The organism is Streptomyces sp. NPDC001157 (assembly GCF_053598255.1).
This window is the reverse complement of the sequence record NZ_JBSFJW010000008.1, coordinates 228,615-284,893: the sequence shown is the minus strand read 5'-3', so window position 1 is coordinate 284,893 and position 56,279 is coordinate 228,615. Positions and strand designations below refer to the sequence as shown.

The following is a 56,279-nucleotide window of genomic DNA, read 5'->3' as shown; positions in this document are numbered from 1 at the left end:
GTCGAATTGGCCTCACTCGTTTGCCGCGCATCCGGAGGAGGGGACGCGGCGTTAGCGGAATATGGCGAAAGCAAGGTTCCTTAACCCGTACCGTTCCGGAGCGACAGCGGAGGATCTGCCTCCCGCCCGTGCTGTGACAGTGGGGCGCTACACCTTCACTCCCGCCGCGGCCTACTCGGCGGCCGATGCCTGCAGCACCTTGCACGGGGACGGCGCGCGGATCGAACTGCAGGTCACCGGGACCCTGTTCAGCGAGTTCCTGGGAATCCTGGACACGGCGCAGGAGGAACTCGGGCGGCGGTGGAACGATCAGGGACGGTCCGGCTGCCACGCGGTTACATGACGGGGGCGGACCTCCATGAACGACGAATACCTGGATCTGTCCTTCACCCCGCACGAACGGTATGCCGGTGACTACCCCACCGGGCTGGCCACCGGCCGACACCGGGGTCCCGCAGAGGACATGTACGCCACGGGTCCTCTGGTCGAAGGCTGGGACCCGGTCGAGGAACTGACGTCCCTCCTGCAGAACGCCGTGACGGCGGAGCAGGCGGGCACCGTGCCGCCGCCTCTTCGCGAGCCGTCGTCGTCGTCCGACGTCGACTTCACGGGCGAGTCGATGGACAACCTGGCAAGAATCACTGCCGAGTTGCCACCCATCCGGCGCCGTTCCGTCCGGCATCGGAAAGTAAGGTTCCGGCTGCGCTTCCGCTTCACGTGGTTGCAGACCGTCAGCTTTCTGATCGCAGCGCTCGCCGCCGTGATCGTCTCCATGGTGAGCGTCTTCGGCGGCATGGTGGCCTATGCACCGCTGCGGCACGTCGCGTCGGCCACGCAGGGCGGGATACTGACCTGGTGGCCGCTTCTGGTCTACGGCCCCTGGATGGTGGCCTCGCTCTCCATCCTGCGCAGCGCCCTTCACCAGCGCAGGGCTGTGCACTCCTGGTTTGTCGTTCTGCTCTTCTCCTTCCTTGCGATGTCACTCTGCGTGGCCGAGGCCGACAGGAGTTTCACCGGTATCGCCGCAGCGGCCCTGCCGACGCTCGCCTCCCTGGCGTGCTTCCAGCAACTGGTCCGCCAGATCACGCTGACCCGGCCCCCACGCAGAAACATCTCCCGCCACCGTCATCGCCAGACGCCCACAAGTGCCAAATCGCCTGCGTCCAAGAGCGGTTCGGCCACTTCGAAGCCGCGCCCCACCGGCGGCGGCACGACGTCCCGAAGCTGACCGGGGATCAGGCCGGCTTCCGGTCGGCCTCCCGCGCCGCACCCTCCAGCCGGTCCCGGTGGCTCTCCCACCAGGCCGCGTCGTCCGACGGCATGCTGTCGTTGCCCTGGTTCATCCCCACCGCGCCGTCCGTGAGTTCGCGGAGGATGTCGGCGTGCCCGGCGTGCCGGTGCGTGTCGGCGATCACGCGGACCACGGCATGATGCAACGTCACCTCGTCCCTGCCGTCGGGCCACCACGGCACCCCGCCGACCGTCTCCAGCGGCAGCGCGTCGATCGTCGCGACCGCGTGTGCCCACACCCGGCGGCGGTCGGTGTGCGCGGGCGGCTTTCCGCCGTGCGTGGGAGGGTTCCGGGTTCAGTCGCGGGGGAAGTCGTCGGTCTTGAGGGTGAGGTCGACGATGGTGCCGGTGAGGTCGATGTCGGTGCCGAAGTCCACGGACGTCCGTACGGCGTAGTCACCTTCCTTGGGGTCGGTGTAGACGTGGCACCGTCCCTGATAGGGATCGGCGATGACGTAGACGGGGACCTCGGCGATCGCGTACGCCGTCTTCTTGGGGCCGTAGTCGTTGGCGGCGGTTCCCTTCGAGATGACCTCGGCGACGAACTCGACGTCCTGGTAGCGCCAGTGTCCCGTGTCGTCCTTCTGCGCCGCGTCGCTGAGCTTGGCGAGGTCGGGACAGAAGCCGTTCTCAAAGCCCGGGAAGTCGATGCGGACGTCCGAGAACACCCTGGTCTTCCTCCCGAAGCGGTCCACGAAGGACAAGAGGATCTCGCGGATGATTTCCCAGTGAGTGTCCCGCTGTGGCGTCATGTGGACGTTGCCCCCGACGATCTCGACCCTGAATCCCTCGGGGACGGGCATACGCTCAAGGCGCTCGAACCATTCGTCCAAACGCTTGGTGTTGGCGTCGGCGTCGGCCATCTCGATCCTGTCCTCCAGGACGGTCATCGTGGCGCTCCTCCCCGGCTGCCCACGTCCGAGTGCAGCCGCGCAGTACAACGATACGCACGGTGACCGGGACACGCACCGATCAAGTCACCTTGTTCGAGCCACGTACGTTTCGCCCAGGTCCCACGCCTGATACATCGCCTCCGCGAACGCCTCCGCCAGCCGGTGCTCACCGCTCGCGTTGGGATGTGTGCCGTCGTACGTGTCCAAGTGGATGTCGTACGACTCCGGCACCGACGCGAGCAGCAGCGGTGAGGACGGCTCGTCCACGTCGGCGATCGTCTTCGCCAGCAGCTCGTTGAAGCGGGTCACCTCCGCCGCGAACGGCGGGTCCGACTCCGCCCGTACGTTCGGGATCACCGGCAGCACCACCATTCGCACCCGCGGGTTCGCCTCCCGCGCGGCCACAACGAACGCCCGCACGTTCTCCGCTGTCTGCTCCGCGTTCGTATAGAAGCCCAGGTCGATCAGGCCGAGGGAGACCAGCAGGACGTCCGCGCGGCAGGAGCGCACCGCCTCCCCGATCAGCGGCGCCATGTGCAGCCAGCCCTCGCCCCAGCCCGCCAGATGGGCCCGGGGGAAGTCGGGATCGGCGTACTCGTACGACACGGGCGAGTCCGTCGCCTTGTCGTACAACGTCTCGCGCGGGCCGACCAGGGTGAACGGGCCGCCGTATGTCTCGCGCAGGTGCTCCCACATCCGGTAACGCCATGTGTGCTCGCCCGCGCTTCCGATCGTCATGGAGTCGCCGACCGGCATGAACCTAAGCATCCGCTCATGATGGACGATCCGGGAGGGTTCAGGGAGGGACCAATGGGACGGGTGGGGTGTGAGGCCTGCCACGCGCCCCGCCCGGCCGGTCGGCCGTGAACACGGGGCCGGGGTGGCAGGCTTGGGGACATGCGTCGACCGTTCGCTCTCCTCGCCGGGGTCCTGCTCGTGGGTGCCTTCGCCGCGCCCGCATCCGCCGCCGACGGCGACGGCAAGGGTGACCAGGGGTTCACCATCAAGGACTCGCGCATCACCGAGTCCAGCGGCCTCGCCGCCTCCCGTCTGCACCCCGGCATCTACTGGACCCACAACGACAGTGACGACGGCCCGTACATCTACGCCGTCGACAGCAGCACGGGGAAGACGGTCGCCCGGGTCGCGCTGAGCGGCATCGGTTCGCCCCGCGACGTCGAGGCCATCTCCATCGGGCCCGACAACCAGATCTACGCCGGCGACATCGGCGACAACCTCGGCGGCAAGTGGCCGTATGTGTGGATCTACCGGCTGCCCGAGCCGAAGAAGCTGGTCGACCAGACCGTGCGGGCCACGCAGTACGTGGTGAAGTACTCGGACGGGGCGCGCAACGCCGAGTCGCTGGTCGTCGATCCGAAGACCGGGCGCGCCTACATCATCGACAAGAACGAGAACGGCGGGCACCTGTACGAGGGGCCGGCCAAACTCTCCGCCTCCGGGACGAACTACTTCAGGCCCGTCGCCACCGTCGACCTCTGGGCCACCGACGCCGCGATCTCCCCGGACGACAAGCAGCTCGCCGTGCGCGGCTACTTCGGCGGGATCTACTACGACTGGAACGGCGGCCACATCAAGCGCATGGGGCGCCTGAATGTTCCGCTTCAGGGGCAGGGCGAGTCCCTCACCTACTCCATCGACGGCTCGAAGCTCCTGTACGGCAGCGAGGGCGCCGACAGCTCCGTGCAGGCGCAGGACGCGCCGGGTGGGGGTGGGGGTTCCAAGGCGCCCTCGGGCAGCGGGAGTTCGAGTGCCTCGGGCGGGAGCGGCGGCAGCGCGGGCGGCAACCTCAAGATCGGCGCGCTCGCCGTCGCCGTCGCGGCGGCGGTCGTCTTCGGAATCCGGCGGCTGCTGCGCCGCTGACTGACGTCGTAGTGCTTGACGTGTTCATGTGGCATCGCTTCCATTGAGGTGCCGGGTTGTGGGAGCGCTCCCACCTGTTCCGGGCCCGCGCCTCCCGAGAGGAAGCAGCGACATGTTCCGCAGCCTGCGAAGAGCGCTGTGCGCCGTTGCCGCGGCGCTTCTGCTACCGCTGGGGGCCGGTGCGCACACGGCGCACGCGGCCGCCGTCCCCGGCGCGGGCCACTGGCACACCAGCGGCCGCCAGATCCTCGACGCGGCCGGACAGCCAGTCCGGATCGCCGGGATCAACTGGTTCGGCTTCGAGACCGCCAATCACGTCGTCCACGGCCTCTGGTCCCGCGACTACAAATCCATGATCGACCAGATGAAATCGCTGGGCTACAACACCATCCGGCTGCCCTACAGCGACGACATCTTCAAGTCCTCGACCGTCCCCAACAGCATCGACTTCAGCAGCGGCAAGAACGCCGATCTGCAGGGGCTGACCTCCCTCCAGGTCATGGACAAGCTCGTGGCGTACGCCGGCCAGGACGGCCTCAAGGTCATCCTCGACCGGCACCGGCCGGACTCGGGCGGGCAGTCGGCGCTCTGGTACACGGCGGCCGTGCCCGAGTCGACATGGATCGCCGATCTGAAGGCGCTGGCGGCCCGCTACCAGGGCCAGGACACCGTCATCGGCATCGACCTGCACAACGAGCCCCACGATCCGGCCTGCTGGGGCTGCGGCGACACGGCGACCGACTGGCGGCTGGCCGCCGAGCGGGCGGGCAACGCGGTGCTGTCCGTCAACCCGGACCTGCTGATCTTCGTCGAGGGCGTGCAGACGTACGGCGGGGTGTCGGGGTGGTGGGGCGGCAACCTGATGGGTGTCGCCCAGTACCCGGTCCGGCTCGACGTGGCGAACCGGGTCGTGTACTCCGCCCACGACTACGCGACCAGCGTGGCCCAGCAGCCCTGGTTCAGCGATCCGGCGTTCCCCGCCAACATGCCGGGGGTCTGGGACAAGTACTGGGGCTACATCTTCAAGCAGAACATCGCGCCCGTGTGGGTCGGCGAGTTCGGTACGACACTGGCGTCGACCGTCGACCAGAAGTGGCTTGCGGCGCTGGTGAGCTATCTGCGGCCGACGTCGACGTACGGCGGCGACTCCTTCCACTGGACGTTCTGGTCCTGGAACCCCAACTCCGGGGACACGGGCGGGATCCTGAAGGACGACTGGGTGAGCGTCGACACCGTGAAGGACGGCTATCTGGCGAGCGTCAAGGCACCGCTCTTTCCCGGCACCGGAACGGGCGGCGGGGGCGGCGGCGGTGGCGGCGGGAGCACGCCCGCGTGCAGCGCCTCGTATGCCGTCAGCAGCGACTGGGGCAGCGGCTTCAACGCCGAGGTGAAGGTGACCAACACAGGGACGGGCGCGATCAGCTCCTGGAAGGTGACCTGGACCTGGAGCGGGTCCCAGCAGGTGACGAACATGTGGAACGCGTCGTACACCCAGAGCGGTTCGACCGTGACCGTGGTGAACGCCGCACACAACGGTGCGATCGCGGTGGGCGGTTCGGCCGGCTTCGGGTTCGGGGGCGCGCCGGGTGGGGGCGGGGTGCCGAGCGTGAGTTGTACGGCGGCCTGAGCCAGGACAGGGCCTGGGGCGCCCGGCGCTTGCCGGGCGCCCTCCTCCTCGTCGTGGTCGGATCTCAGCCGCGCACCGGCAGGATCCGGTGGAGCCGGCGTGGCTTGGGGGCGGCGAGCATGCTGACGCCGTTGTGGCGCAGGCCCCGGCCGAGGAACACGAAGGCGGTGACGAACGTGACGAAGATCGAGACCACGCCGACGGGGAAGAGGGCCGGCAGCGACTGGCCCTCGGGGAGCGTCTTGCCGCCCTCGTGGACGACGTAGCCGAGCGCCATGAGGAAGACGACCACGGACAGGGCGGCCAGGACCAGCAGGACGGTCGTGGTCCTGCGGGTGCGGGCCTCGTCGTTGACCTCGGCCAGCAGGGAGGCCTCGCACACGGTGCAGGTCAGCTCCACGGTCTCCTTGCCGGACTTCGGCCGGCGCACCCGGTACAGGCTGTCCCGCCAGGTGATCCGGCGGGTCCGGGTGATCACGCCGGTCGTCCTGTCGCTGAGGATGTGGCGCACCGCGACCTGCACGGTGCCCGGTATCGGTCTGTTCATGCCACCGCCGTACCCAAGGAACAGGGCCCTGTCACCGACAGGGCCCTGCAACAAATTGCGCAACTACGGGGTTTGACGCGGGAGTTACAGCTTCTCGATCACGTAGTCGATGCACTTCGTCAGTGCCTCGACGTCCGCCGGGTCGACCGCCGGGAACATCGCGACGCGCAGCTGGTTGCGGCCGAGCTTGCGGTAGGGCTCGGTGTCGACGATGCCGTTGGCGCGCAGGACCTTGGCGACGGCGGCCGCGTCCACCTCGTCGGTGAAGTCGATCGTGCCGATGACCTGGGAGCGCTTGGCCGGGTCGGTGACGAACGGGTTGGCGTACTTGATGTCCTCGGCCCAGCCGTAGAGCGTGCGGGCGGAGGTCGCCGTGCGGCGGACCGACCAGTCCAGGCCGCCCTGGCCGCCCAGCCACTCCAACTGCTGGTTCAGCAGGAAGAGGGTGGCGAGGGCCGGGGTGTTGTACGTCTGGTTCTTGCGGGAGTTGTCGATCGCCGTGGGGAGCGAGAAGAACTCGGGGACGTGGCGGCCGGACGCGTGGATGCGCTCGGCGCGCTCGATCGCGGCGGGCGAGAAGACGCCGATCCACAGGCCGCCGTCGGAGGCGAAGGACTTCTGCGGGGCGAAGTAGTAGACGTCGGTTTCGGCGATGTCGACGGGGAGGCCGCCGGCGCCGGACGTGGCGTCGACCAGGACCAGCGCGCCCTCGTCGGCACCGGTCACGCGCTTGATGGGCATCGCGACGCCGGTGGAGGTCTCGTTGTGGGTGAAGGCGTAGACGTCGACGCCCGCCTCGGCCTCCGGCTCCGGGTGCGTGCCCGGGTCGCTCGCGATGACGGTCGGCTCGGCCAGCCAGGGGGCCAGCTTGGCCGCCTTGGCGAACTTCGAGGAGAACTCGCCGAAATTGAGGTGCTGCGACTTGTTCTCGATCAGGCCGTGCGTCGCGATGTCCCAGAACGCGGTGGAGCCGCCGTTGCCGAGGATCACCTCGTAGCCCTCGGGGAGGGAGAACAGCTCACTGATGCCCTCGCGCACCTTGCCGACCAGGTTCTTGACCGGGGCCTGGCGGTGGGAGGTGCCGAGGAGGGAGGTACCGGTCGCGGCCAGCGCGTCCAGCGCTTCCGTCCGCACCTTGGAGGGGCCCGCGCCGAAACGTCCGTCGGCGGGCTTGATGTCAGCGGGAATCTGGATCTCAGCCACGGGGTGAGGTTAGCTGTTTCGGGAAACATGGGTGAAACCTCGTCCGTCGGGTGAGACGGCGGTGTCGTGGCCGTAGCTGAGGGCTGCCGCCCCCCAGACCCCCGCCGTTCGGCCTGAACGGCCTCGTCCTCAAACGCCGGACGGGATGACTATGTCGGCCGTGGTCTGGAGAGTGCCGCCTGTCGACTGATTTGCTGGCCCCATGTCGGATCTCGAGGCACGTTTGCACGAGGTTGTCCGGGGCGAGGTGCGGTTTGACGTTGCCGCGCGGGCGCTGGTCACGATGGATGCGTCCAACTATCGGCGTGTCCCGCTGGGAGTGGTGGCCCCGTCAGACGCCGACGACGTGGCCGCCGTGCTGGAGGTCTGCCGGGCGCACGGGGCGCCCGTCGTGCCGCGTGGCGGCGGCACCTCCATCGCCGGGCAGGCCACCGGTACCGGTGTCGTGCTGGACTTCACCCGGTACATGAACCGGATCGTGTCCCTGGACCCCGAGACCCGCACCGCCGTCGTTCAGCCGGGGCTCGTCCTGGACCGGCTGCAGGAGGCCGCCGCGCCGCACGGGCTCCGTTTCGGTCCCGATCCCTCCACGCACAGCCGTTGCACGCTCGGCGGGATGATCGGCAACAACTCGTGCGGCTCGCACTCGGTGGCGTGGGGGACGACCGCCGACAGTGTGCGCGAGCTGGAAGTGGTCACCGCGGGCGGGGAGCGGCTGCGGCTCGGGCAGGGGTGGGCCGGGGCGCCCGAGGGGCTGCGGGGGCTGGTGGAGGGGGAGTTGGCGCGGCTGCGGACCGGGTTTCCGGAGCTGCCCCGCCGTATCTCCGGGTACGCGCTGGACGCGCTGCTGCCGGAGAAGGGTGCCGATGTCGCCCGTTCCTTCTGTGGCAGCGAGGGCACGCTGGGGGTGTTGACGGAGGCCGTCGTACGGCTTGTCGAGGCGCCGCGCGCGCGTGCGCTGGCCGTGCTGGCGTACGGCGATGAGAGTGCGGCGGCGGAGGCCGCGGCCGGGCTGCTGCCGTACGGGCCGCTGACGGTGGAGGGGATGGCGGCCGACCTGGTGCCGGCCACGGCGGGGCTGCCCCGGGGCGGGGCCTGGCTGTTCGTGGAGACCGGCGGGGAGACGGAGGCGGAGGCACGCGCGCGTGCCGAGGCGGTCGTGCGGGCCGCCGATGTCGTCGACTCGCTCGTCGTCACCGATCCGGGCGGGCAGCGGGCGCTGTGGCGGATCCGGGAGGACGCCAGTGGTACGGCGACCCGGATGCCGGACGGGAGTGAGGCGTGGCCGGGGTGGGAGGACTGCGCGGTCCCGCCCGCGCGGCTCGGCGCCTATCTGCGGGACTTCAGGCGGCTGCTGACCTCCCACGGGCTGCGCGGCACCCCGTACGGGCACTTCGGGGACGGCTGCATCCACGTCCGTATCGACTTCGACCTGCTGAGCGAGGCGGGCGTGGGGCGGTTCCGGCGCTTCTCGGAGGAGCTCGCGGACGTGGTCGTGGCGCACGGCGGGTCGCTGTCCGGGGAGCACGGGGACGGACAGGCGCGGGCGGAACTGCTGCCGAAGATGTACGGCGAGGACATGGTCGCCCTCTTCGGGCGGGTGAAGGGCGTCTGGGACCCGGACGATCTCCTCAACCCCGGCATGCTGGTCCGTCCGGCCCCGCTCGACGCGAACCTCCGCTTCTCGGTCCTGCCCCGGGAGCCGGTCGACGTGGCCTTCGGCTACCCGGCGGACGGCGGCGACTTCTCGGCGGCGGTGCGGCGCTGTGTGGGGGTCGCCAAGTGCCGTACGAGCTCCGTGTCCGGCGCGTCGGTCATGTGCCCGTCGTTCCGGGCGACCGGTGAGGAGGAGCACTCCACGCGCGGGCGTGCCCGGCTGCTGCACGAGATGCTGGCCGGCGAGGTCGTCACCGACGGCTGGCGGTCGACGGAGGTGCGGGACGCGCTCGACCTGTGCCTGTCCTGCAAGGGGTGCCGCTCCGACTGTCCGGTCGGGGTCGACATGGCCACGTACAAGGCGGAGTTCCTGCACCACCACTACGCGGGGCGGCGCCGCCCGGCCGCGCACTACAGCATGGGCCGGCTGCCGGTGTGGCTGCGGCTGGTGGCCCGCACGCGCACCGCCCGGCTGGTCAACTTCCTAGCCTCTGTGGGCCCGTTGGCGGCGCTCGCCAAGCGGCTGGGCGGGATCGCGCCCGAGCGGGAGCTTCCCCGGGTGGCGCCGGAGACGTTCAGCCGGTGGTTCGGGCGCCGGGCAAGAGCGCGGGCACGGCGGATGATCCGCGAGCTGGGGCTGGAGTACGAAGAGCCCTTGGGCAGGCCTGTGCTGCTGTGGCCGGACACCTTCACGGAGCACCTCTCGCCGGAGGTGGGGAAGGCGGCCGTGCGGGTCCTGGAGGCGGCCGGACTGACGCCGGTCCCGCTGCCGAAGCTGCCCCGGCACAGCAAGGAGACCCAGGAGGAGGACGGCGTCACCTCGTACACCCTCCGTCTGCGGCCGGCCCGGCGCCACCCCGTCTGCTGTGGGCTGACGTACCTTTCGACCGGCCAACTCGACCGCGCCCGCGAGGTGTTGCGCCGCACCCTCGACCAGCTCGACGTCCTGGTCGCCCCCGTCGCGGCCGAGACCTTCGCGCCCCTGGTCGTCCTGGAGCCGAGCTGTGCCGCGGCCCTGCGCACGGACCTGCCGGAGCTGCTGCACGACGATCCGCGCGCCGCCCGCCTCGCCGCCTCGGTCATGACCTTCGCGGAGGCGCTGGAGCGGTACGCCCCCGACTGGGTGCCGCCCGCCCTCGACCGCCCGGTCACCGGCCAGACCCACTGCCACCAGCACGCGGTCCTCGGCGACGGCGCGGACCGCCGTCTGCGCGAAGCGGCGGGGCTGACCGGGGAGCTGGCGGGCGGGTGCTGTGGTCTGGCGGGCAACTTCGGCTTCGAGAAGGGCCATTACGAGGTGTCGGCGGCCTGCGCGGAGGAACAGCTGCTGCCGGCGGTGCGGGACGCGGCGGAGGGGACGGTCGTACTGGCGGACGGCTTCTCCTGCCGGACGCAGTTGGAGCAGCTGGGCGGGGTGCGCGGGAGGCATCTGGCCGAGGTGCTGGCGGACGGACTGGTGGAGGGGCCGGGGGGAGGGCCGGAGGAGCGGCGCCCGTGAGCCCGCATTCTGGGTCGGTTTCCAGGACCGCTTTCCCGGAGAATTCGCGGCCGGCGCCCCGGCGCTTACGCCCCCCTGGTCCCCGACGCGCTCGCCGACGGCCGTCCGCTCTTCCGCGACGAGACGTCGTGGGGTGGCACCTGACGGGGCCGCTCCGGCGGCGGACTTTCCCCACTTGACCAGCGGTCCTAGGCCGTGCAATCGTAGATTTACAGCGTAAACATACAGCGATGGGCCCCCTGGGCGGCCACCCGTAGCACCGCCCTCCCGAGTCCGGTCTCGGATCGAGTCCGGACGGCCCGCGCCCTCGCCGGGCGTCACCCCGGCCTCGCCGGCTCCGTCAGCCCCTCTCTCCGCATCGCGCATGCCCGGATTCCGCGCCGGGCGGGGTGGCGCCTGCCGGCTCCCCAGCAACTGGCGCTGTTTTCAAGCAGGTTCACGATGACGACCACCGACATCAAAACAGTACGAACATCGCAAGACATCGTCGCCGGTCCCGACTCGCCCGAGTACGTCAGCTCCGAGGTGCGGGAACCGAAGCGCGACTGGTCACTCGGGCCGGTCACCGGACATCGCGTCAGCGTGGTGCTGTGCATGTCCCTCGGAGTCCTCGCGCTCTACCGACTCCAGGGATTCCTCTGGCCCGAAGGCCGGCCGGCCCACGGGTGGTTCGAGCAGGCCTGGTCGTACGGAGCGATCCTGTGGCTGAGCGCGGTCGTTCCGGGGCTCATGGGACTCGTGGGACTGCTGGTCTTCCGGCACGCCGAGCGTCTCGACGAAGTACGACCGATTTCGGTCCTGGTCTGCTGGCGCATCGTCTCCCGGGGCGACAACGTGGAGGCGCTGACCGGCACGATCCGCCGGTGCCAGCGCGAGATGGCGCGTACGCCGCTGTTCCCGTACGTCATCGAGGTCGTCACCGACACCGTGAGCACCTGCCTGCCACCCCCCAACCACGATCTCGTCTACCTGTCCGTTCCACCGGACTACCGGACGCCCAAGGGGACGCTGTACAAGGCACGAGCCCTGCAGTACGCCCTGGAACACTCCGCGCTGCCGGACGACGCCTGGATCGTCCACCTCGACGAGGAGACGCAGCCCACGTCCAGCGGAATCAAGGGCATCGCTCGCATGATCGGCGAAGAGGAAGCGGCCGGCACCCTCAGGATCGGGCAGGGAGCCATCCTGTACCACCGTGACTGGCGGATGCACCCCTTCCTCACGCTGGCCGACAATGTGCGCACCGGCGACGACTTCGCCCGTTTCCACTTCCAGTCCCGGCTGCACCGGACCGTCTTCGGCATGCATGGGTCGTACATCGTGGTGCGCCACGACGTCGAGAAGTCGAGCGGCTTCGACTTCGGGCCGGTCGGCAGCATCACCGAGGACGCCTTCTGGGCCCTGGTGTGCATGGAGGGCGGCCATCGCTGCCGCTGGGTCGACGGTTATCTCGAAGAGCAGTCGACGAGGAGCATCGGGGACTTCGTCCGTCAGCGGCGGCGCTGGTTCCAGGGCCTGGCCAAGGTCGCGCTCTTCGCTCCGGTGAAGCCGCGCTGGCGCATCTCGCTCGGCATCAACACGGCCCTGTGGGCGCTCGCCCCCTTCGGCCTGCTCTACACCATCGGACACCTGGTGTACGGGTTCCAGGTGGACCCGTGGATCCGGGCGCTCGCCAACGGATCGTTCGCCTCGTTCCTCACGCTGTACATCCTGGGGCTGAGGGCGAATCTCGCCGAGCACGGGATCACCGGCGGGCGGGCGGTCGGCTGGATCGCCGCCCAGGCCGTGCTCCTGCCCGTCTTCTCGGCCATGGAGGCGATCGGGGTGCTGATGGCCATCTTGAAGCCGGCCGCCGGATTCCACGTGGTCAGGAAATGACCTCGGAAATGGCCTCGGGAGACGCCGTCGAGGAGCAGCGTGCGGGAGCGGGGGGCCCGGCACCGCCGCGGATCGGTCCGACCCTCGTCGAGCGCGATCCCCAGGCTTCACCCCACGCCAGGGCCCGCTACGCCCAGTTGGTCGCCCTGGAGAACGCGGCCCGGTCCGGAGAGCCCCACAGGACCGTCATCGGGCAGCACATCGAAGCCCACAACGAGCTCTACAACCCCTTCTACGGTGACACCGGGGGTACCACGTACGTCGGTTACCACTACGACAGGGCCGCCGCGATCACGGGCCGGCACCCCGGCTTCCTGGAGATCGACGTGGGCCCCGGCTACCACGCCACAGGCTGGGACGGCCCCCGGCGGAGGTACGCCGACGACGCCGTGGACCTGGCCCTGCGCGTCGCGAAAGGCGGCCGCGTCACTGTGGGCATGTCGTTCCACCAGCCCTGGCCCACCTCGCGTGTCAAGGACTACACCGCCACGTTGGCCACGAACGCGCCCCGTCAGGCGGACGCCTCCTGGTTCGCGCGCGTGGTCGACCGCCGGAACGGCACCGCCGAGTACCGCGCGTTGCTGCGGGATCTGTCCTATCTCGCCGAGCACTTGAGTCGTTTCGCCGAACAGGACATTCCCGTCCTGCTGCGCCCGTACCACGAGATGAACCAGCGCACCTTCTGGTGGGGCGGCCAGAGCCCCCCCGCGTTCCAGGCCCTCTGGCAGATCACCTACGACCATCTCGTCGGCACGCGCGATCTGCACAACCTGATCTTCGTCTGGGCGCCCCTGTGCTGGACGCCCGACGGGCCCGACGCCCCGTGGGACTACTACCCGTCCGCCACTCCTCCCGACGTCGTCGCCGTCGACTACTACGCCGACCCGGATCACATCTCCGGACTGCGGGAGAGCGACGTCGGAAGGATCCGGGACCACTACACGGCCCTCGCCGGCTACGGCAGGCCCCGGGCGCTCGCCGAGTCGTACTACACGCCCCTCGCCGAAGGCGGCCCCGACGCGCTGAGGCGGAGCCCATGGGTCTGGTGGACCGTCTGGGGCGACGGACTCACCAGCCACAACAGTCCTGGCGACATCAGGGCGACCTACAGGGAGTGCCACCACGGCTGGCCCGTGGAGACGCCCCGCCGGCGATAAGGGACCACACCGGCTCGCGCGGTCCGGTGGTCCAGCATTCAGGACAGCTGCAAAATGGGTTCACACGCCTGACCAAGTCCACTACCCTGGACCTGGCAGTACATCGCGATGAACAAGTCGTGAACCCCCGAGCCGAGCACCAGGACCACCCGTGACCAGCCCCAGCGCCACCACCTCACCCTCAGCGGTGCACACCCCGACGGCCCCGCACCGCCGAGGCTCCCTCGGCCCGGTCGGCCTGGTCCTGGCCGGCGGTGTGTCGGTGCAGTTCGGCGCCGCGCTGGCGGTGAACCTGATGCCGCGGGCGGGCGCGATGGGAGTGGTCACCCTCCGCCTCCTCGCCGCGGCCGTCGTCCTGCTGCTGGTCTGCCGCCCGCGGCTGCGCGGCCACTCGCGGACCGACTGGGGCACGGTGATCGCCTTCGGTATCACCCTGGGCGCGATGAACGGCCTCTTCTACCAGGCGGTCGCCCGCATCCCGCTCGGCCCGGCGGTCACCCTGGAGGTCCTCGGCCCGCTGGCCCTCTCCGTCCTCGCTTCCCGCCGCGCGATCAACGCCGTCTGGGCCGGACTCGCCCTCGCCGGTGTCTTCCTGCTCGGCGGCGGAGGCTTCGACGGCCTCGACCCGGCCGGCGTCGCCTTCGCGCTGGGCGCGGGCGCCATGTGGGCGGCGTACATCGTGTTCAGTGCGCGTACGGGCCGACGGTTCCCGCAGGCGGACGGGCTGGCACTGGCCATGGCGGTGGGGGCGCTGCTGATGCTGCCGCTGGGGATCGCCGAATCGGGCGCCAAGCTCGCCGACCCGGTGACGATCGCGCTGGGTTCGGCGGTGGCCATCATGTCCTCGGTGCTCCCGTACACCTTGGAAATCCTGGCCCTGCGCACCCTCCCCGCCTCCACCTTCGCGATCATGATGAGCCTGGAACCGGCCCTCGCAGCGACGGCGGGCTTCCTCATCCTGGGCCAGTCCCTCAGCCCGCTCCAGGCGGCCGCGATCGCCCTGGTCATCGGGGCCAGCATGGGGGCGGTGCGAACGCAGGTGGGGCGGGGCAAGGCGCCGGCGCCGGAGGCCTGACGGCCTGTCTCCGCCCCCCGTGCAACCCTTCCGTGGCGCCGGGAGTCTCTGATCGCGGCACCCGGCTGAACGCGCGATCGAACGCGTGCCCAGGGCGCCCCGACTTCTGGAGACCCCTTGCGCAAGCGCACCGCACTCCTGGCCGCGGCCCTGCTCGCCGGCGGCCTGACCCCGCTCGCCCTGGCCCCCGCGGCCGGCGCGGCGCCCGCGAAGTACGCCGACGACTTCAACGGCGACGGCTACCGCGACTACGCCACCTTCCGCCGGGAGCACAGCCCCGGCCACCCCAACAAGGGCGGCGGCGTTCTGATCACCTTCGGCACGGCCCACGGCCCGGGCACGAAGACCCAGTTCGTCGATCAGGCGAGCCCGGGCGTCCCCGGCGCCGACGAGACGGACGACGAGTTCGGGTCCGTGCGGGCCGCCGCCGACTTCAACGGGGACGGCTACGGCGACCTCGCGGTGTCCGCGCCGCACGAGGACGTCGGCAGCCACAAGGACCAGGGCGGGGTCACCATCCTGTGGGGCAGCCGCTCCGGCTTGGACGGCGGCACCACCGTCCCCAACAAGGGCCCCGCGGGCTCGTACGACGACATGGGCGTCGACCTCGCCACCGGCGACTTCAACGGTGACGGCAAGCCGGACCTCGCCGTCCTGGACGATGGCAACGCCTATGTCTACCGGGGCCGTATCGACCGCTCCGGCGTCCACGGGAGCGTGTCGACGCTCGAGCGTGAGCAGGGCGGCTTCTACGCCACAGCGCTGATCGCGGGCAAGGTCAACGGGGACGGCAAGACCGACCTGGCGATCATCGGGGACGTCGTCAACGGCACGTACATCTCCTCCGACGCCTGGTTCGTCGCGGGCGGCAAGGCAAGGCTCTACCCCGGCAAGGTGCTCCATCTGGAGCCCACGACCGGACTCCGGGGCGCGACCGGCCGGGGCGGCGACGGCGTGATCGCCGACTTCGACAAGGACGGCTACGGCGACATCGCCGTCGGCACGGGCATGTACGACGGCTACCGCGGCCGGCTGTCCGTGTGGTACGGCTCGGCGTCCGGTCCGGCCAGGAGCGTCCGCATCAACCAGTCCACGGCGGGTGTCGCGGACACCCCCGAACCCGAGGACGCGTTCGCTTCGAGTGTTTCGGCGGGCGACGCCAACGGCGACGGATATCCGGACCTGGCGGTCGGCGTGTACGGCGAGAAGGTGGGCGGTCACCCGTATGCGGGCGGCGTCCATGTGCTCTACGGGCACAAGTCCGGGTTGTCCGGGTCGGGTTCGCAGTGGTTCACCCGCAGCACGGCGGGCGTACCCGGCGATCCGCAGGAGGACGACGCCTTCGGTGACACGGTCCGCCTGCGCGACACCGACCACGACGGCAAGGCCGACCTGTATGTGACGGGCGCCTACGGCTCGCTCCTGCTGAAGGGCTCGTCGGACGGGATCACGACATCGGGAGCGGCGGCCGCCCCGGGCGATCTCATCGTCGGCATGCTCCAGTAGCCGCCGACCGTCGGGCCGGCAGCCGTGTCACTCGGGCTTCTCCCAGACCGACACGTGCTGCCGGCTCTCGCTGGTGAAGGGTTCGCGGGTCCAGCCGTCCCACCGGTCGCGCAGCCGCATCCCGGCCAGCCGGGCCATGAGGTCGAGTTCCGAGGGCCAGACGTAGCGGAAGGGGACGGCGAGATGGGAACCATGGCCCTCGCCGTCGACCCGCACGTGATGCGAGGTCATCGACTGGGTGGCGACGTCGTAGAGGTCGAACCCGAGCCGTCCGTCTTCCACCCGGAACGGCACGGCGTTCTGCCCGGGTGGCAGCCGGCGCAGATCCGGGACGCCCACCTCGACGACGAAGCGGCCGCCGGGTTTCAGATGCTCGGCCACATTGCGGAAGCAGTCGACCTGGGCATCCTGCGAGGTCAGGTTATTGATCGTGTTGAAGACGAGGTACGCCAGCGAGAACCGGCCCTCCGCCCTGGCCGTCGCGAAGTCCCCGATCGTCACGCCGATCGCATCACCCCCGGGCTTGGCCCGCATCCGCTCGACCATCGCCCGGGACATGTCGATGCCGTGCACCTCGACGCCTCTTCGCGCGAGCGGCAGCGCGACTCGTCCCGTCCCGATGCCGAGTTCGAGCGCGCGCCCGTTCCCGCTCCCGGCAAGCTCCGCCAGCAGCTCGACCACCGGATCCAGCCGGTCCGCCGCGAACATCTCCGCCGTCGACTCGTCGTACCCCGCCGCGACGGACTCCCCGAAGTAGCCATCCTCATCGATCACCGGGGGACCGTACTGCGGGGGCGGTGGGCGGCGCGCCTCAATTTCAGCGGTTCGTGTTCAGCAATTCACGTTCAACAGCCCGCGCTGTAGCGGACACAACCGGGCGGCGGGGAATGGTTGTGGTTCCACTCGCGCTGAGCGGCCGTCAGCGCTCCGCCGGCCAGGAGGGCCACCAGCAGGTGCGCGACCACGGTCCAGCGGGCACGGAAAATCGCCGCGACAACTGCCAGGACGAGTACGGCGATCAGCAGTTCCCGCAACCGTTCCATGTGCGCGAGGGCTGCCGCGTCGATCCGCGCCTGGTCGCCCTGCGCCGCCCATACCTCCAGGCCGTAGCCGTATACCCAGTCCAGCACGAGCCACCCGGCCTCCAGCAGGAAGAGGGGGATCGCGAGGGCGAGGTCCACGCCCAGCCGCGTTCTGCGCGACCAGGGCCGTCGGCGGGCCGGGCGTACGAGCGTGTCGGTCATGGGTGCAGCGTGTCGCGCCGGGCAGTGGCGCGCATGAGCACCTGTACTCAGGCGCGGGGGTTCTCGACGGTGCCTCGGACGAAGGCGGAGAAGGCGGCGGGGGTGAGGGTGAGGATCCCTGCCGGGGGGTTCTTGGAGTCGCGGACGGCTATGCATGCGGCCAGGGGTGCTACTTCCACGCACTCGCCACCGCTGCTGCCGCTGTACGACGACTTACGCCACTGCACTCGCGTCACGTCCAGGTTGCTCCCCATAGCGTTCCTCCATCACGCGGGCGATCAGTGCGGCCGAGTCCCTTGGTGAGAGGGCAGCGGCCTGCAAGCGAGCGTAACCGACCGAACGCTCCTTGATCACTGATGGATTGGCGGTCATGTGCCCTTGGTCGTAGCTCTCGCTGTAGTGCACATCAGGGTCGCTGTCGAACCGGAGCAGCGTGAACGAGCCCATCATCCCGGCATGCTGGCCCGCTGAGAACGGCAGCACCTGGATCTCCAGCCATGGGCGGCCGAACAGGCCCAGGAGATGGGCGAGTTGGCCCCGCATGATCTCCCGGCCACCGGTCTCCCGGTGCAGGACGGCCTCGTCCAGCACCACCCACAGAACAGGCGGGTCCTGCCGCTCCAGGATGCGCTGACGGTCGAGCCGCGCCGCCACCAGCTCGTCGAGCCGGTCCGAGTGTTCCACGCCGATCACGGCTCGTGCGTACTCCTCGGTCTGCAGCAGCCCGTAGATCAACTGGCACTGGTACGTCGAGAGATACGAGGCCTTGGATTCCAGCTCAGCAAACGGCTGAAACCAACTCGGCAACTGGTTGCGCAGCACCAGGCCCACCAACCGCGAGAACGTCCCGTCCGTCCCCAGCGCCGCGTCCACCCGCTCGGAGAACTCCCGCGTCGGCACCCTCAGCGTCGTCTCGACCTGGCCGACCAGCGACCCCGTACAGAACACGATCGAACCGAGCGCCTGTTGGGTCAGCCCCGCTGCCTCACGGGCACGCCGTAGTTCGAAGCCGTAGTAGTCCAGCGGCGACGCACTGGGATCAAGTTCGCGGACATGCACGGCGATCACCTCCATTCACTGAGGGTAGCCAGTCGACTGCGAACAGGTTCCAGACCTGTGGAAAACAAATTAATGCAAGCACGCTTGCTTGTTTCTGGTGGCGCTGCCATGCTCGCCCCATGGCTGACCCGACGCCCGTGATCGACGATCTCTGCGCGGAGAGCGAGGAACTCGACCTGCTCGTGGCCGAGTTGAGCCCGGAGCAGTGGGCGCTCGCGACCCCGGCACCCGGCTGGACCGTCGCCCACCAGATCGCCCACCTCGCCTGGACCGACCACTCCTCCGTGCTGGCCGTGACCGATCAGGACGCCTTCTCCCGCGAGGTCGAGAAGGCGCTGGCCCAGCCCGGCGACTTCGTCGACAACGGCGCGGAGGAGGGCGCCCGGAAGCCGCCCGAGCAGTTGCTCGCGGACTGGCGGGCCGGGCGCAAGGCGCTGGCCGACGCACTGCGAGCCGCCCCCGACGGTGCCCGCTTCCCCTGGTACGGCCCGCCCATGTCCACCGCCTCCATGGCCACCGCCCGCCTCATGGAGACCTGGGCGCACGGCGGCGACGTGGCGGACGCGCTGGGCGTGGCGCGCACCCCCACCGACCGGCTCCGGCACATCGTCCGCCTCGGCGTCCGTACCCGCGACTTCGCCTTCGGTGTGCACGGGCTGACTCCGCCGTTCGAGGAGTTCCGTGTCGAACTGACCGCCCCGAGCGGCGAGTTGTGGGTATACGGGCCTGAGGACGCGGACGACCGCGTCACCGGCCCCGCCCTCGACTTCTGCCGTCTGGTCACCCAGCGCGCCCACCGCACCGACCTCGCCCTGCGCACAGAGGGCTCCGAGGCCGACCGATGGCTCGACATCGCCCAGGCCTTCGCGGGCCCGCCGGGTGACGGACGCCCGCCGAAGGGCGGCGGCACCGCATGACGGCGACCCTGCGCATCGGCAACGCCTCCGGCTTCTACGGCGACCGTTTCGACGCCATGCGGGAGATGCTCACCGGCGGTGAGCTGGACGTGCTGACCGGCGACTATCTCGCCGAGCTGACCATGCTGATCCTGGGCCGCGACCGCCTGAAGGACCCCGCCGCCGGATACGCCCGAACCTTCCTGCGCCAGCTGGAGGAGTGTCTCGGCCTCGCCCACGAACGGTCCGTCAAGATCGTCACGAACGCGGGCGGTCTCAACCCCGCCGGACTCGTCGACGCCGTACGGCGGTTGGCCGACCGGCTCGGCCTTCCCGTCCGCGTCGCCCACGTCGAGGGCGACGACGTCAAAGCCCGCTACCCGGACAGCCTCGCCGCCCACGCCTACCTCGGCGGCTTCGGTATCGCGGCCTGTCTCCGGGAGGGCGCGGACGTGGTCGTCACCGGGCGCGTGACGGACGCGGCGCTGGTCACCGGGCCCGCCGCCGCGCACTTCGGGTGGGGGCCCAGGGAGTACGACCGGCTTGCGGGAGCCGTCGTCGCCGGGCATGTGCTGGAGTGCGGGGCGCAGGCCACCGGGGGCAACTACGCCTTCTTCAACGACGGCCCGGGTGACCTGCGGCGGCCAGGCTTCCCGCTCGCCGAGCTGCACGCGGACGGCACCGCCGTCATCACCAAACACCCCGGCACCGGCGGTTTCGTCGACGTCGGCACGGTCACCGCGCAGCTGCTGTACGAGACGGCCGGTGCCCGTTACGCGGGACCGGACGTGACGGCCCGCCTGGACACGGTCCGCCTCACCCAGGACGGCCCCGACCGCGTCCGCATCGAGGGCGTGCGCGGCGAAGCCCCGCCCCCCACCCTCAAGGTCGGCCTCAACCGCCTCGGCGGCTTCCGCAACGAGGTCGCCTTCGTCCTCACCGGCCTCGACATCGAAGCCAAGGCGGCCTTGGTGCGGGAGCAGCTGGCGGATCCCCTCGGCAAGGTCGCCGAGGCCCGCTGGGAGCTGGTCCGCACCGACCGCCCCGACGCCGACACCGAGGAGACGGCGAGCGCCCTGCTCCGCCTCGTCGTACGGGACCCCCGGCAGGAGGCCGTGGGACGGGCGTTGAGCGGTGCGGCGGTCGAACTCGCCCTCGCGAGCTACCCGGGCTTCCACGTCCTCGCCCCGCCCGGCAAGGGGTCCCCGTACGGCGTCTTCGAGGCGTCCTCCGTCCCTCGCGACGAGGTCGAGCATGTCGCGGTACTCCAGGACGGGCGCCGGATTCCCGTGGCGCCGGGCGCCGACACCCTCGTACTCGAAGCGGTTGCGGAACCGGCCCTGCCCGAGCCGTTTCCGCCCGGAGTCGTCCGCCGTGCGCCCCTAGGGTCCGTCGCCGGCGCCCGCAGCGGCGACAAGGGCGGGGACGCCAACGTCGGGGTGTGGGCGCGCACGGACGAGGCATGGCGCTGGCTCGCGCACACGCTGACGGTCGACCGCTTTCACGAACTCCTGCCGGAGACCGGTGACTTGACGGTCACCCGCCACGTCCTCCCGAACCTCCGCGCCCTCAACTTCGTCGTCGAGGGCATCCTCGGCGCGGGTGTCGCCGCCCAGCACCGCTTCGACCCGCAGGCCAAGGCCCTCGGCGAATGGCTGCGCTCCCGCCATCTGGACATCCCGGAGGCCCTGCTGTGACCGTTCTGCCGACCACCCTGGACACCGACGGACCGGACTACCGGGCGGGCCGCGAGGCCATGCTCGCCAAGCTGGCCGACCTCGACGCCGAGCACGCCAAGGCCCTCGCGGGCGGCGGCGAGAAGTACGTCGAACGGCACCGCAGGCGCGGCAAGCTGCTCGCCCGCGAACGCATCGAACTGCTCCTCGACCCGGACACGCCCTTCCTGGAACTGTCGCCGCTCGCCGCCTGGGGCAGCGAGTACGCGGTGGGCGCCTCGCTCGTCACCGGCATCGGTGTGGTGGAGGGCGTGGAGTGCTTGATCACCGCCAATGACCCGACCGTGCGCGGCGGCGCCAGCAACCCCTGGTCGCTGAAGAAGGCCCTGCGGGCGAATGACATCGCGCTCGCCAATCGGCTCCCGTGCATCAGCCTGGTGGAGTCGGGCGGCGCCGATCTGCCCTCCCAGAAGGAGATCTTCATCCCCGGGGGCGCCATCTTCCGGGACCTGACGAGGCTGTCGGCGGCCGGCATCCCCACCGTCGCCGTCGTCTTCGGGAACTCGACCGCCGGAGGCGCGTACATCCCCGGCATGTCCGACCACGTGATCATGGTCAAGGAGCGCGCGAAGGTCTTCCTCGGCGGCCCGCCCCTGGTCAAGATGGCGACCGGCGAGGAGAGCGACGACGAGTCGCTGGGCGGTGCCGAGATGCACGCGCGTGTGTCGGGTCTCGCCGACTACTTCGCCGTCGACGAGCCGGACGCCCTGCGCCAGGCCCGCCGGGTGGTCGCCCGCCTCAACCACCGCAAGGCGTACGGCGATCCAGGCCCGGCCGAGCCCCCCAAGTACCCCGCCGACGAGCTGCTGGGCATCGTCCCGGAGGACCTCAAGACCCCCTTCGACCCGCGCGAGGTCATCGCCCGGATCGTCGACGCCTCCGACTTCGACGAGTTCAAGCCGCTGTACGGGACCAGCCTGACGACGGGCTGGGCCACCCTGCACGGCTACCCCCTCGGCATCCTCGCCAACGCCCAGGGAGTCCTCTTCAGCGAGGAGTCCCAGAAGGCCGCCCAGTTCATCCAGCTGGCCAACCAGCGCGACATCCCGCTCCTCTTCCTGCACAACACCACCGGCTACATGGTCGGCAAGGAGTACGAGCAGGGCGGCATCATCAAACACGGCGCGATGATGATCAACGCCGTCTCCAACTCGAAGGTGCCCCATCTGTCGGTCCTGATGGGCGCCTCCTACGGCGCCGGTCACTACGGCATGTGCGGCCGCGCCTACGACCCCCGCTTCTTGTTCGCCTGGCCGAGCGCCAAGTCGGCAGTCATGGGCCCGCAGCAGCTGGCCGGCGTCCTGTCCATCGTCGCCCGGCAGTCGGCGGCCGCGAAGGGCCGGCCGTACGACGAGGACGGCGACGCCGCCCTGCGCGCCATGGTGGAGCAGCAGATCGAGTCCGAGTCGCTGCCGATGTTCCTGTCCGGGCGGCTCTACGACGACGGCGTCATCGACCCCCGCGACACCCGCACGGTCCTGGGCCTGTGCCTGTCCGCCATCCACACCGCTCTGTACGAGGGTGCGCGCGGCGGCTTCGGCGTCTTCCGGATGTGAGGCTCATGATTACGTCTGTTCTGGTGGCGAACCGCGGCGAGATCGCCTGCCGTATCTTCCGCACCTGCCGTGAGTTGGGAATCCGGACGGTAGCGGTGCACTCCGACGCCGACGAAAACGCCCTCCACGCGCGCGTGGCCGACACGGCGGTACGGCTGCCCGGCGCGGCGCCCGCGGAGACGTATCTGCGCGGTGACCTGATCGTGAAGGCGGCCGTCGCCTCCGGCGCGGACGCCGTACACCCCGGATACGGCTTCCTCTCCGAGAACGCCGACTTCGCACGCGCCGTCATCGACGCCGGTCTGACCTGGATCGGACCGCCCCCCGAGGCGATCGAGGCGATGGCGTCCAAGACACGCGCCAAGGAACTCATGGGCATCGCCTCCCTGGAACGAGGGCGGATCACCGAGGCCGATCTGCCCGTCCTGGTGAAGGCGGCCGCGGGCGGCGGAGGGCGCGGGATGCGCATCGTGCGCCGCCTGGAGGAGCTGGACGCCGCCCTGGAGGGGGCACGGGCCGAGGCCGCGAGCGCCTTCGGCGACGGCGAGGTCTTCGTCGAGCCGTACCTGGAGCGCGGCCGCCACGTAGAGGTCCAGGTCCTCGCGGACACTCACGGCACGATCTGGACCCTGGGCACCCGCGACTGCTCCCTCCAGCGCCGCCACCAGAAGGTCATCGAGGAGGCCCCGGCACCCGGCCTCCCGGAGAGCCTCGTCGAGGACCTGTACGCGCTGTCGACACAGGCCGCGTGCGCCGTCGCCTACGAGGGCGCGGGCACCGTCGAGTTCCTGGTCGCCGACGGCCGCGCGCACTTCCTGGAGATGAACACCCGCCTCCAGGTCGAACACCCCGTCACGGAGGCGGTCTTCGGCATCGACCTCGTGGCCCTGCAGATCCGGGTCGCCGAAGGCCACCGCCTGGACGACGACCCCCCATGCGCGCGTGGCCACGCGATCGAGGCCCGCCTCTACGCCGAGGACCCGTCGAACGACTGGACCCCACAGACCGGCACCCTGCACCGCCTGACGGCCCCCGAAGGCATCCGACTGGACACGGGCTACGGCGACGGAGACGACATCGGCGTCCACTACGACCCCATGCTCGCCAAGGCCGTCGCCCACGCCCCCACGCGCGCGGAAGCCGTCCGAGGACTGGCCGGAGCCCTGGAGCGCACCACGATCCACGGCCCGACCACCAACCGCGACCTCCTCGTCCGCTCCCTGCGCCACCAGCAGTTCACCTCGGCCGCCATGGACACGGCCTTCTACGACCACCACCTTCCCGAACTGACCACCCCGGCCCCGGACCCCTACGCCCCCCTGGCCGCCGCCCTCGCCGACGCCCGCTCCCACCCCTCCCGCTTCGGCGGCTTCCGCAACCTCCGCCCCCAGCCGCAGACCAAGCGGTACGCCATGGCGGGCGAGGAACACGAGGTCCGCTACCGCCACATGCGGGCGGGCCTGGAGGCGGACGGGGTACGGGTCGTCCACGCGGACGCGCGTCTCGTCGTACTCGAAGTGGACGGCGTACAGCGGAAGTTCGAGGTGGCACGGTACGGCGACGAGGTGTACGTGAACACCACCCGCCTGACCGCCCTGCCCCGCTTCCCCGACCCGACGACCCAGCACGCCCCGGGCTCCCTGCTGGCCCCCATGCCGGGAACGGTCGTCAAGGTCACCGAGGGCCTGACGGCAGGAGCCGCCGTGAAGGCCGGAGAGCCCCTGCTCTGGCTGGAGGCGATGAAGATGCAACACAAGATCACAGCCCCGGTCACAGGCACGCTGAGCGCTTTGCACGTGGTACCTGGCCAGCAGGTGACGGTCGGCGATTTGCTGGCGGTTGTGGAACCGCCCTAAAGGGGCGCGGGGAACTGCGCGACCAGCCACAACCAACCCGCACCCCGAAGGAAAACCAGATGCCCCTCATCGAATCCGAAGAACAAAAAACCCTCCGCTCAGCGGTCGCCGCCCTAGGCAAACGCCACGGCCGCGAATTCGACCGCGAGGCACTCTGGTCAGAGGCAGCCAAGCTGGGCTACCTGGGCGTCAACCTGCCGGAGGCACACGGCGGCGGAGGCGGCGGCATAGCCGAACTCTCCATCGTCCTGGAAGAACTCGGTGCCGCAGGCTGCCCCCTGCTCATGATGGTCGTTTCCCCGGCCATCTGCGGCACAGTGATCGCCCGCTTCGGCACCGAGGACCAGAAACGCACCTGGCTCCCGGGCCTCGCTGACGGCACCCGAACCATGGCTTTCGGCATCACGGAACCCGACGCCGGCTCCAACAGCCACCGCATCACCACCACGGCCCGCCGCGACCCGGACAGCGGCGACTGGCTCCTCACGGGCCGCAAGGTCTTCATCTCCGGCGTGGACATCGCGGACGCCACCCTGATTGTCGGCCGCACAGAAGACGCCCGAACCGGCAACCTGAAACCCTGCCTGTTCATCGTCCCCCGCGACGCGGAAGGCTTCACCCGCCGCCAGATCGACATGGAACTCCATGCCGCGGAGAAGCAGTTCGAGCTGACCCTGGACGACGTACGCCTCCCGGCCGACGCCCTCGTGGGCGACGAGGACGCAGGCCTCCTCCAGCTCTTCGCCGGCCTCAACCCCGAACGCATCATGACCGCCGCCTTCGCCATCGGCATGGGTCGCTACGCGCTCGCGCAGGCGATCACCTACGCCCGCGACCGCACCGTCTGGAAAGCCCCCATCGGCGCCCACCAGGCCATCGCGCACCCCCTCGCCCAGGCACACATCGACCTCGAACTCGCCCGCCTGATGATGCAGAAAGCGGCCTACCTGTACGACGCCGGAGACGACGTCGGCGCAGGTGAGGCCGCCAACATGGCCAAGTACGCGGCCGGTGAGGCCTGCGTCAGGGCCGTCGACCAGGCCGTGCACACCCTCGGCGGGAACGGCCTCACCCGCGAATTCGGACTCGCCTCGTTGATAACAGCCGCACGCGTGGCTCGTATTGCTCCGGTGAGCCGGGAGATGATTCTCAACTACGTCTCCCACCAGACTCTGGGCCTTCCCAAGTCGTACTAGACCGTCGTGGCCGCCTTGGAGGAACCGTGTTCCGCAGCGAGTACGCAGACGTCCCGCCCGTAGAACTCCCCATCCACGAAGCGGTGCTGGGCCGGGCCGCCGAGTACGGTGGCGCGCCCGCCCTCATCGACGGAACCGACGGCACCACCCTCACGTACGAACAACTGGACCGCTTCCACCGGCGCATCGCGGCCGCGCTCGCCGAGGCCGGGGTACGCAAGGGCGACGTACTCGCCCTGCACAGCCCCAACACCGTCGCCTTCCCGACCGCCTTCTACGCGGCCACGCGCGCGGGCGCCTCCGTCACCACCGTGCACCCACTGGCCACCGCTGAGGAGTTCGCCAAGCAGCTGAAGGACTCGGCGGCCCGCTGGATCGTCACCGTGTCACCCCTGCTGGAAACGGCACGCAGGGCCGCCGAACTCGCCGGCGGCGTCGAGGAGATCTTCGTCTGCGACAGCGCGCCCGGCCACCGGTCACTGATCGACATGCTGGCCTCCGCCGCCCCCGAGCCGGAGGTCGACATCGACCCGGCAGCGGACGTCGCCGCACTGCCGTACTCCTCCGGCACCACCGGCATCCCCAAGGGCGTCATGCTCACGCACCGCCAGATCGCCACCAACCTCGCCCAGCTCGAACCCGTCATGCCGTCGGGCCCCGGCGAACGCATCCTCGCCGTCCTGCCCTTCTTCCACATCTACGGCCTGACGGCCCTCATGAACGCCCCCCTCAGGCAGGGCGCCACGGTCGTCGTCCTGCCCCGCTTCGAACTGGAAACCTTCCTCGCAGCCATCCAGAACCACCGCATCACCAGCCTGTTCGTGGCCCCGCCCATCGTCCTGGCCCTCGCCAAACACCCCCTGGTCGCCCAGTACGACCTCTCGTCCCTGAAGCACGTCATCAGCGCCGCCGCCCCCCTGGACGCCGGGCTCGCCGCCGCCTGCTCCCAGCGGCTCGGCCTGCCACCCGTCGGCCAGGCCTACGGCATGACGGAACTGTCACCCGGCACCCACGTCGTCCCCCTCGACGCCATGGACGAGGCGCCCCCCGGAACCGTCGGCAAACTCATCGCAGGCACCGAGATGCGCATCGTCTCCCTCGACGACCCCGACAAGGACCTCGGCATCGGAGAGTCCGGCGAGATCCTCATCCGCGGCCCCCAGATCATGAAGGGCTACCTCGGCCGCCCCGACGACACCGCCGCGATGATCGACACGGACGGCTGGCTGCACACCGGAGACGTCGGCCATGTCGACGCCGACGGCTGGCTGTTCGTCGTCGACCGCGTCAAGGAACTCATCAAGTACAAGGGCTTCCAGGTGGCCCCCGCCGAACTCGAAGCCCTCCTCCTCACCCACCCGGGCATCACCGACGCGGCCGTCATCGGCGTCTACGACGACGACAACAACGAAGTCCCGCACGCCTACGTCGTCCGCCGGCCCACCGCCACCGACCTCTCCGAAGGAGAGGTCATGATGTACGTCGCCGAACGCGTCGCCCCCTACAAGCGCGTCCGCCAGGTCACCTTCATCGACGGCATCCCGAGGGCCGCCTCCGGCAAGATCCTCCGCCGTGAACTGAGGGCACTGCAGGAGCGCACATGACACTGATCGGACGTACCCGCGCGCGTGGCATCGAGACCCTCAGCCTCGACTCTCCGGCCAACCGCAACGCACTCTCCGCGGCACTCGTCGGGGAACTGGCCGACGCACTGGCGGACTGCGCCAAGGACACCGACGTACGCGCGATCGTCCTCACCCACACCGGCAACACGTTCTGCGCGGGCGCCGACCTCCGCGACCCTCCGGCCCCCGACGCCCTCGTGACCCTGCTCCGCCAGATCGTCGAACTTCGCAAACCGGTCGTCGCCCGGATCACCGGCCACGTACGGGCAGGCGGCCTCGGCCTGCTGGCCGCCTGCGACATCGCGGCGGGGTCGACGGCGTCCACCTTCGCGTTCACCGAGGTACGGATCGGAGTGGCCCCCGCGGTCATCTCCCTGCCCTTGCTGCCCCGCACGGACCCCCGGGCCCTCGCCCGCTACTACCTCACCGGCGAACGCTTCGACGCCACCGAAGCGGCCCGCATCGGCCTGCTCACAGCGACCGGCGAGGACGTGGACACGACCCTGGCCCCCATCCTGGACGGACTGCGCCGAGCCGCCCCGCAGGGCCTGGCCGAGACGAAAGCGCTGCTCACAGCTAAGGTGCTCGAAACATTCGACCGGGACGCGGCCGATCTCACCGCACTCTCGGCCCGGCTGTTCGCCTCCCCGCAGGCCCGCGAGGGGATGACGGCCTTCCTGGAACGACGGGATCCCACATGGGTGCTGTGACCACGGACAACAGCGTCGACCGCGCCGACCGCGTACCCAAACAGGACCGCAGCCGAGCCACCCGGCAGCGCCTCCTGGAAGCCGCCGTGGCCTGCCTCGCCGAACACGGCTGGGCAGGCTCCACGGTCTCCGTCGTCGCCGAACGCGCCGGCGTCTCCCGCGGCGCCGCCCAACACCACTTCCGGACCCGCGAGGACCTCTTCACGGCAGCAGTCGAATACGTCGCCGAAGAACGCTCCACAGCGCTCCGCGCCCTCTTCCCCCAGGGCGCGGCCGGAGACCGCCGAGCGGTGGTCTCCGCCCTCGTCGACCTCTACACCGGCCCCCTCTTCCGCGCCGCCCTCCACCTCTGGGTCGCCGCCTCGAACGAGGAGCAGCTGCGCCCACGCGTGACGGAACTCGAGGCGCACGTCGGCCGTGAGACCCACCGCATCGCCGTGGACCTGCTCGCCGCCGACGAGTCCCGCCCCGGCGTACGCGAGACGGTCCAGGGCCTGCTGGACATGGCCCGCGGCCTCGGCCTGGCCAACCTGCTCACGGACGACGCGGGGCGGCGGGAGCGCGTCGTACAGCAGTGGGCGGAGATCCTCGACCGGGAACTCAAGGACTGAGCCGCTCCACCCGCCACCCCCCGTCCGCCTCCGCCACATACCGCAACCGGTCGTGCAGCCGGTTCTCGCGGCCCTGCCAGAACTCCACCGCCCGCGGGGCGACCCGGAAACCACCCCAGTTCGGAGGCACCGGCACCTGCTCGCCCTCCGGGTAGCGGGCGGCCAGTTCGGCGTACGAGGCGTCGAGGTCGGCGCGGGTGGAAATCACGCTCGACTGGGCGCTGGCCCAGGCACCGAGCTGAGAGCCGTGCGGCCGGGTGCGGAAGTACGCGGCGGTCTCGTCGCGGCCGGTGCGGCGGGCGATGCCCGTGACGATGACCTGCCGAGCCATCGGATGCCAGGGGAAGAGAAGCGAGACGTACGGGTTCTCGGCGAGATCGCGGGCCTTGCGGGAGTCGTAGTTCGTGTAGAAGACGAAGCCCTGCTCGTCGAAGTGCTTGAGCAGAACGGTGCGGGAGGTGGGGTGGCCTTCGGCGTTCGCCGTGGACACGACCATGGCGTTCGGCTCGAAGAGATGGGCCTCCATCGCGGCCTGCTGGAACCAGCGCGCGAACTGCGCCACCGGAGTGGCGGCCAGATCGGACTCGGCGAGGCCCTCGGCCCGGTACTGCTTGCGCATCGCGGCGGGATCGAGGGGAACGGCGTCTCGGTCGGTCACCCGGTCATCCTGCCGTATGCGCAGGTGCCGTTCGGCATGGTGTCCGTCATGATTTCGGCAGGACGCTCGCCGCGGACCATGAGCACCGGCGGCACTGAGTGCCACAAAGCCTCCCCAAAAGTGGCACTCGGGGATATCGTGCTGGTGCGTTCTGGTTGAGCGACCAGCCGCACGGGGCATCACCAGGGTGGCCCCCAGGACCACGAGTCGCACGATACGACCGGGGATCCAGCGGCCGAGCCGCCGTTTTTCTGCCGTACACATCTGTCGTACACATCACGAGGAGCCGCCTGATGTCCGACTTCGTACCCGGACTCGAGGGAGTCGTCGCGTTCGAGACGGAGATCGCCGAACCGGACAAGGAGGGCGGCGCCCTCCGCTACCGGGGCGTCGACATCGAGGACCTGGTCGGTCACGTCTCCTTCGGGAACGTCTGGGGGCTGCTCGTCGACGGCGCCTTCAACCCCGGCCTGCCGCCCGCCGAGCCCTTCCCGATCCCCGTGCACTCCGGCGACATCCGCGTGGACGTCCAGTCGGCCCTGGCCATGCTGGCACCCGTCTGGGGCCTCAAACCCCTCCTCGACATCGACGCCGAGCAGGCCCGCGCGGACCTGGCCCGAGCCGCCGTCATGGCCCTCTCCTACGTCGCCCAGTCGGCCCGCGGCCAGGGCCGCCCCATGGTTCCGCAACGTGAGATCGACAAGGCCCACTCGATCACCGAACGCTTCATGATCCGCTGGCGCGGCGAGCCCGACCCCAAGCACGTCGCCGCCGTCGACGCCTACTGGACCTCCGCCGCCGAGCACGGCATGAACGCGTCCACCTTCACGGCCCGCGTCATCGCCTCCACCGGAGCCGATGTCGCCGCGGCGCTCTCCGGCGCCGTAGGAGCGATGTCCGGCCCGCTGCACGGCGGCGCGCCCTCCCGGGTCCTCGGCATGATCGAGGAGATCGAACGGACCGGGGACGCTGAGGCATACGTCAAGCAGGCCCTCGACAAGGGCGAGCGGCTGATGGGCTTCGGACACCGCGTCTACCGCGCCGAGGACCCACGCGCGCGCGTGCTGCGGCGCACGGCCCGCGAGCTGGGCGCCCCGCGGTTCGAGGTGGCCGAGGCACTGGAGAAGGCGGCACTGGCGGAGCTGCACGCGCGGCGCCCGGATCGCGTCCTCGCCACGAACGTCGAGTTCTGGGCGGCGATCGTCCTCGACTTCGCCGAGGTGCCGGCCCACATGTTCACGTCCATGTTCACCTGCGCCCGTACGGCGGGCTGGTCGGCGCACATCCTGGAGCAGAAGCGGACGGGGCGGCTGGTGCGACCGTCTGCGCGGTACGTGGGGCCGGGGTCGCGTAGTCCGCGGGAGATCGAGGGGTACGACGGTATCGTCCACTGACCGGGTGTCTTGAGGAGCGCGGGCGACTGCGGATGCTTTGTGGCTGGTCGCTCCCCCACTCTCGACTTCGCTCGAGCGGGGGGGGACACCCATCGCGGCGGAGCCGCACATTGATGCAGCCCCGCGCCCCCACCAGCGCTTGTCACGCCGGCGTCAGCAGGTTCCCGTGGTGCCGTTCCGCCACCAGGGGGTGGGCTCGCAGCTTGCCCTTGAGTTCGTTGTAGCCGTATTCGGCGAAGAGGGGGTTCGCCGGGTCGTCGGTCACGCCGGGCGCGGTGGAGGCGTGCGGGAAGGGCAGGGGCTTGATGCGGGCGTCCAGGCGCGGGTTGTAGAAGAAGGGCACGGAGAAGCGCTCCGTGGCCCCCGCCGGGCTCACCACCCGGTGGTTGGTGGCGACGAGGTATCCGTTGGTCGCCACCTCCAGCAGTTCGCCGAGGTTGACGACGAAGGCGCCCTCCAGGGGCGGCACGTCATGGAACACGCCGTCCTCCCGTTGCACCTGAAGGCCGCCGACCTGGTCCTGCAGCAGCAGGGTCAGGAAACCGTAGTCCTTGTGGGCGCCGACGCCCTGGTCGGCGCCGTCACCAGCGGTTCCCGGGTACCGGACCAGCTTGAGGTGCGGGTGGGCGTGGGCGCCGAAGACCGGGTCGTAGAAGTCGGCCGGGGCGCCGATCGCGGTGAGCAGTTCGTGCAGCAGCCGCTGGGCGACCGCGCTCAGCCGGTCGATCCAGGCGAGCGCGGCGGTGCGCAGTTCGGGCAGGGCGGCGGGCCACTGGTTGGGGCCCTGCAGCCACCAGTAGGCGGGCTCGTCGGGGCCGGGCGCGTGGACGGGGCGTTCGGCGCCTATGTCGAGCTGGTCGCGCCAGTCGCGGGCGCCGGCGGTGCGTTCGTCGCCGGTGCGGGTGTAGCCGCGGAAGTGCGGCGAGTTGATGTTGTCGAGGGCGAGCCGGTCGGCTTCGGGGAGCCGGAAGAAGGCGTGCATGGCCCGCACGAGCTCACCGGTCTCGGCAGGGCCGACTCCGTGTCCGACGAGTTGGAAGAAGCCCACGTCGTGGGCGGCGCTGTGCAGCTGGGCGTGGAGCAGAGTACGGGCCTGGGGGCCGCGGTCGGCGGCCGAGAGGTCGATGATCGGGAGCTGCTGGTACGACGGGATCGTCGCGCTGTGCGTCATGAGGTGCGTCCGCAGGATGTACGGGGCAGGGGGCGGCCGCCGAGGGTGGGGCAGGGCCCGGTGCCGAAAAGGGTGAAGAGGAAGGGGGCTGGGTCAGGCGGAGCGCCGACAGCCCGTGCTCGTGACGCGGACGTAGTCCACATGGCGGCGTCGAACGAGCAGAAGCATGTGCTCAGGGTACTGCTCGCCGAAGAATCTGTACGTGGTGCTGCTCACTGCCGCAGATCTTCCCGCACCCCGAGAACGCAGACGACCCGCGAGCTCGGGTCCCCCTGCCTTGCGGCGGGGGAGCCGGCCGGACGTACCGGCGAGCTCGCGGGTCGGGTGACTGCTTGGGATTGGGCCGGCTGCACGGTTCTCTCCCGCGCTGGTCCGGCACCGCACTCGGTGTGGTGGCGAGCCGCTAGCCCGCAGTCACCTCACGCGTCCGGTATTCATACATCTGCCGAACCACCTCCCTTCTCGTGTAACCCACACCCTAAGAACGGGTCGGCGCACGATCAACCACTTTTTTGGCGGTGGCCGGTGATCTAGCTTTTCGACCATGACGGAGCGACGCGCGATCCTCAGCGGATCGACCTTCGAGGAGCAGATCGGTTACGCACGGGCCGTGGTCGACGGGGACTGGGTGCATGTGTCCGGGACCACGGGGTTCGACTACGCGACCATGACGATCTCGAACGACGTCGTCGAGCAGGCCGAGCAGTGCATACGGAACATCGAGGCGGCGCTCGCGGAGGCGGGGTGCGGGCTGGGCGATGTCGTGCGGGTGCGGTATCTGCTGCCCGAGCGGGAGGACTTCGAGCCGTGCTGGCCCGTGCTGCGGCGCGCGTTCGGGGAGGTGAGGCCCGCGGCGACCATGATGGTGGTCGGGCTGGCGGATCCTCGGATGCGGATCGAGATCGAGGTGTACGCGCGGCGCCCGGCGCTGCGGATCGAGGCAGTGCACTCCGAGGCCATGCTGGAGGAGTGGCGGTTCGTCCACAACGTGATCGTGCCGCCTGCCGCGATGTCCCTGGAGGAGGCGCGGGAGCGGCTCGGACGTTATCGGCTGGAGAACGCGTATCTGGGGGATGTTCTCGTCGGGTGTTCGACCGTGCGGCCGCCGGAGGGTGATGAGGGTGTGACCACGGTGATCGCGCGGGTGCTGCCCGAGTTCCGGGGGCGGGGGTTCGGGCGGGCGCTGTACGAGAGGGGGTTGGCGCACGCACGCGTGCTGGGTGCCGGGGTCGTCGAGACCTGTGTGCTGGCGGCCAACGAGGGCGGGCTGCGGTTTGCCGAGAAGTGCGGGTTTGTGGAGACCGAGCGGTATGTGTTGGACGGTGAGAGCGATCTGTGGATTGATCTTCGGCTGGTGATGGCCGGATCATAGGGATCGGCGGGTGTTACAACGATTCCTTCAATCTTGGGGGAACACGGTGTGTGCTGCGTCACGTTCCAGTTAGATGATTGCGAGTGAGCGAACCGACGCGCCGTACGTGCGGACGCAGCTTGGCAGGGGGTCCAGGTGAGTGCTTCCCGGCGTAGTGGGACCACCGACGAGCTGGGGCCGGATGAGCCGGAGCGGCCCGGCCCGGTGGGCCCTGACGGCTCCGATCTGCTGGCCGCGCTGCTCGACGGGATGGATGCGGCGCTGTGTGCCTTCGACGCGGGCGGGGTCGTCACCCATTGGAATCGTGAGGCCGAGCGGATTCTGGGGTGGACCGCGGCCGAGGCGGTGGGCCGGCACGGCTTCGCGGGGTGGGCCGTGCGGCCTGCGGATGCCGAGGAGGTCGAGGGGCGGCTGATGTCCGCCATGGAGGCCCCGGGGCGGCAGGTGCACGAGTTCGCGCTGCTGACGAAGGACGGCGGGCGGGTGCTGGTGCGGACGCAGTCCGCGGCGGTGCGCGGGCCCGACGGTAAGCCCGCGGGCGTGTACTGCGCCTTCAGTGAGGTGCATGCGCAGATCGATCTGGAGCGGTCGATCGCGCTGAGCGAGGCGTTGTTCGAGGACGCGAGCTGGGGTGTCGTGCTGGTCGATGCCGATCTGCGGCCGGCGGTGGTGAACGCCCATGCGGCGCGGGCGCTCGGCATCGGGCGTACGTCGGCGCTCGGGCGGCCGCTGGGGGAGTTGCTCGCCCAGGGGGTGGAGGAGCTGGAGAGCGCGCTGACGCATGTGCTGGCGGAGGGTGCGCCGCCGGCGCCGGCCGAGATCTGGGTGAGTGTGCGGACCCCGGAGGGCGATCAGCGGCGGTGCTGGCGCTGCGGCTTCGTACGGCTGGCTTCGCCGCTTGCGGAGGAGCCGGTGCCGTTGGGTGTCGCGTGGCTCTTCCAGGATGTGACCGAGGGCAAGCAGGGCGAACAGGAGGCGGCGCTGCTGCGGTTCAGGACCAATCAGCTGCACCGGGCGGCTCGGGCTGCCGCGGAGTGCGAGGACGCGGGTGAGGCGGCGACCGTCCATCTGGACTTCGCGCTCGCCGGGTTCGCCGACCATGCGCTGATCGACCGGGTGGCGGGCGGTGCGGTGGCCGACGGGGCGGCGGAGGGTCCCGTACGGCTGGTGCGGGTTGCCGCGACGCCGTCCGGGGCGCCGGGGCCGAGTCTGCTGACGGGGCAGGCGGGGTTGCCGGTGCGGTACGGGCCGGGCCATCCGGCGTTGCAGTGCGTGGAGCGGGCGGGGTCCGTGCGGGCGAGTGTGGGTGCGGTGCCGGCGGAGCAGGCGCGGGAGTGGGCGTCGGCTCGGCAGTGGCCGGAGGATGCGGTGCACGCTTTGTGTGCGGTGTTGCGGAGTCGGGGGCGGACGTTGGGGGTCGTGACGTTTCTGCGGGGGAGCGGGCGGAGCCAGTTCGAGCGGGTGGATGCGGTGTACGCGGAGGATGTCGCCGTGCGGATTGCTGCGGCGTTGGATCTCGCGGGGGTTGTGGGGCGGTAGCGCGGCCCGGCGGTGCGGGGTGCCGCCTCGGTTCCTACTGCTGGTAGAAGATCCGGTCCCCGTACTTCTGCATCACGCGGTTGTTCCATTCGTGGCCGCCGTCCACGTTCCCGGACCGCAGCAGGGGTGGCTCGATGCCGCGTTCGGCCAGGGCGCCCGCTGCCGTGGCCATGACGGCTTGGAGGATCGCGCTGGTGACGACGGTCGAGGCCGGGGCGAAGGGGGCCGGGACGGTGTCGAGGGTGAGGGTGGCGTCGCCGATGGGGATCTTGGAGTCGAGGACGATGTCGCAGTGGTCGCGCAGATAGGTGCCGGAGCTGTGGCGGGACCGGGTCTCGGTCGCGTACGCCGCTGAGGTCACGCCGATGACCTTCACGCCGAGCGCGCGGGCGTGCAGGGCCATCTCGACGGGGAGGGCGTTGCGGCCGGAGAGCGAGATGATCACCAGGGCGTCCCCGGAGCGGAGCGGCGAGGAGTCGAGGACGGCGGTCGCGAGGCCGTCGACGCGTTCCAGGGCGGAGCCCAGCGTGGCCGGCATCACGTCCACGCCGACGACGCCCGGTACGGCGAGCAGGTTCATCAGCGCGAGGCCCCCCGCGCGGTAGACGACGTCCTGGGCGGCGAGGGAGGAGTGGCCGGCGCCGAAGGCGAAGAGGCGTCCGCCGTCCGTGACGGTGTCGGCGAGCAGGGTGCCGGCCGCCGCGATGGGCTGTGCCTCCTCGTCCCGGACCCGTTGCAGCAGGTCGATCGCGGCGTCGAAGAACTGGTCGGCCAGTTTGCCGTCGCTCATGCGGGTCCTTCCGGGGCGGTGTGGGGTCCGGGCGCGGATGTGCCGCGGATCACCGTGCGGTCTGGACCAGTGCCGTGTCAATACGGTGGTGAGTGCCCGGTCGTAACGCCGTGGTTTCAGCGGCGAGGCACGGTTGTCAGTGGTATGCGTCAGAATTGAATCCAGGGCCAGCGCACGCGCCGGGAAGCTGTCGTGCTTCCGGCAGATCTCATCGAGGGGCACGTATGTCCGGACTGATCGACACCACGGAGATGTATCTCCGCACCATCCTCGAGCTGGAGGAGGAAGGTGTGGTCCCCATGCGCGCCCGGATCGCCGAGCGGCTGGACCAGAGCGGGCCGACCGTCAGCCAGACGGTGGCGAGGATGGAGCGGGACGGTCTCGTGTCCGTCGCGACGGACCGCCATCTGGAGCTCACGGACGAGGGCCGTCGGCTTGCCACGCGCGTGATGCGCAAGCACCGGCTCGCCGAGTGTCTGCTGGTCGATGTGATCGGCCTGGAGTGGGAGCAGGTGCACGCGGAGGCGTGTCGCTGGGAGCACGTGATGAGCGAGGCCGTGGAGCGGCGCGTGCTGGAGCTGCTGCGGCACCCGACGGAGTCGCCGTACGGCAACCCGATCCCGGGTCTGGAGGAGCTGGGCGAGAAGGACGGCGCGGACCCGTTCCTGGACGAGGGCATGGTGTCGCTGGCGGATCTCGACCCGGGTGCCGACGGCAAGACGGTCGTGGTGCGCCGTATCGGTGAGCCGATCCAGACGGATGCGCAGCTGATGTACACGCTGCGGCGGGCGGGTGTGCAGCCCGGTTCGGTGGTGAGTGTGACGGAGTCGGCGGGCGGTGTACTGGTGGGCAGCGGTGGTGAGGCGGCCGAGCTGCAGTCGGATGTCGCCTCCCATGTGTTCGTCGCCAAGCGCTGACCCTGCCCCGTCCCTGGCCTCGTAAGGGCCGCCAACTTCCCTTGTTTCAGGGGGATTTGATGAGCCCTGCGGGCTTGTCGTCGATCTCTTCGGCGCCGGATTCGGTGCGTCGAAATCGCAGCGCTCGGACGTTTCGCGTGCGAGGCTGTCGCGTGAGGCATATGACCTGAGGGGGGTCGGGAGGATGTGCCGCAGACGTGTGGAGGGCCCCGGCGCCGTGTGGCGCCGGGGCCTGTCCTCCCCTGTGCTGACCCGGAGCCCCGAGCTCTCAGGGTCATCCCCTTCGGACCGTTTTCCCCGAGCGGTCCGCCTCCCGCTGAAGATCTCCCCTCGGCGGCGGCGATCATTCCTCGGGCGAGGTCACTCGTACGAGGGGTGTTGCCCGCAGACACAGCATTTTCGAATACCTATTCGATAGTCTTCGGTGACAGGTCACGCGGAATGTGCGCTTCAGGAGTGAGCGCACCAGCACTGAGCGCATCAGCACACTGAGCGCACAAGCACTGAGCTCACACGAACAGGCAGCTGCACGGCACGGCAGGACACGGTTCACAGGACCGGCCGGCTCGAGCGGGAGCGAGCGGTCCGAGCGGAGCTAGGGGGGTGCCAGGACCATGGCGCAACGCATCGACGTGACCGGGGCGGGTGGCGTACGCCTCGCGGCCTGGGAGTTCGGCGACCCTCCCAAGACCGACCCGGCGCAGCCCGCGCCCGAGAGCACCCCCGGAGTGCTGTTACTGCACGGCCTGATGGGCCGCGCCTCGCACTGGGCGTCCACCGCCCGCTGGCTCTCCGGGCGACACCGCGCCGTAGCGCTCGACCAGCGCGGTCACGGCCAGAGCGACAAGCCGTCGCAGGCCGCCTTCACCCGTGAGGCGTACGTCGAGGACGCCGAGGCGGCGCTCGAGCAGCTCGGCCTCGCGCCGGCCGTCCTCATCGGCCACGCCATGGGCGCCCTGACGGCCTGGCAGCTCGCCGCGAAGCGCCCCGAACTCGTCCGGGGCGTGATCATCTGCGATATGCGGGCCTCCGCGCTCGGGGCCGCCTCCCAGCGCGAGTGGGCCGACTGGTTCAAGGCCTGGCCCGTTCCCTTCGCCACGCTGGCCGACGTACGCAAGTGGTTCGGCGAGGACGATCCCTGGGTGGAGCGGCCGAATCCGGCGCGGGGGGCGTTCTACGCCGAGGTGATGCATGAGTCACCCGACGGCTGGCGTCCCGTCTTCGACTACGAGCAGATGCTCCGCTCCCGGGAGACCTGGGTGTACGACGCACATTGGGAGGAGCTTGCGCAGGTGCAGTGTCCCGCGCTGGTTGTGCGTGGCCTCGATGGGGAGTTGGGGCGGGCCGAGGCGCAGGAGATGGTGCGGGTGTTGCCTCTCGGCGAGTATGCGGAGGTGGCTGATGCGGGGCATCTTGTCCATTACGACCAGCCGGAGGCTTGGCGGGCGGCGATCGAACCGTTCCTGGATGCGGTGCTCACTGCGTGAGGCCGGGCAGGGCGCCTAGTGGCTCGGGGGTTCTGGTTGTTCGGCGGGTGCGGGCCGGATGTGGCTTGTCGCGCAGTTCCCCGCGCCCCTTGAAAGGTGCAGGCGCCCGACGTCAGACAGATACCGTCAGCCTTTGCTCACCGCCGACAGGATCTCCGGCAGGCGGGCCGCTGTTCGTGGGGCCGCCAGGCGTAGGCCTGCCCAGGTGATCGTGGCGCCGTATGCCGCGCCCGCCGGCAGCAGTAGCCAGCCCCACTGGTCGCCGTCCTTGGCCACGTTGGCCCAGATCGTGGCCGCGATGACGGGGGCGGAGAGCAGGGCCGCCGACACCATGCCGCCGAAGATGGAGATCCAGGCGAGGCCTGCCTGCCCGGGGGCCACGTTCTTGTAGCCCTCCTGGGGGATGGAGTACGGGAAACGGGCGGACGTCCAGGCGCCGGTCGCCAGCATCGCGCCGAGCAGTGCGAAGGACAGGCCGAGGACCTCGGGGAGGCTGGGCCAGTCGCCGAGCATCGCGGTGGTCAGGACGGTCACGAGGGTGGCGTACGGCAGGGTGATCACCAGCAGGGCGAGGGCCCGGCCGCGCAGTTCGACGTAGGCGTCGTGCGCGGAGGAGATGGTGGTGGCGACCATCCAGAACGCGGAGGTGTCCTGCCCGAACTGGTTGTACATCTGGATGCCGAGCATCCCCGCGGCGAAGCATGCGAAGTAGATCGAGCCGGTGCCCTGAAGGGCGTTGAACACGGGCACGATCAGGCCGATGGCGAGCGAGGTCACCCAGGCCGCCTTGGTCTTGGGGTCGCGCCAGATGTAACGCAGGCTGCGTTCCATGACCGTGCCGGTGCGGCCGGAGGGCAGCAGGCGGGCGAGACCGCCGGCGGTCCGTTCGCGGGCGGCGGGTTCGGCGGCCTGGAGGGTGGAACCGTCGGGCGAGGTCATCAGCCGGGTCAGATGGCGTGACCACACCGCGAGCAGCAGCATCAACGCGCCCACCGTCAGGGCCAGTTGCAGGGCGGCGACTCCGTACGAGCCGTCGCTCACCGACTCCACGGCGCCGATGGCCGACGCGGGCGGCACCCACTTCAGGACGTCCGCCACCGGGTCGAGCTGCGAGAGCCCCGAGGAACCCAGGTGTTGCGCCCCGAAGTTGACCAGCTGTGCCCCGATCGCGATCACCAGCCCGCTCAGCACCGCCAGATCGCGGCCCTTGCGGCTGGTCAGCAGGCGGATGTTGGCGGCGGCGACGGCCCGCGCCAGGGCCACGCACACCAGCAGCCCGAGGACGACGGCGATGACGCCGACGGCGTACGCCGCCCCGCCGTGCGCGACCGCGATCACCGAACCGGCCAGCAGAAGCAGCGTGAACAGCGGCCCGATGCCCACCAGCGAGGCCGCGAGCAGCGCCCGTACCAGCGGCCGGGGCCGCAGCGGCAGCATCACCAGGCGCGTCGGGTCGAGCGTCTCGTCGCCGCTGGGGAAGAACAGCGGCATCACCGCCCAGCCCAGCGCCAGCACGGCCACCAGCAGCGCGACCACGGACAGGGCGTGCGTGTTCCCGTGCAGCGCGATCAGCCCGAGCAGTTGCAGCGCCCCGAACAGCACCACGACGACGGCCGAGACGACATAGGCGGCCCGCCGTCCGCCGGACTGCCTGAGCCCGTTGCGCAGCAGCGACAGCTTCAGCCGTACGAAGACGGGAGTGAGATTGGCTTCGCCCGTCATCGTGCGCCGCCGCCCAGCCAGTCCAGGTCCGCCCCCGTGTCGCGGCCGCCCGCGCCGACGAGTTCGAGGAACGCCTGCTGAAGCGAAGCCGCGTCCCCGCGGACCTCGGCGAGTGTGCCGTGTGCGCGGATACGGCCGGCGGCCATCACAGCCACCCAGTCGCACAGTGACTCGACGAGCTCCATGACATGGGAGGAGAAGACGACGGTGGCGCCCGACGCCGTGTACCGCTCCAGGACCCCGCGGATGGTCTGCGCGGACACCGGGTCGACGCCCTCGAACGGCTCGTCGAGGAAGAGCACTTCGGGGTTGTGGAGCAGCGCGGCCGCGAGCCCGATCTTCTTGCGCATGCCGGTCGAGTAGTCGACGACGAGCTTGTGCTGGGCACCGGCCAGGTCGAGCACATCGAGAAGCTGCGTGGCCCGCTTGTCGACCTCGGCCCCGGGCAGCCCTCGCAACCGCCCGCTGTAGGCGAGCAGTTCACGCCCCGACAGCCGCTCGAAGAGCCGCAGCCCCTCCGGCAGCACCCCGATCCGCGCCTTCACCGCCACCGGATCCCGCCACACGTCGTGCCCGACGACCTCGACACTCCCCTGATCGGGCCGCAGCAACCCGGTCACCATGGACAGAGTCGTGGTCTTCCCCGCTCCGTTCGGCCCGACGAGCCCGATGAACTTCCCCGCGGGCAACTCCAGATCGATCCCGGCAACGGCAACTTGCTGCCCGAACCGCTTCCACAGTCCCTTTACGCGCACGGCGGCTGACGTCATGGATCAACCCTACGGCGCCGCAGCCGCCCTATAGGGGCGCGGGGCTGTGCTGATCTGCGGCTCCGCCGCGTGGGCGCGACCGGCCACACCCAACCCGCACCCGCCGGACTACCGATCCCGCCCACACGCATAGGCAAGCGGAGAGATCAATTCCTCCGCATCCGGCAGCCACCGATTGGCGGGCGTGGGCCGGCAGGCCCACTGAACGGCCCCCCGCGCCCCGTACCGCGTAGGCGGCGCAGCCACATATGCCCCCTCCCCGAGCGCAACGAGATCCAAGGACGAGGGCGACCAGCCCAACTTCCGCACCAGTTCGGGCATCTTCACCGCCGCCCCGGGCAGCACGAAGAAGTGCATCCGACGATCGGGCGTCAACGTCACAGGACCGAGCGTCAACTCCATGCGCTCCATACGCGCCAGCGCGAGGAACCCGGCGGTCTCGGCGACCTCGATCGCGTCGAACGTACGCCCCGTCGGCAGCAGGATCGACGCCGTCGGATGCTTCTGCCACATCCGGCGGGCGACGGTCGCACTGCCCGTGGCCAGCGCCTCCCAGTCGTCGTCCGCCGGATGCGCGCCGCGCGCGGCGCACGCGGTGTCGCCGCAGGAGCAGTGCCACACCCCGTCGACGGCTTCCAGCCAGGTGCCGGGGAAGACGTCCCAGTGGCGCTCCTCGGCGTAGCGGACGGCGGTCTCCTGCAGCGATTCCCCGCGCTGCTTCGGAATCTGAGCGGCTTCGGGGCCGGCGATCGTCTCTTCCACGGTGAACTCAACTCCCGCATCCACCTGGAGTTACGGGGGTAGCGCGCGCGGGGGAGGAGCATTGATTCCGTATCTGGGGCGCATGGATGCACGTGTGGGGGCGCGCGGGAGGAACCTCGGCGTGAGCTGGGTAGCCACCTCTGGGGTCGGGTTCCGCCTTTACCCCGGCAATCCGCGCAAGCCTCGCATTTTAGGTCTGTCGGCGGGGCATTGATCTTCACGGCCGGATCTTTTCGCTTCAGGGGTTGTTCCCAGGGGGTACGCCATGGCCGCAAGGCCTCTCGTCGCACGACAGCCGAACGAACGGTTGCAGGCGCTCATCCAGGAGGCGGGGTGCTCGAACGCCGGGCTCGCCCGTCGGGTCAACATGTGCGGCGCCGAGCACGGCCTCGACCTGCGCTACGACAAGACGTCCGTGGCCCGTTGGCTGCGAGGGCAGCAGCCGCGCGGACGCGCCCCGGCGATCATCGCGGAGGCGCTGGGCCGCAAGCTCGGCCGTACGGTCACGATCGACGAGATCGGCATGGCCAACGGCAAGAACCTCGCCTCGGGTGTCGGCCTCCAGTTCTCGCCGACGGTACTGGGAGCCATCGAGCAGGTCTGCGAGCTGTGGCGCAGTGACGTGGGGCGGCGGGACTTCCTGTCCGGCTCGTCCGTCGCCGCGTCCGCGCTCGTAGAGCCGAGCCGGGACTGGCTGATCTCCTCGCCCGACTCGCAGGTGTCGCGCGCGGCGGGACCGCGGGTGGGGCAGTCCGACGTGGCAGCCGTGCGCGCCATGACGCAGGCCCTGGTGGATCTGGATCACCAGTACGGCAGCGGGCATGTGCGCCCGGTCGTCGTGCACTACCTCAACAGCGTCGTCTCGGGGCTGCTGGCGGGGTCGTACCGGGAGGCGGTCGGCCGTGACCTGTTCGCCGCGGTGGCCCGACTGACCGAGCTCGCGGGCTACATGGCGGTCGACACCGGGCAACCGGGCCTGGCCCAGCGGTACTACATCCAGGCGCTGCGGCTCGCGCAGGCCGCCGGGGACCGCGGCTACGGCGGGTATGTCCTCGCCGCCTCCATGAGCCACCTCGCCGCGCAGCTCGGAAACCCGCGGGAGATCGCACAGTTGGCCCGGGCGGCGCAGGAGGGGGCGCGGGGGCGCGTGACACCGCGCGCGGAGGCGATGTTCTACGCGGCGGAGGCGCGCGGGCACGCGCTGATGGGCGACGCGCGGGCGGCCCAGGTGGCGTCCGGGCGGGCGGTCACGGCGCTGGAGTCCGCCGATGCCTCGTCCGGGGACGACCCGGCGTGGATCGCGCACTTCGACGAGGCGTATCTGGCCGACGAGTTGGCGCACTGCCACCGGGACCTCGGGCAGGCCGAGGCGGCGGCGCGGCGCGCGCAGGAGTCGCTGGCCGGGCTCCCCGAGACCAAGGCGCGCAGGCGGGCCATCGGGTACGTGCTGCTGGCCACCGCGCAGGTGCAGCAGCGGGAGATCGAGCAGGCCTGCAACACGGGGCTGAAGGCCGTGGAACTCCTGGAGTCCCTGCGCTCCAACCGGGGCGCCGAGTACCTGGAGGACTTCCAGCAGCGTCTTGAGCCGTACCGGGACGAGCCGGTGGTGCGGGAGTTCGGGGCGCGGCTCGATCTGCAGGCCGCTGCATGAACCTGCGGGAAACAGCGGGTTGCCGTGCGGGGGCGGTCGGAATGGCTGACAGATACAGCGGTCTGTAGAGCGGTTTTGTTACTGCTGTCACAGGGAAGGAGGTTGCGTCCTGAGCTGCGTGGCACCCGGCTCGGGGGACCCGGTAGCGTGAGCCGACGATTCCGAAGGTCCCCCATTCGTAGGAGTCCCGGTGACGCAGAGTGGACAGGGCGAGGAGCCCTCGCCGCGCGAAGCGCGCGAAGGCATCGTGCTGCCCTCCGACGGCGGCGAGCCCCTGCTGCCGGGCATGCAGGGCCCACAGGCTCCGAGCGGCCCGCAGACGGGCTCGTACGGCGGTCAGCAGTCGGGCCCGTACGGCGGTCAGCAGACCGGCCCGTACGGCAGCCCGCAGGCCCCGGCCGCGGCCCCGCCCGGCGGCCAGGCCTGGGGCACGCCGTGGGGCCCCGACCAGCAGCAGGGCCCGGCCTCGCCGCCGGGTCAGGGCTGGCCGACGGCACCGGCCCAGGCATGGGGAGCACCCGACCAGCAGCAGTCGCCGCCCCCCGACCAGTGGGGTGCGCCCGCGTCCGGACCGCTGCCCCCTGAGGGCACCGCGGCCCCGTCGTACGGCGCCCAGCCCGCGCCGTCGCAGCCCCCGGCGAACGCACCCCTGCCGCCCGCCCACACCTTTGGTTACGGCGCCGCTGCCGCGCCGCTGCCTCCTGCCGTCCCCGGTGGTGCTCCGCTGCCGCCTGCTGTGGATGAGGGGGCAACCCAGTACATACCGCCCGTCCCGGCCGTATCCGACGCCGAAGGGGCGACCCAGTACATTCCGCCCGTTGCACCGGGGGCGTTGCCGCCGGAGATGGGCGGAGGTGGATCGGTCTCCGAGGCGACGCAGTTCCTTGGACATGTGCCGCATGCGGCCGGGCCCGACTCCGAGGCCACTCAGTACATACCGCCCGTGGCCGGGCAGACGCCGTACGGCATGCCGCAGGGCGGGGACCGGCAGCCGCCTGCCGAGTTCGACAACCTGTTCCGCAGTGGGCCGGGCGAGAGCCCCGCTCAGGCCACGCAGCAGATGCCGCGCTTCCAGCAGCCGCCCCCGCAGGGCGCGTACTCCCCGCAGGGCGCGTACTCCCCGCAGGGTGCGTACCCCCCGGCGGCGGACGACGGCCACGGGGGCCGCCAGGGCAGGTCGCGGGTGCCGCTCATCGCCGCGATCGGTGTCGGCATCGTCGTGCTCGGTGTCGGCGCCGGCGCGCTGCTCGGCGGCGGAGGCGGCGACAGCAAGGACAAGAACCAGCCCGTCTCCGCCACGGCCCCGGCGGCCGACGGCTCCGCCTCCTCGGCCGGGGATCCGGCGAAGCAGCAGGCCGTCGCCCTGGACAAGCTGCTCGCCGACAGCGGTGACAGCCGGGCCTCGGTGATCCAGGCGGTGGCCGCCGTGAAGGGGTGCAAGGACCTCTCTCAGGCCGCCTCCGACCTGCGCGACGCGGCCAAGCAGCGCACCGAACTGGTCACCCGGCTGTCCGGCCTGCCCGTCGACAAGCTCCCGAACCACGCCGCGCTCACCGCCTCCCTCACCAGGGCCTGGCAGGCGTCCGCCGCGGCGGACAACCACTACGCGGCCTGGGCCGACCAGGTCGGCGGCAAGAAGGGCTGCAAGAAGGGCCAGGCCCGTCCCACCGGCCAGACCGCGGCAGGCAACCGCGAGAGCGGCACCGCCAGCCAGCAGAAGGTCAAGGCGGCCCAGCTGTGGAACGCCATCGCGAAGACGTACGGCCTGACCCAGCGCCGACCGACCCAGCTGTGACGTGCACGCGCGGACGTGAGCCTCAGTTGACGTCCGCGTTCTGCAGGGTCCTGGTCACGTCCACGAACCCCCTCTTCGCCGCCACGAGTTGGCCCTGACGCACGACCTGGAGCGTCACGTCGGCATTGACCATGCGGGAGAAGCCGATGGCGGCCAGCGGGCTCTCGGAGGACCACCGCAGCGTCGGCGTCAGTCCACCCGTATCGACCTTCAGCCCGTTGTCGAGGGCCTTGCGCACCGTGTCGGAGGACACATCGCCGCCGCCCAGCGAGGCGACGACGGACCGGAACACGGTGTAGGCGATCCACGTCGTCTGCACCCCGGTGTCCGAGGCGTCGATGCGGTTGTCGCCGAAGGCCTGCTCCTGGATCACCTTCTTCATGGCGTTCCAGCGCGGGTCGCTCGACACCGGGTACCAGCCGGTGACGTACGACCCTTCGTACGGCCCCGACTGGCCGCCGGACTCGTTGATCACCGTCTGGTCGACGCTGTCGAGCGTGGTGGCGGTCCGCACCGCGGGGTGGTCCTCGCGGTCGCGCCGGAAGGAGTCCATGAAGGTGTCGGTGCGGTCCCCCAGGGCGGGGATCACGCACCCCTTCTTCGCCTGGTCGCCGGTCGTGGCCGTCAGTGCCCGCTGCGAGGGCCCCGAGTACTCGGTGGTGTCGTCCGCCGCCCGCTGGTCGATCGCGGGACGGTGCCCGCCCGTCTTCAGGCCGGAGTCGAGCACGGCGGGCAGTTCGTCGCCCGCGATGCTGTCGGGCCGTACGAGCGCCACCGGGCCGCAGTCGCCGGCGAGCTCCCTGCCGAGGCCGGCCAGCAGGGCGGGCTGGCCGCCGTTGACCGGGTAGGACATGGGGCTGGTGAACTCGGCGGTCGTGACGCCGTAGCCGCCGATGTAGGGGATTCCGGCGCCCTCCAGCTCGGGGAGGTAGGAGTCGCCGTACTGGCTGTAGGAGCCGACGACCGCGACGACGTTCTCCTTGACGGCGAGGCGGGCGCACTTCGCGGCGGCCACGCTGTCGTTGTGCTCGTTGCAGGTCAGGACCTTCAGCTTGCGGCCGTTGATGCCGCCGTGGGCGTTGATCCAGCGGGCGTAGGCCTGCGCGAAGGCGGGCATGCCGGGCTTGTTGGTCGCGTTGGTGTCCGAAGGTGCCCAGGTCATGACGGTGATCGGGGCATCCCCGGAACCCCCCGTGGTACCGGGGATGACCCCGCAACCGGCGGCGAGCGAGGCACATGCGACCAGCGCCCCCGCCGAGAGGGCGGTGGCTCTGCGAGGCCGGGTGCGTGTGGGGAGGAAGGTGCTGCGATTGCGTCGCCTGCCGGTCATGGGCACACACGCTTCCGCCACATCGCCAACCCGGGGGTGACCTTCGGTTATCGACTGGTGACGTAAAGGTGAATTACGGGGGTCGGTGGGACGCCCGAGCGGGAGAACGTACGATCGATGACCGTGCAAGGTTCGGAGAACTCTTCCCGTCGCGGCCGTCGCTCCTCCACCATGGGCGGCATGCCACTGAACGACATGCCGTGGTGGCGCTGGCGCAGCAATGTGCGCTCCGCGCTGCACATGCTCTCCGACCCGACGTTCCAGCAGAACGTCTGGCTGGCCGGCGTCGACGGATACGGGGACGTGACCGACGCCGTGTACCGCCTGGTCGAGGACACCTGGCTGGACAACTGGTCCGCCGAGAAGTACGTGGGCACGATATTCCGGGACTCCCAGGAGGCGGCTCTCGTCGACACCGCCGTGCTCCGGGTGCTGCGGATCATGCACCAGGTCGGGCCCGACGCCCCGGTCTCCGCGTACGTCCAGAACCAGGCCTGGCCGGAGGCGGTCCGAGCGGCCCGGGACGCGCACGTGCGGATGGCGACAGCCGACGGGGAGGACCCGGACGCGCCGCCGCGCACGCTTGAGGTGCTGCGGATCATGACCAGGTCCGCGTAGCGGACTCAGGTCCGGACCGGGGCTCGGTTATGGGACCCTGTCCTGCATGAACGAGCAGTCCACCCGAGCCGCGGCCCCCGACGACCAGTACGTCCTCACGCTCTCCTGCCCCGACAAGCAGGGCATCGTGCACGCCGTGTCGAGCTATCTCTTCATGACCGGCTGCAACATCGAGGACAGCCAGCAGTTCGGCGACCACGACACGGGTCTGTTCTTCATGCGCGTCCACTTCTCCGCCGAGGCTCCGGTGACGGTGGACAAGCTGCGGGCGAGCTTCACGGCGATCGGTGACTCCTTCCACATGGACTGGCAGATCAACCGGGCCGACGAGAAGATGCGCATCGTCCTCATGGTCAGCAAGTTCGGGCACTGCCTGAACGACCTGCTGTTCCGGGCGCGGATCGGGGCGCTGCCGGTGGAGATCGCGGCGGTGGTGTCCAACCACACGGAGTTCGCCGAGCTGGTCGGCTCGTACAACATTCCTTTCCACCACATTCCGGTGACGAAGGACACCAAAGCGGAGGCCGAGGCCCGGCTGCTGGAGATCGTCCGTGAGGAAGAGGTCGAGCTGGTGGTGCTCGCCCGCTATATGCAGGTCCTCTCCGACGATCTGTGCAAGCAGCTCAGCGGGCGGATCATCAATATCCACCATTCCTTCCTGCCGAGCTTCAAGGGCGCGAAGCCGTATCACCAGGCTCATGCCAGGGGTGTGAAGCTGATCGGTGCGACGGCGCACTATGTCACCGCCGATCTCGACGAGGGGCCGATCATCGAGCAGGAGGTCGAGCGGGTGGGGCATGACGTCACGCCGGATCAGCTGGTGGCGATCGGGCGGGATGTCGAGTGCCAGGCGCTGGCGCGGGCCGTGAAGTGGCATGCCGAGCGGCGCATTCTGCTCAACGGGCGTCGGACGGTTGTGTTCGCCTAGTAGCTCGGGGCTGCTGGTTGTCGGGCGGGTGCGGGTGCGTCGTGGTTTCTCGCGCCCACGCGGCGGAGCCGCATATCGATACAGCCCCGCGCCCCTAAGAACCACGCGGTGCACCCACGGCTTTTCAGGGGCGCGGGGAACTGCGCGACCAGCCCCCACCGACCCGCAGCCGCCAACGAACCGCAACCCACCCCTACATCCGGCTCAAGCTCGCCGCCGCGAACAGCACATCCTTGATGGCCTGACGGTCACCGACCTGCCCAGCCGCAGCCTCCGCCGGAGGCACATGCCCCGCTGCCAGGCGGCAGAACTCCGCGCCGTCCAGGGCCACATGGGCCACCTCGTGCGCGGCGGAGCCGACCGCCGCGGGGGAGTCGAGGGGGATCAGCCACTCGCCGCCGCCCGTCCCTTCGATCTCCAGCCGCAGGCTGCGGCCCGGCTCGCCCGCCGGGACCAGGTGCCGGTGGTGGGGAGGCGAGGCCAGCCCGGCCCGGCGCCGGGTCGCGAGTACGTCCGGCAGGACACGCGCCGCGAGGTCGATCATGCGGTGCATATGGCGTGGGGCGGGCGGCTCGTACGGGTAGTCGACGGCCTCGGCGATGTCCTCGGCGTGCACCCAGCACTCGAAGGCCCGGTCCAGCATCGCGTCCCGCAGCGGCAGCTCGAAGTCGCCGTAGGAGACGGTCGGCCGGGCGGGCCCCGAGTCATGGGCGAAGGACACCGTGCGGACGAGGTCGTGGGTCAGCTCGCGCCAGGGCGCCCGTACGGAACGGTTGGGCGGGAAGTGCGAGGCGCGCCAGTACGCCTCGGTGCGGGCCCGGGGTGTGGGGCCGTCCGCGGCGACGTCGCCCAGCGGGTCGTCCAGGCCGAGGGCGACCGCGACCAGCCCGTCGACCGACAGCAGGTGGGCGATGACCCCGGCGACCGTCGTACGACGGGTCATCGGGCCCTCGGCCTCGAACCAGCGCAGCCGCACGGGCGCGTGCCATTCGGCGTCCCCGATGTCCTGCAGCAGGGCGTCGAGCCGGGCGGCCTCCGCGTCGTACGGAGCCGCCCAGCCGGGTACCGGGATGCGGGGCGGGCGCCGGTCGAGGCAGCTGTCGAGGACGCGGGTGCGCAGGCCCGGATCCAGGTCGAGGCTCTCCGGCTGGTGCAGCAGGCCGACCGCCTCACGCAGCCGCAGCGCCTCGTCGGCGCAGGAGCCGCAGTCGCCCAGGTGCTCCTCGACGGCCGCCGTCTCGTCCGCCGAGCAGGCGGCCAGCGCCCAGGCGCCGAGGAGCGACTTCAGGACGCGGTGCTCCAGGACCAGCGGGGCGGGCCGCGGCGCCGCCGCCAGGTCCTCCAGGGCGGGCAGCGGCCGTCCGCCGTCCTCGACGGAGGCGCGGGGCATCGGTATGCGGGGCGGCTGCCCGGGGCTCTGGCCGGTGTCGTTGCCGTCGCTGTTCACGGGTCCGCCCGGGATGCCGTACCCCTCCTCCTGCTCGTCCTTGTCCTGCTCGTCCTTGTCCAGCTCGTCGGGTTGGTCGTGCCGGTCACCGAAGCCGCCCTCGCCCGCGGGGCCGCTCCTGCCGTCGGGGTCGTGCTCGCCGTCGAATCCCCCGTGCTCGAAGCGGTCCGCGCTGCCTGCGTCGTTCACACGGCACCCCCGTAACCGGGCGGTGCCCCGGGTGCGCCGGCGTCGTGGGCGGTGGCCAGGAGCTGCAGGCCCAGGCGGAGCCGGCGGCGGGCCTCGTCCTCGGTGACGCCGAGGTCGGCGGCGGTCTGGCGGTAGTCGCGGCGCTGGAAGTAGGCCAGGTCCAGGGCGGCGCGCAGCGGGGCGGGCATGGACGTGACGATGTAGTCGGCGCGGGCGGCGACCGAGGCGTGGCGCACCTTGCGCTCCAGGTCCTCGGCGGAGCCGCCGGAGCCCTGGGCCAGGGCGGCGGTCTCGGTGGCGCGCAGCCGCTGCACGGCGAGGCGGTGGGTCAGCGTGGCGACCCAGGAGCGCAGGGGGCCCTGCCTGGGGTCGTACGCCTCGGGGTGTTCCCAGACGTGGGCGAAGACCTCGCGCGTGATGCCGTCGGCCGCGCGCTCGTCCCCGAGGACGCGGTGGGCCAGGCCGTGCACGAGGGAGGCGAACCGGTCGTAGAGCTCGCCGAGGGCGGCCGCCTCACCGCGTGCGAGTCGCTGCTGCATCTTGCGGTCCCAGCGGGGCGGTGCGTCCTTCTTCGTCATACGGCCCCCTCACCCCTGCCCGTTCGTCGGCCCGGCTGCGTCCATCGTCTCCTCGAATGTAGTCGGCACCTACGACAGTGCACGTCGCTTTGTCGCAATGTGTGCAGCCTGCGTTCTGTGCCTGCCTACCCGCTCGACCTTCGATCAGACCTGATCGAACAGGATCGAAGTCGACTAAAACAAGCCTCTTTCGATCAGTTTCCGTTTCTCGCGTCGTGTTTCAGGGAACGGCCGCTGGGCAGCCGCGCTGCAAGGAAGCGAAGGGACGACTTCCGTTTGCGGGGGGTCCGGCGAGCGAAGGGCATGGTGGTGGCGTTCTATGTGACCGGCGGTGAGCAGGGCGACTGGACCGTGCTCCGTGTGTCGGGCGAGCTGGACCTGGTGACGTCGCCGGTGCTGCGTCAGCGGGTGCACGACGTGGTGGCCGACGGCCGCCACGGCCTCGTCCTCGACCTCTCCGAGGTCTTCTTCTGCGACTCCAGTGGCGTCGGCGTGCTCATCGCCGCCCGCCGCCTCATCCGCTCCTGCCAGGGCACCCTGCGCCTGATACTCCCGGCCCAGGGCGCCGTCGAGGGCTCGCACGTCAACCGGGTCCTGGGCGCCCTGGGTGTGCGCCGACTGTTCGACGTGTACGCCGACGTGGCGTCGGCGGTCGCGGAAGAGGCCGATCCGCTTTCGGCCTGACCTGGGCGAAAGCTGTGCGAGGGGGCACAGACAACCGCTGTGTGCCACACAGTTGTCCCGAAATTCCCCCGGTCTTGGCACAAGCGCCGCTTTCCCGCGCCCGGACGGTCTCCCGCGTCGTACGCTCCGACGAGATGCACCCGAGATGACGTAAGGCGGCCCGAAAGACATGGTCAGCAGCGAGTACGAGCGCCGGATCGCGGCCCGGTTCGCCACCTTCGACCAGGACGGCAACGGCTACATCGACCGCGAGGACTTCAGCTCAGCGGCCAAGGCGCTGCTCGCCGAGTTCGCCGTAGCGGCCCGCTCCGACAAGGGCCAGGCACTGTACGGCGGAGCCGAGGCGTTCTGGCAGGGCATGGCAGGGATAGCGGACCGGGACGGCGACCAGCGCATCGACCGCGAGGAGTTCGTGTACGGCGCGGTCAAGCGGCTGCGCGACAACCCCGAGCGGTTCGCCGAGATCGCCCGCCCCTTCCTGCATGCGGCCCTCGACATCGCCGACACCGACGGCGACGGGGCGGCCACCGTCGAGGACACCGCGCGCGTGCTGCGCATCCTGGGCGTGCCCGAGGACATCGCCCGGACCGCCGCCGCGGCGCTCGACACCGACGGCGACGGCAAGGTCGGCGAGGCGGAGATCGTCCCGGCGTTCGCCCGCTACTTCACCGTCCCCGAGTAGCGCTCCCGCAGCTTGTACTTGAGCACCTTCCGCAGCGTCTCGCCCCGCGGAAGGGCGTCCACCACCTCAAGCTGCTCCGGCAGCTTGTGCACCGACAGCCCTTCCGCGCGCAGGTACGAGGTGACCGCGTCCAGGGTCAACTCCCCGGCGCCTTGCGGCTGTGCCCCCATCTCGATCACTGCGCACACCCGCTCCCCGCGCTCGGCGTCGGGCAGCCCGATCACCGCGACGTCCCCGACGGCCGGGTGCGCGGCCAGCAGATCCTCGATCTCCTTCGCCGAGATGTTCTCGCCCTTGCGGATGATCACGTCCTTGAGCCGCCCGGTGAGGACCAGATGCCCGCTGTCCGTGACGAACCCCAGGTCACCGGTGCGCAGAAACCCCTCCTCGTCGAAGGCCTCCGCCGTCTGCACCGGATCCAGATACCCCTGGCACACGGCCTCCCCGCGCAGCCGCACCTCGCCGTCGACGATCCGTATCTCCATCCCCTCCGGCGGCCGCCCCTCCGTCGTCGCCAGGTTCTCCACGGTGTCGTCCGGCGCCCCCATGGTGATCATCGGCACCTCGGTCATGCCGTACCCGTGAGTGAGCTGCACCCCCATCTCCCGTACGACGGAGTGATACACCTCCGGCGGCTTCGGCGCCCCGCCGCCCGCGAGCAGCCGTAGCGAGGGAATGACCTTCCGGCCGGGCTGCTTGCGCTGCTCGGCCAGGAACATCGAGTAGAACGCCGTCGAACCGCCCGCCACCGTCACCCCGTGCCTGCGGTAGCCCTCCAGCGCCTCCGGCAGGGCGAAGTGCTCGAACATCACCGCCGGGAAGCCGTACAGGAGCAGCATCACCGTGTAGTCCGGTCCGGCGATATGGGCGTACGGGAAGGCCATGGACCCCACGTCCTCCGCCGACAGCCGCAGCGCGTGTGCGAGACACGACCCGCCCGCGATCAGCGAACGGTCCGTGTGCAGCACACCCTTGGGGTCGGAGGTCGTACCCGAGGTCCAGTAGATCCAGCGCACGGAGGTGCCGTCGGAGGGCGGCGGAGGCAGCACCCCCGGATCGCCGTCCGGCAGCACGTCGTACGCCTCGAAGACGCCCTTCGCGCCGAGCCGCCGCGCCATCCCGGTGTGGTCGAAGCCCCGCCACTCACCGGGTACGGCGAAGAACTCGGCCTTGGACTCCCGCAGCGCGAAGCCGACCTCGCGGTCCCGGTAGAACGGGATGACCGGCGTCTGTACGGCACTCAGGCGGGCCAGTGCGAAGGACAGCAGGGCGGTCTCGATCCGGGTGGGCAGCTGCCAGGCGACCACCGTGCCGGGGCGGACGCCCATGTCGTACAGGCCGGCCGCGACGCGCTCGGCACGCGCGCGCAGCTCGCCGAAGCTCAGCGAGCGGTCGTCCTGGAGGAGGACGGGCCGATCGGGGGTGAGGTCGGCGCGGCGGGCGACCAGGTCCCAGAGGGTGCGGGATGCGCTCAGTGCGTGGGCGGTGTCGGTCACGGCGGCCCCCTCGTGGAGCTGACACGGAGCTGATGCCGAACTGACGGGCAGTCAGATCGTGCGCAGAGCGTAGGGCTCGGCGCCTTGTCGGTCCAGAGGGGCGGGGCTAGCCTGCTAGGCGTATTCGTAATCTGACGACCCATCAGATACGGCTCGTGCCGGCGGAGGGGAACATGACCGAACTGCCCCGCATCATCAGCGTCGACGACCACGTGATCGAGCCCGCCCACCTCTTCGAGACCTGGCTGCCGGAGAAATACCGCGACCGGGGTCCGCAGGCCCTCACTGCCGGAATCGGCGAGCTCGCCTACATCGGCGGGAAGTACCGGATCACGATGGACCCGGAGGGCCAGCCGACCGACTGGTGGATCTACGAGGACCTGAAGTTCCCGTACAAGCGCAACATCGCCGCCGTCGGCTTCGACCGCGACGAGATGACCCTGGAGGGCATCACCAGGGAGGAGATGCGGCGCGGCTGCTGGGACCCCAAGGCCCGGCTGGAGGACATGGACCTCAACCATGTCGAGGCCAGCCTCTGCTTCCCGTCCTTCCCGCGCTTCTGCGGGCAGACCTTCGCCGAGGCGCACGACAAGGAGGTCGCGCTGGCCTGTGTGCGCGCCTACAACGACTGGATGGTCGAGGAGTGGTGCGGCGACAGCGGCGGCCGGCTCATCCCGCTCTGCCTGATCCCGCTGTGGGACGTCGACCTGGCGGTCGCGGAGATCCGGCGCAACGCCGCGCGCGGGGTGAAGGCGGTCACCTTCTCCGAGATCCCCACCTACCTCGGCCTGCCCTCCATCCACTCCGGCTACTGGGACCCCTTCTTCGCGGTCTGCCAGGAGACCGGGACGGTCGTCAACATGCACATCGGCTCCAGCTCCCAGATGCCGGCCGCCTCCCCTGATGCGCCCCCCGCCGTCCAGGCGTCACTGAGCTTCAACAACGCCATGGCCTCGATGATGGACTATCTGTTCAGCGGCGTGCTGGTGAAGTTCCCGACCCTCAAACTCGCCTACTCCGAGGGTCAGATGGGCTGGATCCCGTACGCCCTGGAACGCGCCGACGACGTCTGGGAGGAACACCGCGCCTGGGGCGGGGTGCGCGACCTGATCCCGGAGCCCCCGTCGACGTACTACTACCGGCAGATGTTCTGCTGCTTCTTCCGCGACAAGCACGGGGTCGCCTCGCTGGACGTGGTGGGCCGGGACAACGCCACCTTCGAGACCGACTACCCGCACGTCGACTCGACCTTCCCGCACACCAAGGAGGTCGCTCTCGACCATGTGAAGGGCCTCGACGACGAGACGGTCTACAAGCTGATGCGGGGCAACGCGATCCGCATGCTGGACCTGGACTTCGACAAGTAGGCCGCCCATGGACCTGTCGTACACGCCGGAAGAGGAGGAGTTCCGGGCGCGGCTGCGGGAGTGGCTCGGCAAGGTGCTGCCGACACTGCCGCCGAAGCCCTCCCCGGACGACTGGCCGGGGCGCAGGGCGTACGACCTCGGGTGGCAGCGGATGCTGTACGACGCCGGCTACGCCGACGTCCACTGGGGCGGCACACCGAGCGTTCGCCTGATCTTCCTGGAGGAGACCGAGAAGGCCGGCGCGCCCTATGTGGGCGCGAACTTCGTCGGACTGCTGCACGCCGGGCCGACGGTCGCCGCCGAGGGGACCGACGAGCAGCGGGCCCGCTGGCTTCCGCCGATCCTGCGCGGCGAGGAGGTCTGGTGCCAGGGCTTCAGCGAACCGGACGCCGGCTCCGACCTCGCGGCACTGCGCACGCGCGCGTGCAGGGACGGCGACGAGTACGTGGTGAGCGGGTCCAAGATCTGGACCTCGCACGCCGAAGTGGCCGACTGGTGCGAGCTGTTGGTCCGTACCGACCCGGCGGCCCCCAAGCATCGTGGGATCACCTGGCTGGCCATGCCCATGTCCTTGCCCGGCATCACCGTACGACCGCTGCGGACCCTTGCCGGGTCGGCCGAGTTCGCGGAGGTGTTCCTCGACGAGGTGCGGGTGCCGGTCGCGAACCGGGTCGGGGACGAGAACGACGGCTGGCGCGTGACGATGGTGACGCTGTCGTTCGAGCGCGGCACGGCGTTCGTGGGCGAGGTGGTCGCCTGTCGGCGGGTGCTGGGTGAACTCGCCGCGGAGGCGCGCAGGCGCGGCTGCTGGGACGATCCGGTGCTCCGGCGGCGCCTCGGGAGGCTGAATGCGGAGTTCCGGGGGCTGTGGCGGTTGATCCAGTGGAACGTGAGCGAGTCGGAGGCCTCCGGCGGCGTGCCCGGGGTGGGGGGGTCGGTTTTCAAACTGCGGTATTCGCATGCGCGGCAGGAGTTGTATGACGTGGCCGCTGAGGTTCTGGGAGCGGACTCCCTGGACTTGGAACGGCCCTGGGTGCTCGACCGGCTGTCGTCGCTTTCGTACACCATCGCGGCGGGGACCTCGCAGATTCAGCAGAACATCGTGGCTGAGCGGATTCTTGGGTTGCCGAAGGGGCGGTGAGGTGTGCGTTTTCAATTGACCGCGGAGCAACGGGGGTTGCAGGGTGCTGTGCGGGATGTGGTCGGCCGTCGGTTGTCTGCGGGTCCGTCGTGGCTTGTCGCGCCCCGCGGCGAAGCCGCAAATCGACACAGCTCCGCGCCCCTTCAGGGCGCTGCCGACCCCGGCACCTTTCAGCCGACGGCGGTTAATCCCCCGCCTTGTCTCGACCGTGCGTTTTGGCGGGCGCTCGGGGAGCTCGGGCTCTTCTCACTGCGCTTGTCCGAGGCCGACGGTGGGGTCGGACTCGGGCTGCCCGAAGCCGTGTTGGCGTTCGAGGAGGCCGGCCGGGCGTTGGTGCCCGGGCCCCTCGTGGCGACGCATCTCGCTGCGGGGGAGGTGCCCGGAGCTGCCACCGGGGAGACCGTCGTGGCTGCCGCCGCCGGGCGGCTCGTGGAGTGGCTGGACGAGGCCGATGTCGTGCGGCCCGGTGCCGAGGGCGCCGTACCGTTGCGGTCGGTGGACCCGTTGACGCCGCTGCACCGGGTGCCCGCACCGGCACCCCCGGATCCCGTCGCAGAACTCCTCACTGCCGCCGAGCAGCTCGGCACCGCCGTGCGCGTGTGCGAGCTGGCCGTGCAACACGCCCGGACTCGCGAGCAGTTCGGGCAGCCGATCGGGGCCTTTCAGGCCGTCAAGCATCTGTGCGCGCAGATGCTGGTGCGCGCGGAGGTGGCACGTGCCGCGGTCTACGCGGCCGCCGTCACCGCCGACCGCACCGACATCGCTGTGGCCCGGCTGCTCGCCGACGAGGCCGCCGTGCGCGGCGCCCGCGACTGCCTCCAGGTGCACGGCGGCATGGGCTTCACCTGGGACTGCGAGGTGCATCTGCATCTGAAGCGGTCATGGGTGCGGGCGCAACGTGGCGGTGGAGTCACGGAGAGTGAGGAGCGGCTTGCGGCCGATCTGGTGGCCTGAACGGCGCCGGCCTGGGATGTCGCGGAAGCCGCCCTCGCAGTTGTCGCGGATTGTGGCATACCGGAATTACGGAGCGTTGATATCGGGTTGTGTCCTATGCGTGACCCGTCACGTCCTGGAGTCGGCGTCCCGCTCCG

General features: G+C 70.6%; 49 protein-coding genes and 1 pseudogene. 31 read left to right on the top strand and 19 right to left on the bottom strand.

All coding sequences use genetic code 11. The features are described from left to right. Positions 1-139: 139 nt before the first annotated feature. On the top strand, positions 140-343 hold the full coding sequence (locus tag ACWDAG_RS18040; protein WP_099929666.1) for a hypothetical protein: 204 nt from the start codon (positions 140-142) through the stop codon (positions 341-343). Positions 344-358: 15 nt separating this feature from the next. Further along, entirely contained in the window at positions 359-1,228 is an 870-nt protein-coding gene (locus tag ACWDAG_RS18035; RefSeq protein ID WP_450696558.1) for a DUF2637 domain-containing protein, read from the top strand. A gap of 7 nt (positions 1,229-1,235) precedes the next feature. Here the strand turns inward: ACWDAG_RS18035 and ACWDAG_RS18030 are convergent. From ACWDAG_RS18030 to ACWDAG_RS18020, 3 genes and pseudogenes are all read right to left on the bottom strand, one after another. Next, a pseudogene (locus ACWDAG_RS18030) lies at positions 1,236-1,535 on the bottom strand (mycothiol transferase); the annotation flags it as partial. 51 nt (positions 1,536-1,586) lie between these two features. After that, a complete protein-coding gene (locus ACWDAG_RS18025) occupies positions 1,587-2,180 on the bottom strand; it encodes a Uma2 family endonuclease (RefSeq protein WP_450696557.1) in 594 nt (197 codons plus the stop codon). Between the two features lie 87 nt (positions 2,181-2,267). Continuing rightward, a complete protein-coding gene (locus ACWDAG_RS18020; protein ID WP_450696556.1) occupies positions 2,268-2,951 on the bottom strand; it encodes an SGNH/GDSL hydrolase family protein in 684 nt (227 codons plus the stop codon). A 129-nt stretch (positions 2,952-3,080) separates the two neighbouring features. Between ACWDAG_RS18020 and ACWDAG_RS18015 the strand changes: the two genes are divergently transcribed. After that, complete coding sequence (locus ACWDAG_RS18015; RefSeq protein ID WP_450696555.1) at positions 3,081-4,064, top strand: WD40 repeat domain-containing protein; 984 nt, start codon at positions 3,081-3,083, stop codon at positions 4,062-4,064. Between the two features lie 112 nt (positions 4,065-4,176). Continuing rightward, positions 4,177-5,691 (top strand): cellulase family glycosylhydrolase, encoded by a 1,515-nt coding sequence (locus ACWDAG_RS18010; protein ID WP_450696554.1) that lies wholly within the window; start codon positions 4,177-4,179, stop codon positions 5,689-5,691. A gap of 64 nt (positions 5,692-5,755) precedes the next feature. Here the strand turns inward: ACWDAG_RS18010 and ACWDAG_RS18005 are convergent, their stop codons facing one another. Beyond that, a complete protein-coding gene (locus ACWDAG_RS18005) occupies positions 5,756-6,238 on the bottom strand; it encodes a hypothetical protein (protein WP_450696553.1) in 483 nt (160 codons plus the stop codon). A gap of 84 nt (positions 6,239-6,322) precedes the next feature. Then, positions 6,323-7,441: a phosphoserine transaminase gene (gene serC / locus ACWDAG_RS18000; RefSeq protein ID WP_450696552.1), complete on the bottom strand. Its 1,119-nt coding sequence runs from the start codon at positions 7,439-7,441 to the stop codon at positions 6,323-6,325. Between the two features lie 202 nt (positions 7,442-7,643). Here serC and ACWDAG_RS17995 point away from each other — a divergent pair, with 202 nt between their 5' ends. From ACWDAG_RS17995 to ACWDAG_RS17975, 5 genes are all read left to right on the top strand, one after another. Further along, positions 7,644-10,595, top strand: a complete 2,952-nt coding sequence (locus ACWDAG_RS17995; protein WP_450696551.1) for an FAD-binding and (Fe-S)-binding domain-containing protein — start codon at positions 7,644-7,646, stop codon at positions 10,593-10,595. Positions 10,596-11,036: 441 nt separating this feature from the next. Then, on the top strand, positions 11,037-12,473 hold the full coding sequence (locus ACWDAG_RS17990) for a glycosyltransferase family 2 protein (RefSeq protein WP_450696550.1): 1,437 nt from the start codon (positions 11,037-11,039) through the stop codon (positions 12,471-12,473). 8 nt (positions 12,474-12,481) lie between these two features. Then, positions 12,482-13,630, top strand: a complete 1,149-nt coding sequence (locus tag ACWDAG_RS17985) for a glycosyl hydrolase (RefSeq protein WP_450696549.1) — start codon at positions 12,482-12,484, stop codon at positions 13,628-13,630. 151 nt (positions 13,631-13,781) lie between these two features. Further along, positions 13,782-14,705 (top strand): EamA family transporter, encoded by a 924-nt coding sequence (locus ACWDAG_RS17980; RefSeq protein ID WP_450696548.1) that lies wholly within the window; start codon positions 13,782-13,784, stop codon positions 14,703-14,705. 117 nt (positions 14,706-14,822) lie between these two features. Beyond that, positions 14,823-16,211 (top strand): FG-GAP and VCBS repeat-containing protein, encoded by a 1,389-nt coding sequence (locus ACWDAG_RS17975; protein ID WP_450696547.1) that lies wholly within the window; start codon positions 14,823-14,825, stop codon positions 16,209-16,211. A 27-nt stretch (positions 16,212-16,238) separates the two neighbouring features. On the opposite strand, the gene ACWDAG_RS17970 is transcribed toward ACWDAG_RS17975, so the two are convergent. From ACWDAG_RS17970 to ACWDAG_RS17955, 4 genes are all read right to left on the bottom strand, one after another. After that, on the bottom strand, positions 16,239-16,985 hold the full coding sequence (locus ACWDAG_RS17970; RefSeq protein ID WP_450696546.1) for a class I SAM-dependent DNA methyltransferase: 747 nt from the start codon (positions 16,983-16,985) through the stop codon (positions 16,239-16,241). A gap of 71 nt (positions 16,986-17,056) precedes the next feature. Next, a complete protein-coding gene (locus ACWDAG_RS17965) occupies positions 17,057-17,455 on the bottom strand; it encodes a DUF6234 family protein (protein ID WP_450696545.1) in 399 nt (132 codons plus the stop codon). 47 nt (positions 17,456-17,502) lie between these two features. Continuing rightward, positions 17,503-17,691 carry a DUF397 domain-containing protein gene (locus ACWDAG_RS17960; protein ID WP_450696544.1) on the bottom strand — a complete coding sequence of 63 codons (189 nt, stop codon included), beginning with the start codon at positions 17,689-17,691 and terminating at the stop codon, positions 17,503-17,505. Then, entirely contained in the window at positions 17,669-18,529 is an 861-nt protein-coding gene (locus tag ACWDAG_RS17955; RefSeq protein WP_450696543.1) for a helix-turn-helix domain-containing protein, read from the bottom strand. Before ACWDAG_RS17955 ends, ACWDAG_RS17960 begins: the two co-directional genes overlap by 23 nt. Before the next feature lie 104 nt (positions 18,530-18,633). On the opposite strand from ACWDAG_RS17955, the gene ACWDAG_RS17950 reads away from it, so the two are divergent. The 8 genes from ACWDAG_RS17950 to ACWDAG_RS17915 are packed head-to-tail and all read left to right on the top strand — an operon-like array spanning position 18,634 to position 28,700. Further along, the gene (locus ACWDAG_RS17950; protein WP_450696542.1) at positions 18,634-19,431 is read left to right on the top strand and encodes a TIGR03084 family metal-binding protein; all 798 of its coding nucleotides are present in this window, start codon (positions 18,634-18,636) and stop codon (positions 19,429-19,431) included. Continuing rightward, positions 19,428-21,107 (top strand): acyclic terpene utilization AtuA family protein, encoded by a 1,680-nt coding sequence (locus ACWDAG_RS17945; protein ID WP_450696541.1) that lies wholly within the window; start codon positions 19,428-19,430, stop codon positions 21,105-21,107. Before ACWDAG_RS17950 ends, ACWDAG_RS17945 begins: the two co-directional genes overlap by 4 nt. After that, positions 21,104-22,702, top strand: a complete 1,599-nt coding sequence (locus ACWDAG_RS17940; RefSeq protein WP_450696540.1) for an acyl-CoA carboxylase subunit beta — start codon at positions 21,104-21,106, stop codon at positions 22,700-22,702. Before ACWDAG_RS17945 ends, ACWDAG_RS17940 begins: the two co-directional genes overlap by 4 nt. A gap of 5 nt (positions 22,703-22,707) precedes the next feature. After that, positions 22,708-24,558 carry an ATP-binding protein gene (locus ACWDAG_RS17935; RefSeq protein WP_450696539.1) on the top strand — a complete coding sequence of 617 codons (1,851 nt, stop codon included), beginning with the start codon at positions 22,708-22,710 and terminating at the stop codon, positions 24,556-24,558. A gap of 59 nt (positions 24,559-24,617) precedes the next feature. Further along, positions 24,618-25,754, top strand: a complete 1,137-nt coding sequence (locus ACWDAG_RS17930; protein WP_450696538.1) for an acyl-CoA dehydrogenase family protein — start codon at positions 24,618-24,620, stop codon at positions 25,752-25,754. A gap of 26 nt (positions 25,755-25,780) precedes the next feature. Continuing rightward, positions 25,781-27,358: a 4-coumarate--CoA ligase family protein gene (locus tag ACWDAG_RS17925; protein ID WP_450696537.1), complete on the top strand. Its 1,578-nt coding sequence runs from the start codon at positions 25,781-25,783 to the stop codon at positions 27,356-27,358. Continuing rightward, on the top strand, positions 27,355-28,089 hold the full coding sequence (locus ACWDAG_RS17920) for an enoyl-CoA hydratase family protein (protein ID WP_450696536.1): 735 nt from the start codon (positions 27,355-27,357) through the stop codon (positions 28,087-28,089). The genes ACWDAG_RS17925 and ACWDAG_RS17920 overlap by 4 nt, the downstream gene beginning before the upstream one ends. Further along, positions 28,077-28,700 carry a TetR/AcrR family transcriptional regulator gene (locus ACWDAG_RS17915; protein WP_450696535.1) on the top strand — a complete coding sequence of 208 codons (624 nt, stop codon included), beginning with the start codon at positions 28,077-28,079 and terminating at the stop codon, positions 28,698-28,700. Before ACWDAG_RS17920 ends, ACWDAG_RS17915 begins: the two co-directional genes overlap by 13 nt. Here ACWDAG_RS17915 and pdxH read toward each other — a convergent pair. Next, complete coding sequence (gene pdxH, locus ACWDAG_RS17910) at positions 28,690-29,358, bottom strand: pyridoxamine 5'-phosphate oxidase (protein WP_450696534.1); 669 nt, start codon at positions 29,356-29,358, stop codon at positions 28,690-28,692. The two genes, ACWDAG_RS17915 and pdxH, sit on opposite strands and share 11 nt — an antisense overlap. A 293-nt stretch (positions 29,359-29,651) precedes the next feature. Here pdxH and ACWDAG_RS17905 point away from each other — a divergent pair, with 293 nt between their 5' ends. Further along, positions 29,652-30,752 carry a citrate synthase 2 gene (locus ACWDAG_RS17905; protein ID WP_450696533.1) on the top strand — a complete coding sequence of 367 codons (1,101 nt, stop codon included), beginning with the start codon at positions 29,652-29,654 and terminating at the stop codon, positions 30,750-30,752. A 142-nt stretch (positions 30,753-30,894) separates the two neighbouring features. On the opposite strand, the gene ACWDAG_RS17900 is transcribed toward ACWDAG_RS17905, so the two are convergent. After that, entirely contained in the window at positions 30,895-31,923 is a 1,029-nt protein-coding gene (locus tag ACWDAG_RS17900; RefSeq protein WP_450696532.1) for an isopenicillin N synthase family dioxygenase, read from the bottom strand. Between the two features lie 544 nt (positions 31,924-32,467). Between ACWDAG_RS17900 and ACWDAG_RS17895 the strand changes: the two genes are divergently transcribed. Next, positions 32,468-33,295, top strand: a complete 828-nt coding sequence (locus ACWDAG_RS17895) for a GNAT family N-acetyltransferase (RefSeq protein WP_450696531.1) — start codon at positions 32,468-32,470, stop codon at positions 33,293-33,295. 135 nt (positions 33,296-33,430) lie between these two features. Beyond that, positions 33,431-34,834, top strand: a complete 1,404-nt coding sequence (locus ACWDAG_RS17890) for a PAS domain-containing protein (RefSeq protein WP_450696530.1) — start codon at positions 33,431-33,433, stop codon at positions 34,832-34,834. A 34-nt stretch (positions 34,835-34,868) separates the two neighbouring features. Here the strand turns inward: ACWDAG_RS17890 and ACWDAG_RS17885 are convergent, their stop codons facing one another. Continuing rightward, positions 34,869-35,624, bottom strand: a complete 756-nt coding sequence (locus ACWDAG_RS17885) for an SIS domain-containing protein (protein ID WP_450696529.1) — start codon at positions 35,622-35,624, stop codon at positions 34,869-34,871. Positions 35,625-35,848: 224 nt separating this feature from the next. On the opposite strand from ACWDAG_RS17885, the gene ACWDAG_RS17880 reads away from it, so the two are divergent. Both ACWDAG_RS17880 and ACWDAG_RS17875 read left to right on the top strand, forming a co-directional pair. After that, on the top strand, positions 35,849-36,541 hold the full coding sequence (locus ACWDAG_RS17880) for a metal-dependent transcriptional regulator (protein WP_450696528.1): 693 nt from the start codon (positions 35,849-35,851) through the stop codon (positions 36,539-36,541). A gap of 614 nt (positions 36,542-37,155) precedes the next feature. Continuing rightward, positions 37,156-38,028, top strand: a complete 873-nt coding sequence (locus ACWDAG_RS17875) for an alpha/beta fold hydrolase (RefSeq protein WP_450696527.1) — start codon at positions 37,156-37,158, stop codon at positions 38,026-38,028. Positions 38,029-38,154: 126 nt separating this feature from the next. Here the strand turns inward: ACWDAG_RS17875 and ACWDAG_RS17870 are convergent, their stop codons facing one another. From ACWDAG_RS17870 to ACWDAG_RS17860, 3 genes are all read right to left on the bottom strand, one after another. Continuing rightward, complete coding sequence (locus tag ACWDAG_RS17870; RefSeq protein ID WP_450696526.1) at positions 38,155-39,750, bottom strand: transporter; 1,596 nt, start codon at positions 39,748-39,750, stop codon at positions 38,155-38,157. Continuing rightward, positions 39,747-40,520, bottom strand: coding sequence for an ABC transporter ATP-binding protein (locus ACWDAG_RS17865; protein ID WP_450696525.1), 774 nt, complete (start codon positions 40,518-40,520; stop codon positions 39,747-39,749). The genes ACWDAG_RS17870 and ACWDAG_RS17865 overlap by 4 nt, the downstream gene beginning before the upstream one ends. 108 nt (positions 40,521-40,628) lie before the next feature. After that, positions 40,629-41,282, bottom strand: a complete 654-nt coding sequence (locus tag ACWDAG_RS17860) for a bifunctional DNA primase/polymerase (RefSeq protein ID WP_351478019.1) — start codon at positions 41,280-41,282, stop codon at positions 40,629-40,631. A gap of 265 nt (positions 41,283-41,547) precedes the next feature. Between ACWDAG_RS17860 and ACWDAG_RS17855 the strand changes: the two genes are divergently transcribed. Both ACWDAG_RS17855 and ACWDAG_RS17850 read left to right on the top strand, forming a co-directional pair. Continuing rightward, entirely contained in the window at positions 41,548-42,933 is a 1,386-nt protein-coding gene (locus ACWDAG_RS17855; protein ID WP_450696524.1) for a transcriptional regulator, read from the top strand. A 190-nt stretch (positions 42,934-43,123) separates the two neighbouring features. After that, positions 43,124-44,728, top strand: coding sequence for a hypothetical protein (locus ACWDAG_RS17850; RefSeq protein ID WP_450696523.1), 1,605 nt, complete (start codon positions 43,124-43,126; stop codon positions 44,726-44,728). Between the two features lie 22 nt (positions 44,729-44,750). On the opposite strand, the gene ACWDAG_RS17845 is transcribed toward ACWDAG_RS17850, so the two are convergent. Continuing rightward, entirely contained in the window at positions 44,751-46,058 is a 1,308-nt protein-coding gene (locus tag ACWDAG_RS17845) for an ABC transporter substrate-binding protein (protein WP_450696522.1), read from the bottom strand. 117 nt (positions 46,059-46,175) lie between these two features. Here ACWDAG_RS17845 and ACWDAG_RS17840 point away from each other — a divergent pair, with 117 nt between their 5' ends. Both ACWDAG_RS17840 and purU read left to right on the top strand, forming a co-directional pair. Beyond that, on the top strand, positions 46,176-46,676 hold the full coding sequence (locus ACWDAG_RS17840) for an SCO4402 family protein (RefSeq protein WP_450696521.1): 501 nt from the start codon (positions 46,176-46,178) through the stop codon (positions 46,674-46,676). A gap of 46 nt (positions 46,677-46,722) precedes the next feature. Continuing rightward, complete coding sequence (gene purU / locus ACWDAG_RS17835; RefSeq protein ID WP_450696520.1) at positions 46,723-47,604, top strand: formyltetrahydrofolate deformylase; 882 nt, start codon at positions 46,723-46,725, stop codon at positions 47,602-47,604. Between the two features lie 193 nt (positions 47,605-47,797). On the opposite strand, the gene ACWDAG_RS17830 is transcribed toward purU, so the two are convergent. Next, positions 47,798-49,114 carry a maleylpyruvate isomerase N-terminal domain-containing protein gene (locus tag ACWDAG_RS17830; RefSeq protein ID WP_450696618.1) on the bottom strand — a complete coding sequence of 439 codons (1,317 nt, stop codon included), beginning with the start codon at positions 49,112-49,114 and terminating at the stop codon, positions 47,798-47,800. Between the two features lie 122 nt (positions 49,115-49,236). After that, complete coding sequence (locus ACWDAG_RS17825) at positions 49,237-49,818, bottom strand: sigma-70 family RNA polymerase sigma factor (protein ID WP_450696519.1); 582 nt, start codon at positions 49,816-49,818, stop codon at positions 49,237-49,239. A 303-nt stretch (positions 49,819-50,121) separates the two neighbouring features. Here ACWDAG_RS17825 and ACWDAG_RS17820 point away from each other — a divergent pair, with 303 nt between their 5' ends. Together ACWDAG_RS17820 and ACWDAG_RS17815 are read left to right on the top strand one after the other, a co-directional pair. Beyond that, the gene (locus ACWDAG_RS17820) at positions 50,122-50,502 is read left to right on the top strand and encodes an STAS domain-containing protein (RefSeq protein WP_030940995.1); all 381 of its coding nucleotides are present in this window, start codon (positions 50,122-50,124) and stop codon (positions 50,500-50,502) included. Between the two features lie 169 nt (positions 50,503-50,671). Beyond that, complete coding sequence (locus ACWDAG_RS17815; RefSeq protein ID WP_450696518.1) at positions 50,672-51,184, top strand: EF-hand domain-containing protein; 513 nt, start codon at positions 50,672-50,674, stop codon at positions 51,182-51,184. Here the strand turns inward: ACWDAG_RS17815 and ACWDAG_RS17810 are convergent. Next, entirely contained in the window at positions 51,163-52,680 is a 1,518-nt protein-coding gene (locus tag ACWDAG_RS17810) for a class I adenylate-forming enzyme family protein (protein WP_450696517.1), read from the bottom strand. The genes ACWDAG_RS17815 and ACWDAG_RS17810 overlap by 22 nt on opposite strands. 173 nt (positions 52,681-52,853) lie before the next feature. Between ACWDAG_RS17810 and ACWDAG_RS17805 the strand changes: the two genes are divergently transcribed. From ACWDAG_RS17805 to ACWDAG_RS17795, 3 genes are read left to right on the top strand one after another with little or no spacing between them, the layout of a single operon-like run. Next, the gene (locus ACWDAG_RS17805) at positions 52,854-54,047 is read left to right on the top strand and encodes an amidohydrolase family protein (protein WP_450696516.1); all 1,194 of its coding nucleotides are present in this window, start codon (positions 52,854-52,856) and stop codon (positions 54,045-54,047) included. A 7-nt stretch (positions 54,048-54,054) separates the two neighbouring features. Continuing rightward, positions 54,055-55,188, top strand: a complete 1,134-nt coding sequence (locus tag ACWDAG_RS17800) for an acyl-CoA dehydrogenase family protein (RefSeq protein ID WP_450696515.1) — start codon at positions 54,055-54,057, stop codon at positions 55,186-55,188. A 3-nt stretch (positions 55,189-55,191) separates the two neighbouring features. Beyond that, positions 55,192-56,142, top strand: coding sequence for an acyl-CoA dehydrogenase family protein (locus ACWDAG_RS17795; RefSeq protein WP_450696514.1), 951 nt, complete (start codon positions 55,192-55,194; stop codon positions 56,140-56,142). The last annotated feature ends 137 nt before the right edge of the window (positions 56,143-56,279 follow it).

What these genes read in the sequence shown, in the direction of transcription:
- ACWDAG_RS18035 (WP_450696558.1), top strand. Translation starts at nt 359, where the DNA reads ATGAACGACGAATACCTGGATCTGTCCTTCACCCCGCACGAACGGTAT.
- ACWDAG_RS18025 (WP_450696557.1), bottom strand. Translation starts at nt 2,180, where the DNA reads ATGACCGTCCTGGAGGACAGGATCGAGATGGCCGACGCCGACGCCAAC.
- ACWDAG_RS18020 (WP_450696556.1), bottom strand. Translation starts at nt 2,951, where the DNA reads ATGCTTAGGTTCATGCCGGTCGGCGACTCCATGACGATCGGAAGCGCG.
- ACWDAG_RS18015 (WP_450696555.1), top strand. Translation starts at nt 3,081, where the DNA reads ATGCGTCGACCGTTCGCTCTCCTCGCCGGGGTCCTGCTCGTGGGTGCC.
- ACWDAG_RS18010 (WP_450696554.1), top strand. Translation starts at nt 4,177, where the DNA reads ATGTTCCGCAGCCTGCGAAGAGCGCTGTGCGCCGTTGCCGCGGCGCTT.
- ACWDAG_RS18005 (WP_450696553.1), bottom strand. Translation starts at nt 6,238, where the DNA reads ATGAACAGACCGATACCGGGCACCGTGCAGGTCGCGGTGCGCCACATC.
- ACWDAG_RS17995 (WP_450696551.1), top strand. Translation starts at nt 7,644, where the DNA reads ATGTCGGATCTCGAGGCACGTTTGCACGAGGTTGTCCGGGGCGAGGTG.
- ACWDAG_RS17990 (WP_450696550.1), top strand. Translation starts at nt 11,037, where the DNA reads ATGACGACCACCGACATCAAAACAGTACGAACATCGCAAGACATCGTC.
- ACWDAG_RS17985 (WP_450696549.1), top strand. Translation starts at nt 12,482, where the DNA reads ATGGCCTCGGGAGACGCCGTCGAGGAGCAGCGTGCGGGAGCGGGGGGC.
- ACWDAG_RS17965 (WP_450696545.1), bottom strand. Translation starts at nt 17,455, where the DNA reads ATGACCGACACGCTCGTACGCCCGGCCCGCCGACGGCCCTGGTCGCGC.
- ACWDAG_RS17955 (WP_450696543.1), bottom strand. Translation starts at nt 18,529, where the DNA reads ATGGAGGTGATCGCCGTGCATGTCCGCGAACTTGATCCCAGTGCGTCG.
- ACWDAG_RS17950 (WP_450696542.1), top strand. Translation starts at nt 18,634, where the DNA reads ATGGCTGACCCGACGCCCGTGATCGACGATCTCTGCGCGGAGAGCGAG.
- ACWDAG_RS17945 (WP_450696541.1), top strand. Translation starts at nt 19,428, where the DNA reads ATGACGGCGACCCTGCGCATCGGCAACGCCTCCGGCTTCTACGGCGAC.
- ACWDAG_RS17935 (WP_450696539.1), top strand. Translation starts at nt 22,708, where the DNA reads ATGATTACGTCTGTTCTGGTGGCGAACCGCGGCGAGATCGCCTGCCGT.
- ACWDAG_RS17930 (WP_450696538.1), top strand. Translation starts at nt 24,618, where the DNA reads ATGCCCCTCATCGAATCCGAAGAACAAAAAACCCTCCGCTCAGCGGTC.
- ACWDAG_RS17920 (WP_450696536.1), top strand. Translation starts at nt 27,355, where the DNA reads ATGACACTGATCGGACGTACCCGCGCGCGTGGCATCGAGACCCTCAGC.
- ACWDAG_RS17915 (WP_450696535.1), top strand. Translation starts at nt 28,077, where the DNA reads ATGGGTGCTGTGACCACGGACAACAGCGTCGACCGCGCCGACCGCGTA.
- ACWDAG_RS17905 (WP_450696533.1), top strand. Translation starts at nt 29,652, where the DNA reads ATGTCCGACTTCGTACCCGGACTCGAGGGAGTCGTCGCGTTCGAGACG.
- ACWDAG_RS17900 (WP_450696532.1), bottom strand. Translation starts at nt 31,923, where the DNA reads ATGACGCACAGCGCGACGATCCCGTCGTACCAGCAGCTCCCGATCATC.
- ACWDAG_RS17895 (WP_450696531.1), top strand. Translation starts at nt 32,468, where the DNA reads ATGACGGAGCGACGCGCGATCCTCAGCGGATCGACCTTCGAGGAGCAG.
- ACWDAG_RS17885 (WP_450696529.1), bottom strand. Translation starts at nt 35,624, where the DNA reads ATGAGCGACGGCAAACTGGCCGACCAGTTCTTCGACGCCGCGATCGAC.
- ACWDAG_RS17880 (WP_450696528.1), top strand. Translation starts at nt 35,849, where the DNA reads ATGTCCGGACTGATCGACACCACGGAGATGTATCTCCGCACCATCCTC.
- ACWDAG_RS17875 (WP_450696527.1), top strand. Translation starts at nt 37,156, where the DNA reads ATGGCGCAACGCATCGACGTGACCGGGGCGGGTGGCGTACGCCTCGCG.
- ACWDAG_RS17870 (WP_450696526.1), bottom strand. Translation starts at nt 39,750, where the DNA reads ATGACGGGCGAAGCCAATCTCACTCCCGTCTTCGTACGGCTGAAGCTG.
- ACWDAG_RS17865 (WP_450696525.1), bottom strand. Translation starts at nt 40,520, where the DNA reads ATGACGTCAGCCGCCGTGCGCGTAAAGGGACTGTGGAAGCGGTTCGGG.
- ACWDAG_RS17855 (WP_450696524.1), top strand. Translation starts at nt 41,548, where the DNA reads ATGGCCGCAAGGCCTCTCGTCGCACGACAGCCGAACGAACGGTTGCAG.
- ACWDAG_RS17845 (WP_450696522.1), bottom strand. Translation starts at nt 46,058, where the DNA reads ATGACCGGCAGGCGACGCAATCGCAGCACCTTCCTCCCCACACGCACC.
- ACWDAG_RS17840 (WP_450696521.1), top strand. Translation starts at nt 46,176, where the DNA reads ATGACCGTGCAAGGTTCGGAGAACTCTTCCCGTCGCGGCCGTCGCTCC.
- purU (WP_450696520.1), top strand. Translation starts at nt 46,723, where the DNA reads ATGAACGAGCAGTCCACCCGAGCCGCGGCCCCCGACGACCAGTACGTC.
- ACWDAG_RS17825 (WP_450696519.1), bottom strand. Translation starts at nt 49,818, where the DNA reads ATGACGAAGAAGGACGCACCGCCCCGCTGGGACCGCAAGATGCAGCAG.
- ACWDAG_RS17820 (WP_030940995.1), top strand. Translation starts at nt 50,122, where the DNA reads ATGGTGGTGGCGTTCTATGTGACCGGCGGTGAGCAGGGCGACTGGACC.
- ACWDAG_RS17815 (WP_450696518.1), top strand. Translation starts at nt 50,672, where the DNA reads ATGGTCAGCAGCGAGTACGAGCGCCGGATCGCGGCCCGGTTCGCCACC.
- ACWDAG_RS17805 (WP_450696516.1), top strand. Translation starts at nt 52,854, where the DNA reads ATGACCGAACTGCCCCGCATCATCAGCGTCGACGACCACGTGATCGAG.
- ACWDAG_RS17800 (WP_450696515.1), top strand. Translation starts at nt 54,055, where the DNA reads ATGGACCTGTCGTACACGCCGGAAGAGGAGGAGTTCCGGGCGCGGCTG.